Origin of the sequence: Sphaerisporangium sp. NPDC088356 (assembly GCF_040685555.1) — a bacterium.
GTDB lineage: Bacteria > Actinomycetota > Actinomycetes > Streptosporangiales > Streptosporangiaceae > Sphaerisporangium.
The window spans coordinates 1-56,409 of the sequence record NZ_JBFBIK010000016.1; the positions used below are offsets into that span (position 1 = coordinate 1).

At 69.8% G+C, this 56,409-nt stretch carries 55 protein-coding genes (1 of these 55 only partly in view); 28 read left to right on the forward strand and 27 right to left on the reverse strand.

What is annotated here, in order from left to right:
• Positions 1–106 precede the first annotated feature (106 nt).
• The 15 genes from AB0O34_RS08835 to AB0O34_RS08905 all read left to right on the forward strand — a co-directional run bounded on the left by AB0O34_RS08835 (position 107) and on the right by AB0O34_RS08905 (position 12,778).
• The gene (locus tag AB0O34_RS08835) at positions 107–232 is read left to right on the forward strand and encodes a SapB/AmfS family lanthipeptide (protein WP_363914210.1); all 126 of its coding nucleotides are present in this window, start codon (positions 107–109) and stop codon (positions 230–232) included.
• A 76-nt stretch (positions 233–308) separates the two neighbouring features.
• Positions 309–2,147: an ABC transporter ATP-binding protein gene (locus AB0O34_RS08840; protein ID WP_363914212.1), complete on the forward strand. Its 1,839-nt coding sequence runs from the start codon at positions 309–311 to the stop codon at positions 2,145–2,147.
• Positions 2,148–2,184: 37 nt separating this feature from the next.
• On the forward strand, positions 2,185–3,897 hold the full coding sequence (locus tag AB0O34_RS08845; protein ID WP_363914214.1) for an ABC transporter ATP-binding protein: 1,713 nt from the start codon (positions 2,185–2,187) through the stop codon (positions 3,895–3,897).
• A gap of 151 nt (positions 3,898–4,048) precedes the next feature.
• Positions 4,049–4,519, forward strand: a complete 471-nt coding sequence (locus AB0O34_RS08850) for an Asp23/Gls24 family envelope stress response protein (RefSeq protein ID WP_363914216.1) — start codon at positions 4,049–4,051, stop codon at positions 4,517–4,519.
• Positions 4,516–4,926, forward strand: coding sequence for a hypothetical protein (locus AB0O34_RS08855; RefSeq protein ID WP_363914218.1), 411 nt, complete (start codon positions 4,516–4,518; stop codon positions 4,924–4,926). Before AB0O34_RS08850 ends, AB0O34_RS08855 begins: the two co-directional genes overlap by 4 nt.
• A gap of 51 nt (positions 4,927–4,977) precedes the next feature.
• Positions 4,978–5,169 carry a hypothetical protein gene (locus AB0O34_RS08860; protein ID WP_363914221.1) on the forward strand — a complete coding sequence of 64 codons (192 nt, stop codon included), beginning with the start codon at positions 4,978–4,980 and terminating at the stop codon, positions 5,167–5,169.
• Positions 5,166–5,591: an Asp23/Gls24 family envelope stress response protein gene (locus AB0O34_RS08865; protein ID WP_363914223.1), complete on the forward strand. Its 426-nt coding sequence runs from the start codon at positions 5,166–5,168 to the stop codon at positions 5,589–5,591. Before AB0O34_RS08860 ends, AB0O34_RS08865 begins: the two co-directional genes overlap by 4 nt.
• On the forward strand, positions 5,588–6,214 hold the full coding sequence (locus AB0O34_RS08870) for a DUF6286 domain-containing protein (RefSeq protein WP_363914225.1): 627 nt from the start codon (positions 5,588–5,590) through the stop codon (positions 6,212–6,214). The genes AB0O34_RS08865 and AB0O34_RS08870 overlap by 4 nt, the downstream gene beginning before the upstream one ends.
• A 4-nt stretch (positions 6,215–6,218) precedes the next feature.
• A complete protein-coding gene (locus AB0O34_RS08875) occupies positions 6,219–6,815 on the forward strand; it encodes an alkaline shock response membrane anchor protein AmaP (RefSeq protein ID WP_363914227.1) in 597 nt (198 codons plus the stop codon).
• A gap of 160 nt (positions 6,816–6,975) precedes the next feature.
• A complete protein-coding gene (locus AB0O34_RS08880) occupies positions 6,976–7,395 on the forward strand; it encodes a DUF4383 domain-containing protein (protein WP_363914230.1) in 420 nt (139 codons plus the stop codon).
• 151 nt (positions 7,396–7,546) lie between these two features.
• Complete coding sequence (locus tag AB0O34_RS08885) at positions 7,547–9,187, forward strand: L-lactate permease (protein ID WP_363914232.1); 1,641 nt, start codon at positions 7,547–7,549, stop codon at positions 9,185–9,187.
• 59 nt (positions 9,188–9,246) lie between these two features.
• Complete coding sequence (locus tag AB0O34_RS08890) at positions 9,247–9,888, forward strand: sulfotransferase family protein (protein ID WP_363914234.1); 642 nt, start codon at positions 9,247–9,249, stop codon at positions 9,886–9,888.
• 110 nt (positions 9,889–9,998) lie between these two features.
• Positions 9,999–10,646 (forward strand): sulfotransferase family protein, encoded by a 648-nt coding sequence (locus tag AB0O34_RS08895; RefSeq protein ID WP_363914235.1) that lies wholly within the window; start codon positions 9,999–10,001, stop codon positions 10,644–10,646.
• Between the two features lie 604 nt (positions 10,647–11,250).
• Positions 11,251–11,757: a hypothetical protein gene (locus AB0O34_RS08900; protein ID WP_363914237.1), complete on the forward strand. Its 507-nt coding sequence runs from the start codon at positions 11,251–11,253 to the stop codon at positions 11,755–11,757.
• A 205-nt stretch (positions 11,758–11,962) separates the two neighbouring features.
• Positions 11,963–12,778: a transposase family protein gene (locus AB0O34_RS08905; protein ID WP_363914362.1), complete on the forward strand. Its 816-nt coding sequence runs from the start codon at positions 11,963–11,965 to the stop codon at positions 12,776–12,778.
• A 422-nt stretch (positions 12,779–13,200) separates the two neighbouring features.
• On the opposite strand, the gene AB0O34_RS08910 is transcribed toward AB0O34_RS08905, so the two are convergent.
• A complete protein-coding gene (locus AB0O34_RS08910) occupies positions 13,201–13,659 on the reverse strand; it encodes a hypothetical protein (RefSeq protein ID WP_363914239.1) in 459 nt (152 codons plus the stop codon).
• Positions 13,660–13,755: 96 nt separating this feature from the next.
• On the opposite strand from AB0O34_RS08910, the gene AB0O34_RS08915 reads away from it, so the two are divergent.
• Positions 13,756–15,033 (forward strand): hypothetical protein, encoded by a 1,278-nt coding sequence (locus tag AB0O34_RS08915; protein WP_363914241.1) that lies wholly within the window; start codon positions 13,756–13,758, stop codon positions 15,031–15,033.
• Between the two features lie 121 nt (positions 15,034–15,154).
• Here the strand turns inward: AB0O34_RS08915 and AB0O34_RS08920 are convergent, their stop codons facing one another.
• Positions 15,155–15,856: an ATP-binding protein gene (locus AB0O34_RS08920; protein WP_363914243.1), complete on the reverse strand. Its 702-nt coding sequence runs from the start codon at positions 15,854–15,856 to the stop codon at positions 15,155–15,157.
• Positions 15,857–16,032: 176 nt separating this feature from the next.
• Between AB0O34_RS08920 and AB0O34_RS08925 the strand changes: the two genes are divergently transcribed.
• Complete coding sequence (locus AB0O34_RS08925; protein ID WP_363914245.1) at positions 16,033–17,694, forward strand: hypothetical protein; 1,662 nt, start codon at positions 16,033–16,035, stop codon at positions 17,692–17,694.
• Positions 17,695–17,699: 5 nt separating this feature from the next.
• Here the strand turns inward: AB0O34_RS08925 and AB0O34_RS08930 are convergent, their stop codons facing one another.
• Entirely contained in the window at positions 17,700–18,401 is a 702-nt protein-coding gene (locus tag AB0O34_RS08930; RefSeq protein WP_363914247.1) for a helix-turn-helix domain-containing protein, read from the reverse strand.
• 70 nt (positions 18,402–18,471) lie between these two features.
• On the opposite strand from AB0O34_RS08930, the gene AB0O34_RS08935 reads away from it, so the two are divergent.
• Positions 18,472–19,509 carry an aldo/keto reductase gene (locus AB0O34_RS08935; RefSeq protein ID WP_363914249.1) on the forward strand — a complete coding sequence of 346 codons (1,038 nt, stop codon included), beginning with the start codon at positions 18,472–18,474 and terminating at the stop codon, positions 19,507–19,509.
• Here the strand turns inward: AB0O34_RS08935 and AB0O34_RS08940 are convergent.
• The 8 genes from AB0O34_RS08940 to AB0O34_RS08975 all read right to left on the reverse strand — a co-directional run bounded on the left by AB0O34_RS08940 (position 19,506) and on the right by AB0O34_RS08975 (position 31,183).
• On the reverse strand, positions 19,506–20,114 hold the full coding sequence (locus tag AB0O34_RS08940; RefSeq protein ID WP_363914251.1) for a hypothetical protein: 609 nt from the start codon (positions 20,112–20,114) through the stop codon (positions 19,506–19,508). The genes AB0O34_RS08935 and AB0O34_RS08940 overlap by 4 nt on opposite strands.
• Complete coding sequence (locus AB0O34_RS08945) at positions 20,111–21,040, reverse strand: PASTA domain-containing protein (RefSeq protein ID WP_363914253.1); 930 nt, start codon at positions 21,038–21,040, stop codon at positions 20,111–20,113. The genes AB0O34_RS08940 and AB0O34_RS08945 overlap by 4 nt, the downstream gene beginning before the upstream one ends.
• A gap of 349 nt (positions 21,041–21,389) precedes the next feature.
• Positions 21,390–22,946 carry a gamma-glutamyltransferase gene (locus AB0O34_RS08950; RefSeq protein WP_363914255.1) on the reverse strand — a complete coding sequence of 519 codons (1,557 nt, stop codon included), beginning with the start codon at positions 22,944–22,946 and terminating at the stop codon, positions 21,390–21,392.
• Positions 22,947–22,999: 53 nt separating this feature from the next.
• Positions 23,000–23,761, reverse strand: coding sequence for a peptidylprolyl isomerase (locus AB0O34_RS08955; RefSeq protein ID WP_363914257.1), 762 nt, complete (start codon positions 23,759–23,761; stop codon positions 23,000–23,002).
• 72 nt (positions 23,762–23,833) lie between these two features.
• On the reverse strand, positions 23,834–28,027 hold the full coding sequence (locus AB0O34_RS08960) for a glycoside hydrolase family 38 C-terminal domain-containing protein (RefSeq protein WP_363914259.1): 4,194 nt from the start codon (positions 28,025–28,027) through the stop codon (positions 23,834–23,836).
• Between the two features lie 3 nt (positions 28,028–28,030).
• Complete coding sequence (locus AB0O34_RS08965; protein WP_363914261.1) at positions 28,031–28,852, reverse strand: carbohydrate ABC transporter permease; 822 nt, start codon at positions 28,850–28,852, stop codon at positions 28,031–28,033.
• Between the two features lie 37 nt (positions 28,853–28,889).
• Positions 28,890–29,816 (reverse strand): sugar ABC transporter permease, encoded by a 927-nt coding sequence (locus tag AB0O34_RS08970; RefSeq protein ID WP_363914263.1) that lies wholly within the window; start codon positions 29,814–29,816, stop codon positions 28,890–28,892.
• Positions 29,813–31,183 carry an extracellular solute-binding protein gene (locus AB0O34_RS08975; RefSeq protein WP_363914265.1) on the reverse strand — a complete coding sequence of 457 codons (1,371 nt, stop codon included), beginning with the start codon at positions 31,181–31,183 and terminating at the stop codon, positions 29,813–29,815. Before AB0O34_RS08975 ends, AB0O34_RS08970 begins: the two co-directional genes overlap by 4 nt.
• Before the next feature lie 191 nt (positions 31,184–31,374).
• Here AB0O34_RS08975 and AB0O34_RS08980 point away from each other — a divergent pair, with 191 nt between their 5' ends.
• From AB0O34_RS08980 to AB0O34_RS08990, 3 genes are all read left to right on the forward strand, one after another.
• The gene (locus tag AB0O34_RS08980) at positions 31,375–32,664 is read left to right on the forward strand and encodes an ROK family transcriptional regulator (RefSeq protein ID WP_363914267.1); all 1,290 of its coding nucleotides are present in this window, start codon (positions 31,375–31,377) and stop codon (positions 32,662–32,664) included.
• A 162-nt stretch (positions 32,665–32,826) separates the two neighbouring features.
• Entirely contained in the window at positions 32,827–33,732 is a 906-nt protein-coding gene (locus tag AB0O34_RS08985; RefSeq protein ID WP_363914269.1) for an ROK family protein, read from the forward strand.
• Between the two features lie 106 nt (positions 33,733–33,838).
• Positions 33,839–34,261 carry a pyridoxamine 5'-phosphate oxidase family protein gene (locus AB0O34_RS08990; RefSeq protein WP_363914271.1) on the forward strand — a complete coding sequence of 141 codons (423 nt, stop codon included), beginning with the start codon at positions 33,839–33,841 and terminating at the stop codon, positions 34,259–34,261.
• Here AB0O34_RS08990 and AB0O34_RS08995 read toward each other — a convergent pair.
• Complete coding sequence (locus tag AB0O34_RS08995) at positions 34,254–35,681, reverse strand: wax ester/triacylglycerol synthase family O-acyltransferase (protein WP_363914273.1); 1,428 nt, start codon at positions 35,679–35,681, stop codon at positions 34,254–34,256. The two genes, AB0O34_RS08990 and AB0O34_RS08995, sit on opposite strands and share 8 nt — an antisense overlap.
• A 262-nt stretch (positions 35,682–35,943) precedes the next feature.
• Here AB0O34_RS08995 and AB0O34_RS09000 point away from each other — a divergent pair, with 262 nt between their 5' ends.
• The 4 genes from AB0O34_RS09000 (at position 35,944) to AB0O34_RS09015 (ending at position 38,580) form a co-directional block, all read left to right on the forward strand.
• Positions 35,944–36,216 carry a phosphopantetheine-binding protein gene (locus AB0O34_RS09000; RefSeq protein WP_363914275.1) on the forward strand — a complete coding sequence of 91 codons (273 nt, stop codon included), beginning with the start codon at positions 35,944–35,946 and terminating at the stop codon, positions 36,214–36,216.
• 415 nt (positions 36,217–36,631) lie between these two features.
• On the forward strand, positions 36,632–36,919 hold the full coding sequence (locus AB0O34_RS09005) for a hypothetical protein (protein WP_363914277.1): 288 nt from the start codon (positions 36,632–36,634) through the stop codon (positions 36,917–36,919).
• Positions 36,916–37,674 (forward strand): 4'-phosphopantetheinyl transferase superfamily protein, encoded by a 759-nt coding sequence (locus tag AB0O34_RS09010; RefSeq protein ID WP_363914279.1) that lies wholly within the window; start codon positions 36,916–36,918, stop codon positions 37,672–37,674. The genes AB0O34_RS09005 and AB0O34_RS09010 overlap by 4 nt, the downstream gene beginning before the upstream one ends.
• Positions 37,675–37,827: 153 nt before the next feature.
• On the forward strand, positions 37,828–38,580 hold the full coding sequence (locus AB0O34_RS09015) for an alpha/beta hydrolase (protein ID WP_363914281.1): 753 nt from the start codon (positions 37,828–37,830) through the stop codon (positions 38,578–38,580).
• A gap of 215 nt (positions 38,581–38,795) precedes the next feature.
• Here AB0O34_RS09015 and AB0O34_RS09020 read toward each other — a convergent pair whose 3' ends face one another.
• The 6 genes from AB0O34_RS09020 to AB0O34_RS09045 form a co-directional block, all read right to left on the reverse strand.
• Positions 38,796–39,590, reverse strand: a complete 795-nt coding sequence (locus AB0O34_RS09020) for a GDSL-type esterase/lipase family protein (RefSeq protein WP_363914283.1) — start codon at positions 39,588–39,590, stop codon at positions 38,796–38,798.
• A complete protein-coding gene (locus tag AB0O34_RS09025; protein WP_363914285.1) occupies positions 39,587–40,072 on the reverse strand; it encodes a hypothetical protein in 486 nt (161 codons plus the stop codon). The genes AB0O34_RS09020 and AB0O34_RS09025 overlap by 4 nt, the downstream gene beginning before the upstream one ends.
• A gap of 3 nt (positions 40,073–40,075) precedes the next feature.
• A complete protein-coding gene (locus AB0O34_RS09030; protein ID WP_363914287.1) occupies positions 40,076–40,645 on the reverse strand; it encodes a hypothetical protein in 570 nt (189 codons plus the stop codon).
• A 252-nt stretch (positions 40,646–40,897) separates the two neighbouring features.
• The gene (locus tag AB0O34_RS09035) at positions 40,898–41,671 is read right to left on the reverse strand and encodes a maleylpyruvate isomerase family mycothiol-dependent enzyme (protein ID WP_363914289.1); all 774 of its coding nucleotides are present in this window, start codon (positions 41,669–41,671) and stop codon (positions 40,898–40,900) included.
• Between the two features lie 40 nt (positions 41,672–41,711).
• Positions 41,712–43,436, reverse strand: a complete 1,725-nt coding sequence (locus AB0O34_RS09040; RefSeq protein ID WP_363914291.1) for an acyl-CoA carboxylase subunit beta — start codon at positions 43,434–43,436, stop codon at positions 41,712–41,714.
• Between the two features lie 14 nt (positions 43,437–43,450).
• On the reverse strand, positions 43,451–44,494 hold the full coding sequence (locus tag AB0O34_RS09045; RefSeq protein ID WP_363914293.1) for an NAD-dependent epimerase/dehydratase family protein: 1,044 nt from the start codon (positions 44,492–44,494) through the stop codon (positions 43,451–43,453).
• 158 nt (positions 44,495–44,652) lie between these two features.
• Here AB0O34_RS09045 and AB0O34_RS09050 point away from each other — a divergent pair, with 158 nt between their 5' ends.
• Positions 44,653–44,997: a hypothetical protein gene (locus AB0O34_RS09050; protein WP_363914295.1), complete on the forward strand. Its 345-nt coding sequence runs from the start codon at positions 44,653–44,655 to the stop codon at positions 44,995–44,997.
• Here the strand turns inward: AB0O34_RS09050 and AB0O34_RS09055 are convergent.
• Together AB0O34_RS09055 and AB0O34_RS09060 are read right to left on the reverse strand one after the other, a co-directional pair.
• Positions 44,958–45,944 carry a hypothetical protein gene (locus AB0O34_RS09055; protein WP_363914297.1) on the reverse strand — a complete coding sequence of 329 codons (987 nt, stop codon included), beginning with the start codon at positions 45,942–45,944 and terminating at the stop codon, positions 44,958–44,960. The two genes, AB0O34_RS09050 and AB0O34_RS09055, sit on opposite strands and share 40 nt — an antisense overlap.
• A 135-nt stretch (positions 45,945–46,079) precedes the next feature.
• Positions 46,080–46,535: a MarR family transcriptional regulator gene (locus AB0O34_RS09060; protein ID WP_363914299.1), complete on the reverse strand. Its 456-nt coding sequence runs from the start codon at positions 46,533–46,535 to the stop codon at positions 46,080–46,082.
• Positions 46,536–46,926: 391 nt separating this feature from the next.
• Between AB0O34_RS09060 and AB0O34_RS09065 the strand changes: the two genes are divergently transcribed.
• Positions 46,927–47,409, forward strand: a complete 483-nt coding sequence (locus tag AB0O34_RS09065) for a MarR family winged helix-turn-helix transcriptional regulator (RefSeq protein ID WP_363914301.1) — start codon at positions 46,927–46,929, stop codon at positions 47,407–47,409.
• A 31-nt stretch (positions 47,410–47,440) separates the two neighbouring features.
• Here AB0O34_RS09065 and AB0O34_RS09070 read toward each other — a convergent pair whose 3' ends face one another.
• The 3 genes from AB0O34_RS09070 to AB0O34_RS09080 form a co-directional block, all read right to left on the reverse strand.
• Entirely contained in the window at positions 47,441–48,478 is a 1,038-nt protein-coding gene (locus tag AB0O34_RS09070; protein WP_363914303.1) for a hypothetical protein, read from the reverse strand.
• Positions 48,479–49,147: 669 nt separating this feature from the next.
• On the reverse strand, positions 49,148–49,582 hold the full coding sequence (locus tag AB0O34_RS09075; RefSeq protein ID WP_363914305.1) for an SgcJ/EcaC family oxidoreductase: 435 nt from the start codon (positions 49,580–49,582) through the stop codon (positions 49,148–49,150).
• A gap of 64 nt (positions 49,583–49,646) precedes the next feature.
• Positions 49,647–50,828 carry an acyl-CoA dehydrogenase family protein gene (locus tag AB0O34_RS09080; protein WP_363914307.1) on the reverse strand — a complete coding sequence of 394 codons (1,182 nt, stop codon included), beginning with the start codon at positions 50,826–50,828 and terminating at the stop codon, positions 49,647–49,649.
• A 413-nt stretch (positions 50,829–51,241) separates the two neighbouring features.
• Here AB0O34_RS09080 and AB0O34_RS09085 point away from each other — a divergent pair, with 413 nt between their 5' ends.
• Entirely contained in the window at positions 51,242–52,849 is a 1,608-nt protein-coding gene (locus AB0O34_RS09085) for a 4-hydroxyphenylacetate 3-hydroxylase N-terminal domain-containing protein (RefSeq protein ID WP_363914309.1), read from the forward strand.
• Positions 52,850–53,067: 218 nt separating this feature from the next.
• Here AB0O34_RS09085 and AB0O34_RS09090 read toward each other — a convergent pair whose 3' ends face one another.
• The 4 genes from AB0O34_RS09090 to cmdF all read right to left on the reverse strand — a co-directional run.
• A complete protein-coding gene (locus tag AB0O34_RS09090) occupies positions 53,068–53,943 on the reverse strand; it encodes a phytanoyl-CoA dioxygenase family protein (protein ID WP_363914311.1) in 876 nt (291 codons plus the stop codon).
• An 89-nt stretch (positions 53,944–54,032) separates the two neighbouring features.
• Positions 54,033–54,308 carry a phosphopantetheine-binding protein gene (locus AB0O34_RS09095; protein WP_363914313.1) on the reverse strand — a complete coding sequence of 92 codons (276 nt, stop codon included), beginning with the start codon at positions 54,306–54,308 and terminating at the stop codon, positions 54,033–54,035.
• 61 nt (positions 54,309–54,369) lie between these two features.
• Complete coding sequence (locus tag AB0O34_RS09100) at positions 54,370–55,740, reverse strand: condensation domain-containing protein (RefSeq protein ID WP_363914315.1); 1,371 nt, start codon at positions 55,738–55,740, stop codon at positions 54,370–54,372.
• A gap of 173 nt (positions 55,741–55,913) precedes the next feature.
• Positions 55,914–56,409: the 3' end of a tyrosine 2,3-aminomutase gene (cmdF, locus tag AB0O34_RS09105; RefSeq protein ID WP_363914317.1), read on the reverse strand. It continues 1,109 nt past the right edge of the window; only the last 496 of its 1,605 coding nucleotides appear in the window; its start codon lies off the right edge, out of view — the gene reads right to left on this strand; its stop codon occupies positions 55,914–55,916.

Genomic DNA, 56,409 nt, shown 5'->3' on the forward strand with positions numbered 1-56,409 from the left:
CAGCAACCTCAGCCTCTTGGGGTGCACCCCCCACGAGAACAGCAGCCTCAGCATCCTCTGCGGCAACTGATCATCCGGCAACTCCATACGAAAGGGCGTAACCGAAATGGCGCTTCTCGACCTGCAGACCATGGAGGCCCCCACCGGCGGTGGCGGCGGCGGCAGCAACCTCAGCCTCCTGGGGTGCACCCCCCACGAGAACAGCAGCCTCAGCATCCTCTGCGGCAACTGACACATCGCCTGGAGCGGCCCTCATCCGGCCGCTCCAGGCCTGTTCATTCCCGGATTCCTCGGAAGGAAAACCTTCGATGTCGGAAGCCCAGGCGCCAGGCGGCCAGGTGACCGGCACCGACCAGAGCCGGACGGCGGACCGGCTTCTCCTTGAGGTGCTGCGCCGCAGTGGCCGCTGGCCCGTGGTGTACGCCGTGACCGCGCTGGCCGGCGCCGTGGTCGAGCTCCTGCTCCCCGGCGCGCTTGGCCGCGCGGTCGATATTCTCGTCACTCCCGGCGCCGACATCGCAGAAGCCCTCCTGCTCTGCGCGTCGCTCGTCGTCACGGTGGTCGCGTGCGACGCCGTGGCGGTCCTCGCGGCCGGCGCGGGCGGCGCGCAGGCCGCCCGCTGGCTCCGCGAGCGCGTCGTGCGGCACGTGCTGGCCGTCGGCCCCGCGATCTCCCGGCACTTCCCGGCCGGTGACCTCGTGACCCGGGCCGGAGCCAACACCGAGGAGGTGGGGGCCGCCCCCGAGGCGCTGATCACGGCCGTGGCCCTGCTCGTGCCGGCGGGCGGTTCCCTCATCGCGCTGGCGCTCATCGACCCCTGGCTCGCCGTGGCGTTCTCGATCGGCCTGGCCCTGATCGGGGTGGTCCTGCGCGCGTTCCTGCGGGAGGCGACGGCCGTCGCCACGGGCTACCAGGAGGCGCAGAGCGACATCGCGTCGCGGCTGATCGACGCGCTGTCCGGGGCGCGCACCATCGCCGCCGCGGGGACCGAGGACCTGGAGACCAGGCGCGTGCTGAAGCCGCTGCCGCGCCTGCGTGCCCACGGCCTCGCCCTGTGGCGCGTCAACGCCCGCGCCGGCGTCCAGGCGGCCATCGTCGTCCCCCTGCTGGAGACGGCGGTGATCGGGGTCGGCGGGCTCCGGCTGGCCTCGGGCGAGCTGAGCGTCGGTGAGCTGTTCGCGGCGGCGCGGTACGCGGTGCTCGGCGCCGGCATCGGCTCGGCGCTCGGCTACCTCAACAGGCTCGGGCGCGCCCGCTCGGCGGCAGGGCGCGTCCGGCAGGTCCTCCACGAGCCCGCCATGGCGTACGGCGGGGAGGACCTGCCCGGCGACCACGACGTCTCCGGGCGGGACGACCCGCCGGATCCGGGCAGGCCACGGGACGCCGGCCGGCACGGACCGCACGGGCGGCGGGAGCTCGGGGACGCCGGCCCGTACGGGACTCGCGGGCGGCTGGAGTTTCGCGATGTCACCGTGTGCGTGGACGGCAGGCCCGTGCTGCGCGACATCGACCTCGCCGTGCCCGGAGGCGCCGTGGTGGCCGTGGTCGGCAGGTCGGGAAGCGGCAAGTCCCTGCTCGCCGCCGTCGCCGGGCGGCTGGCCGACCCCGACGGCGGCGAGGTGCTGCTGGACGGGGTGCCGCTGCGCCGCCTCGGCCGCGCGGCGCTGCGCCGCGCCGTCGGCTACGCGTTCGAACGGCCCGTGCTCTTCGGTTCCACGCTGGCCGAGGCGATCGCCGTGGGACGCCCGCGGGAGGTGGCGAGGGCCGCCGCCGGGGCCGCGGCGGCCGACCCGTTCATCCGCAAGCTCCCCCGCTCGTACGACACGCTCGTCGACGAGGCGCCCATGTCGGGAGGAGAGCGGCAGCGCGTGGGGCTGGCGAGGGCCTTCGCGCACGGCGGGCGGCTGCTCATCCTCGACGACGCGACCTCCAGCCTGGACACCGTCACCGAATACCAGGTGGCCCGTGCGCTGACTGAGGAGCTGCGCGACCGCACGCGGCTGATCGTCGCCCACCGGGCCGCGACGGCCGCACGCGCCGACCTGGTCGTCTGGCTGGAGGGCGGGCGGATCCGGGGACGCGGCGCGCATGAGGTCCTGTGGGGGGATCCCGACTACCGCGCCGTGTTCCAGGTCGCGGAGCGGTGATGGGCCACCGCGCGGTGTTCCAGGTCGCGGAGCGGCTGTGACGGTCCGCGGCCTGCTGTGGGAGGCGCTGCGGCGGCGTCCGCGCCACCTGGTCAGGCTGCTCGGCTGGTCGTTCGCCGAGGCGGCGCCTTCGTTCGCCTCCGGCCAGGCCATCGCGCACGCGCTGGACGACGGGTTCGCCGCCGGCCGTCCGATGGTCGGCCTCGGGTGGCTGGCGATGCTGGCCACCGCCTGGCTGGCCGCGGCGGTGGGCGCGCGGCAGGTGCTCCTGGCCATCGCCGGGATCGTCGAGCCGTTCCGCGACACGCTGCTGCGGCGGGTCGTCGACGGCACGCTGCACCGGGCGGCCGCCTCGGGGGTGCGGCCGGACAGCGCCGCCGTGGCACGGCTCAACCGCCAGGTCGAGCTCGCCAGGGACTCCTTCGGCGCCGTGATCGCCGTGGTCAGGTCGTTCCTGTTCTCAGTGGTGGGGGTGGTGCTGGGCGTGCTGACGCTGATGGGCGCCGTGCTGCCCCAGGTGATCCTGCCGCTCGTGGCGGGGCTGGCGCTCTTCCTGACGTCCCTGCCGGCCATGGCGCGGCTCCAGCGGGAGCTCATCCTGGCCGAGGAGCGCACCTCGGCGTCGGTGGCCGCCATGGTGGACGGCCTGCGCGACGTCACCGCCTGCGGGGCCGAGGACCGCGTGGGCGCCGACGTCGGGCGGGACGTGGACCACCAGGCCCGTACGAGCCGGTCGCTGGCCAGGCTCACCGCCGCGAGGACGCTCTCGCTGGCCGTGGGCGGGTGGCTGCCCATCCTGATGGTGCTGGCCGCCACCCCCTCACTGGTCCGCGACGGCGCGACGACCGGGATCATCCTCGGCACGCTCACGTACGTGGCGCAGTCCCTGACGCCCGCGCTCGGCAGCCTCGTGCAGGGCGTCGGCGTCAACGGCGTGCGGCTGGTGGTGGCGCTCGAACGCATCACCAAGACGAGCGCGCGGCCGGCGGCGGCCCCGTCCGGTTCTGCGCGGATGCCGAGGGGCATGCTGCTGCGGCTGCGCGGGGTGACGTTCGCGTACGGCCCGCGCGCCGACCCGGTGATCTCCGACCTCGACCTCGCCGTGCGGGACGGCGACCATCTCGCCGTCGTCGGCCCGAGCGGGATCGGCAAGTCCACGGTGGCCGCGCTGGTCGCCGGGATCCTCGCGCCGCGCGCCGGGCGGATCGCCATCGGCGGGGTCCCCATCGAGACCCTCGACCGCGCCGCCATGTGCCGGGCCCGCGTCCTCATCCCGCAGGAGGCGTACGTCTTCCGGGGCACGCTGGGCGAGAACCTCACCTACCTGGCGGACGAGCCGTCGGTGTCGGACATCGACAAGGCGGTCGACGCGGTCGGCATGACCGATCTGGCGCGCAGGCTCGGCGGCTACGCGGCCGAGGTGGATCCGTCCGAGCTGTCGTCGGGGGAACGTCAGCTCATCGCCCTCACCCGGGCCTACCTGTCCCCCGCGAGGCTGGTCCTGCTCGACGAGGCCACCTGCCACCTGGACCCGGCGGCCGAGGCGCGGGCCGAGGAGGCGTTCGCCGCCCGCGACGGCACGCTCATCGTCATCGCCCATCGCCTCACCTCGGCCCTGCGCGCCCGGCGGGTGCTGGTCATGGACGGCACGCGGGCCCTGGTGGGCACGCACGAGGAGATGGTCGCGGCCTCGCCGCTCTACCGGGACCTGATGGGCCGCTGGGAGTCCCCGGTCGTCACCGAGTCCTGACCGACGCCACGCTCACCCAGAGAGCAAAAACCGGACATTCGGTATAAAATAGCCTTATATCACCTTGTGTAGGGGTACGTGCGTATTAACGCCGGTTGCGCCTTCCTATTCGGCGACGCAGGCCAGTCCTGCTGGAACGGAGGACAACGAGGTGAGCACACAGATGAACGAGACGCCGGGCCGGTCGTCCGACGTCGGAGCCGTACGCACGGGATCGCGGAACGCGGAACTCGTCAGCGAGCGGGGCAGGACGACGATCGCCGACACCGTGGTCGCGAAGATCGCGGGGATGGCGGCCCGGGAAGTGCCCGGGGTGTACGCGCTGGGCGCGGGAATGTCGCGGGCGCTGGGCGTCGTGCGCGAGCGCCTGACCCGGGGAGGCGGGGGCAGCACCCAGGGGGTCGCGGTCGAGGTGGGCGAGCGCCAGGCGGCGATCGACCTCGACGTCATCGTCGAGTACGGGGTGGCGATCCCGGATCTGGCGGCGGGCGTCCGCCGCAACGTGATCAACGCCGTGGAGCACCTGTGCGGCCTGGAGGTCACCGAGGTCAACATCAACGTCGACGACCTCCACCTGCCCGACGACGAGGCGGACGAGCCGCAGGAGGCCCGCGTCCGATGAGCCCTCCGACCGGCGAGGTGCCCGAGGAGCGGCTGGCGGACCGCGTCGCCCAGGCGGTCACGGCCTGCCCGGACGTCGCCTCCCTGGGCGGAGGCCCGGTCGCCACCTACCTCTCCGGCCGCACCGTGGCGGGGGTGGCCGTCCGGGAGACCGAGGTGGAGGTCGCCGTGGTCGTCCGGTACGGCCGGCCGCTCGCCGAGATCGCCGCCGAGGTACGCGACGCCGTCGGGCCTCTCGCGCCCGGACTGCCGATCCACGTACGCATCACCGACATCGGCGCGCCGGACGCGCCCCGGGGCGGCCAGAACGCCGAGACGGACGGGGAACCAGCAGAGAACGACATCGGCCCGACCGCGGACGACGCGGCCTCCCCCAGGGGACCGGGAGACACCCCGGTATCCCCGTGAGCGGCGCCGCCGGACCCGGCGAGCGCCTCTGCGCAGTGGAAGGTGAGCGATATGGATGAATCCCGCTTCTGGCCGGCGGTCGGCCTGCTGTTCGGCACCGCGCTAGGGTTCGCCGTGATCGTCGGCGGCCTGACCGCGTTCCTCATCGTGCTGGTCCTCGGCATACTCGGGTTCCTGGTCGGCCGCGCGCTGACCGGCGAGCTCGACATGAGCGGACTGCTGGGCGGCCGGAGACGTCCGTGAGCACCGAGACCCACGCTCCGGGCGGCCCCGGCCCGGATCCGGCGTCACGGGGGGGCGCCGGACCGGTGGAGGCCCGTGGGCGCACCGAGGTCTCCGACCGGGTGCTGGAGCGCGTCGCCGCCCGCGCGGTGTCAGAGGTGGACCAGATCGGCGGGGCCGCGCCCCGGCTGCTCAGCGTGCCCCTCGGGCGCGACGTGCCCGGCGGCGCTCCCAAGGTCAGCGCCCATGCCGACGGGCGGCTCGCGATCGTGCGGGTGACGCTGTCGGTGACGTATCCGGCGCCGATCCGGCAGGCCGTCCATCGCGTACGCGAGCACGTGATGTCGCGCGTCCACGAGCTGACCGGGCTGGAGGCCCGGCAGGTCGACATCGACGTCGTCCGGCTCATCCACCCGGCGGAGCAGGGAAGGCGCGTGCTGTGAACTCGCCGGAGCTCCACCACCACCCCGCGGACCCCGGAACCGCCCCGCTGAGCCTGCCCGCGGACGAGAGGGCCCAGCGGCGGGCCGCGGCCCGCGCGTTCCGTCCCCGCCGGACGGTGCCGGCGGCCGTGACCGCGTTGCTGCTGGCCGCCGCCGCGCTGGTGACCTTCGTCGGAGCGGTGGCGGCGCTGGCGCGCGGGCGGGCCCAGGTGCCGCCGCTGACCTGGCTCGGCCCCATCGGCCGTGCCCACTGGAGCGACCCCGCGGCCCTCACCACGGCCGCGGTCGCGTGCCTGCTCGGGATCTGGCTCCTCGTTCTGGCGCTGACCCCCGGAAGCCCCAGGGCGATCCCCATCGCGTCCGAGGATCCGCAGACGGTCACCGGCATCACCCGTACCGGGCTGAGCCGCCACCTCGCGACCGTCGCGGCGAAGGTGGACGGCGTGTCGCGCGCGCGGGTGCGACTTCGCCGCAACCGCGCGCACGTGACGGCCGTGACCCCGCTTCGCGACGCGAGCGAGCTTCCCGGCCAGATCACGCAGGCCGTGGTGGCGCGCCTGGAAGAGCTGCGCCCGCTGAGGCCGGTGCGCGTCCGCGTCACCGTACGCCAGAGAGGGGACTGAGCCGGTGAGCCACCACCACACCGCCCGCGCCAACCGCATCGGCCTGGCGATCGTGGGCCTGGTCCTTCTGCTGGCCGGGGCCGCCGCGCTGGCACGCGGTCTCGGGCTGCGCGTTCTCGGGCCGCGCCACGACCAGGTGGTGTCCCAGCAGGTCGCCGCCTATGCCGCCGGCCATCCGTGGTTCTGGCCCGCTCTGGCCGTCCTCGCGCTGGTGGTCGAACTGCTGGCCCTGCGCTGGTTCCTGCTCCAGGGACGTGTCGACACCATCAGGTACCTCAGCCTGGAGCCCGATCCCGGCCGCGGCGCGACGCACCTGTCGGCGCGGGCCGCCGCGAGCGCGCTTGAGGACGACGTCGAGGAGACCATGCGCGGGACCAGGCCCACGCGAGGGGAAGGGGCGCGCGGCCAGAGGGTGCGGGCCACGCTCGGCGGCGCTCCCACCGAGCCGCGTCTCTCGCTGGCCGTCGTCCTGCCCGACGAGGCCGATCCCGCCGCCGCCCGGCAGGGCGTCCACCGGGCGGTGACCCGGCTGCGCCAGTCCCTGGAAACCGAGCACCTTCCCACCGTCGTACGAATGCACACCATTCGCACCCATTTTTAGCCTTTTATCAGTTTTTAATCGCCAGCCCCGGCCGGGGGCTCAGGCGGCGTGTACGGCCTGACCAGCGAGGGAATGCGGATTAATACGACATACCGTCGAATTGGATGGAGGGGGTGTCATGGGTGCGCACGCGCGTGAAATGACTCGAACGCCGCTGCAAATGGCCGCGTTCGTCTTGGGAATCATCTTCCTCCTGATAGGAATCCTCGGCTTCATTCCCGGCATCACCACGAACTACGGGGCCATGAAGTTCGCCGGTCACCACTCGGACGCGAACCTCCTGGGCCTGTTCCAGGTGTCGGTCCTGCACAACATCGTGCACCTGCTCTTCGGCATCGCGGGCGTCACGCTCGCCCGCAGCTGGAACGGAGCCCGCAACTTCCTCATCTGGGGCGGCGTCATCTACCTGCTGCTGTGGATCTACGGCCTGCTGGTGGGCCGCAACAGCCCCGCCAACTTCATCCCGCTCAACACCCCCGACAACTGGCTGCACTTCCTGCTGGGCATCGTCATGATCGGACTCGGCTTCGCGCTGTCCCGCCGCACATCCCGCCCCGGAAGGGGCTCGTTCCCCATCTAGCGGCACCGCGTACGTCCTCACCGGGCCCTCGCCCTCGCGGCCGGGCCCGGCCGGGCGCCGATTCGTTTCCAGGTGTCTTTACGGGGATCTCGAACAGGAGTAAAACCCGGAGTGATCGCTCGTAAACCCACGCCCCCGCGAGGTGATCGCCGTGTACCAGCAGGTTCTTGATCCCGTCGCCGGTTCGCTCACCTGGAGTTCCCTGGTCGCCGCGCTGCCGCTGCTGGTGCTGTTCGTGATGCTCGGCGTGCTGCGGGTGACCGCGTGGGTGGCCTCGCTGGTGTCCCTGGCCCTCGCCGTCGTCATCGCCGTCGCGGTGTACGGCATGCCCGCCGGGCAGGCGCTGCTGGCGGGGACGGAGGGCGCGGCGTTCGGGTTCTTCCCGATCCTGTGGATCGTCATCAACGCGATCTGGGTCTTCCAGATGACCGTGGAGACGGGGCACTTCGACGTGCTGCGGCGCTCGTTCGCCCAGGTGAGCGACGACCACCGCATCCAGGCGATCATCATCGCGTTCTCGTTCGGGGCGCTGATGGAGGCGCTGGCGGGGTTCGGCACGCCGGTGGCGGTCAGCTCGGTCATGCTCATCGCCCTTGGGTTCAAGCCGCTGAAGGCGGCCGTGCTCGCGCTCACGGCCAACACCGCACCGGTCGCCTTCGGGGCCATGGCGACCCCGATCATCACGCTCGGCAAGGTGACCGGCCTGTCCAGCGACACGCTCGGCGCGATGGTCGGCAGGCAGACCCCCATCCTCGCCATCTTCGTCCCCCTGGCGCTCGTCATCATCGTCGACGGGGCGCGCGGGCTGCGGGAGACGTGGCCAGTGGCGCTGGCCTGCGGGGTCGTGTTCGCGATCGCGCAGTACGCCACCTCGAACTTCGTCTCGGTGCCGCTGGCCGACGTGGTCGCCTCCCTGTTGTCGGCCGCGGCCGTCGTCGGCCTGGTGCGCCTCTGGCGGCCGAGCCGGCCGTACACCGGGCCCGCCGTCATCGCGGGCGGCGCCGCCGACGAGCCGACCCCCGGTTTCGCCGAGCGGGTGGCCCGTCCCGACAACCGCGCGGAGACCGCACGGGCGTACGCGCCCTACGCGATCATCATCGTGGTGTTCGTGATCTGCCAGCTCCCGCCCGTGAAGAGCCTGCTCGACAGGGCGACGTTCACGGTGAGGTGGCCGGGGCTCCACCTGCTCAGCGCGAAGGGCGTCGAGACGGCCCTCCCTACGTTCACGCTCAACCTGCTGACCACGCCGGGCACCCAGATGCTCGTCGCGGGCGTCATCACCATGGCCGCGCTGCGGCTGTCGCCGCCACGGGCCCTTTCGGCGTACGGGGCGACGCTCCACCAGCTCCGCTGGGCCATCCTCACCGTGATGACCGTGCTGGCGCTGGCGTTCGTGATGAACGCCTCCGGGCAGACGATCACGCTGGGCACGTGGATGGCCGGGGCGGGGGGCGCGTTCGCGCTGCTGTCCCCCATCCTCGGCTGGCTCGGTGTGGCGGTCACCGGCTCCGACACCTCGTCCAACTCGCTCTTCGGCGCCCTGCAGGTCACCGCGGCGAGGCAGGCGGGGCTGCCCGAGGTGCTGATGGCCGCCGCCAACAGCTCGGGCGGCGTGCTCGGCAAGATGATCTCGCCGCAGAACCTCGCCATCGCGGCGGCGGCGGTCGGCCTGAACGGCAAGGAAGGCGACATCTTCCGCCGCGTCATCGTCTGGAGCCTGGTCTTCCTCATCGCCCTCTGCGCCCTGTCGGCCCTCCAGGCGTCCCCCATTCTGTCGTGGATGGTGCTTTGAACCACCAGCTTGCTCCCCCTTTGCCGGTTTTCTGGTGATATGGAGGGCGGGGGAACGCGATGCTACAGATCATCGGAGCCGGTTTCGGCCGGACGGGCACGATGTCGCTGCGGGCCGCGCTGCAGAGGCTCGGCTTCACGCCGTGCTACCACTTCACGGAGCTGCTCACCCATCCCGAGCATCTCCCCCATTGGATCTCCGCGGCCGGCGGCACGCCGGGCGCGTGGCGCGCACCGCTGGAGGGGTACGCGGCGACCACGGACTGGCCGTGCGTGGCGTTCTGGCGTGAGCTGTTCGAGGCGAACCCCCAGGCGAAGGTGATCCTCACCAGCAGGGACGCCGACACCTGGTACGAGTCCATGGCGACGACCATCTTCAGGGTCATCGCCGAGGGCGTCCCCGAACCCCCGGAGAGGTTCCGGTCGCTCCCGGACGGCGAGCGCCTGGCCGAGTTCGCCCGCGCGATCGTGGCCGGCCGCTCCTTCGGGGGCGACATAGCGGACCGGGAGCACGTCATGGCCTGCTTCGAGCGGCACAATGCGGAGGTCAGGCAGGTCGTTCCGCGCGAACGGCTGCTGGACTACCAGGTGAGCCGGGGCTGGAAGCCGCTCTGTGACTTCCTCGGCGTGCCCGTGCCCGCCGAGTCCTTCCCGCGCCTCAACGACCGCGCGGCCTTCCCCCCGGACCTCCCTGCCCGCTGACCGGCCGCGTCCCGTACCACTTGACCTGCGTCAACGTCCGGCCATGACCGGTGCCGCCCTCTTGCCGAGACGCACCGGAATCTGATGTCGTGACAATCAGGGGGAATGCCATGCTTCGCATCATCGGGGCCGGCCTCGGCCGTACGGGGACGATGACACTGAAGACGGCCCTGTGCCGGCTCGGGTTCGGGCCGTGCTACCACTTCACCGAGGTGTTCGCCCATCCCCGGCACCTGCATGACTGGGCCGCGGCGGCGAACGGCACGCCCGAGGCCTGGCGCCGGCCGCTCGAGGGGTACGTCGCGACCACCGACTGGCCGGGCGTGGCCTTCTGGCGGGAGCTGGTCGAGGCCCATCCCGACGCCAAGGTGATCCTCACGACCCGGGACACCGCCAGGTGGTACGACTCGGTGAGCAGCACCGTCTTCGCGGCCATGGCCGGGAAGTTCCCCGAGGCCGTGGAGAGGCACAAGACGTTCGAGGCCGCCGAGCAGCTGACCGAGTTCGGCCGCGCGGGGGTCGTCGGCCGCAGCTTCCAGGGAAGCATCGACGCCCGCGACCACGTCGTCGCCTGCTACGAGCACCACAACGCGGAGGTCCGCGAGAAGGTCGCCCCCGAACGCCTGCTGGACTACACGGTGAGCCAGGGCTGGGACCCGCTGTGCGGCTTCCTCGGCGTCCCCGTCCCCGACGAGCCCTTCCCCCACCTCAACGAACAGGAGACCTTCGCCGCCACCCTCCTCGAACCCCCACGCTAGGGCCGTCCACACGGGCCAACCGTAAGCGACGGTTCTTCCGTTTATTCGTCCCATGGATTGGACGAGGGCAACAGCGAAGGCTATATGGCCCCAGTTCCTCTGCGGGGACGTTCACCCACGCTGCCGCCCCCGCCTTAGGGGCGGATCTCCTTGCCAAGGGATCAACGCTTGCACATCGACAGCCTGGTCCAGCTGCGCGGTCATCGAATGGACGTAGGCCAGGCCCTTCTCCGAGCTGGATCGGCGACCACGGACCTCAATCGCCGGCCGCTGCAAGTGTCCGCCCCTTCGTGGGGTGGGCGCTCTCGTCATGTCCGTCCCCCATGCTGCCCGGTCTCGTCGGCCGTCGGCCGGCTCGGCGCCCCACTCGCGTCGGCCAGCTCGGGGCGGCACGCCGTCGTCCTCCCCACTACCCCCACCGTTAAGCGGGCCTCCGATGCGGCAGCCTGTCTGGTATTCCGCGTGCGCGACGGCCCTACATGCGAGACAGTAGCCGATTCCGAGAATTTCACGGAGGCACGATTCTTGGCGTTCAGCCACTGTTAGTGGATCGCTCCAAGTTACACTTCCTCCTCCACCGACGCCCCTTAGGAAGGTGGCTGGATTGCGCACCCCCCCGAAGCCCAAGCAGCCCAAGCCCGCGACCAAGGCCCAGAAGGGATGCGGATGCCTGCTGCTTTTCGCGGTGATGTTCGCGTTGTTTGCCGCGTGTGGCGCGATATTTGGTGACGACGCTCCGCCGTTACCGTCCCCGCTTCCGTCATCTGTCGCCACCGATCTGTTCGTGCCTGCTACCCCGACTTCTACCGCCACGCCGACGCCCAGCCCCTCCCCGACCGACGATTTCGACGGAGACGGGATCCGTGACCGTAGAGACCGCGACGCCGACGGCGACGGGGTGAATAAGTCGGTCGACCGGGACGACTTGGACCCCAGCAAAGGTCGCAAGCCGAAGCCCTCGCCGAAACCAGCGCCTCGGGAAACCGCAGACGACACCACGTCGCTCATCTCCGGGGTCAACCCAGGCGGGTTTTGCGGCAACGAGGGGGCCGTCGGGGTCAGCAATCGTGGCCGGACCTACGTGTGCCGGGACGGCCACTGGCGGCGCTGAACCCGAAGATACGCTCAACCCCCGGTATCCCGTGACCGACGCCAACCTTCTTGTTCAATGAACCTTTCCCGGTGATCGTCGATCACGCTGCGTAGCCCCTGGGGTCGTCCTCGCCTCCTGCCCCGGACATGGGTGAAGCCCCTGCTAGAACTGGTCTTTGCGAAGAGATCGAGTTCACAGCGAGAGGCTTCACTTTCCGTCCAGTATCACCTATACCGCCGTGCTCGATGTCCGCCGGGAGACCGCCCTACACCTGTCGCGCCTGCTCCAGCAGCACCGCCGGGTGATCGGCACGCGAAGGAACCTGCGAGCGCTGAGTTGCTTCAAGCAGGCCGTGATGGCGCTCCGGTGGTTTCTCCATGGCACCCGCGTCACGCAGCTGACCTGTGACAACCACGTCGGTAGATCGGCGGCCTACCGGCTGCTGCACGAGGGCATCGATGTCCTGGCGGCCCAAGCCCCGGACCTGAAGACCGCGTTGGACAGCACCGCCAAGGCCGGGCTGACGCATCTCAACCTGGACGGCACGCTGATCTACACCGACCGGATCTCCACCCCCGGGCCCAACGGCGCCGACCTTTACTGGGCGGGCAAGCACAAACACCACGGCGGCAACGTTCAAGTCGTCTCCACCCCGGACGGCTGGCCGATCTGGGGGTCGGCGGTCCGGCCGGGCCGGGAGCACGACGTGACCTGCGCCCGCACCCACGGCCTGCTGGTGGCCCTGCCGCTCACCGCGACCGAGACTCGCCTGATCACGCTCACCGACCTGGGCTACGAGGGGGCCAGGGAGGTGTTCCGGATGCCGTTCAAGAAGCCCAAGGACGGCGAACTCACCGAGGCTCAGCGCGCTTTCAACCAGCTCATACGAGGCATCCATGGGATCGGCGAACGGGCAAACACCCTGCTTAAGACCACGTTCAAAGCCTTGCGACGAGTCAGCCTCGACCCGAGCCGGATCACCCAAATAGCCGCCGCAGCCCTCGTCCTGCTTCAGCTGGAGCATGGACGGATCGTGTAAGGCGAGCACGAACCGCAACCAGCGGTTACAGGGAAAGGTTCAATGACTGCTATAGTTGATCGTCAGAATTGCCACGACTGCATGCGCATCCCCGTCAGGGCTAGTCCTATACTCGTCGCAATACTGATAATCGATGCGCGCCGAGCTGGACACCTCGTAGTGGATGGTACGTGACCATCCTTCCGCTTGCGGCTTTCCCGCCTTACCCTTCAGATAGCAAGTTTGCGCTACCGCTGAGGGTTTTCCTGGCTCTTGAGACACATGATCCCAGAACTGTTGCGCCTGTTGAAGACCTACCCGTTCAGCCAGCTGTTGGTAGTGCCGTAGAAACTTCCTGTGAACCAGCACTCGGTATTGAGGTGCGACAGATGGTCGCCCGCCAGGTCGCTGAGCCGGCGCATGAGGGCGATATGCGCTGTTACTCATTGCGGTTCGTGGACTTCGATGTAGTCGTCCGAGGTGCTCTTGCCAATGAGAACGGAGCGACGAAGGGGGTCCTCGATCTGACGCGCGGTAATACGCCACGCCTTGATGCATTCATCAAGAGCTAATGTGTCTTCGTCGGAGTGAGCAGCAACGAGAGCGTTGTGAAGGTCCTCTACGAACTCGCGAAGGTCATCAGCGTCAAATACCCGCAACCATGCGAGATCGCCGAGGTCGCTAACGTTCGGGATAGCATCTCTACGAAGCAGATCATCCAGCCGCATGTGTGCACGGGACCACCTAGCGATCTCCTGGAGCAGACGTAGGCGCCTCTCTGGGAGCATCACCAGGCTGGTCCCGTCCTTGTCTCGGACGCGCGCCAGTCCCTCACGCGCCGCTTCGAGCACTTCCGTCCGCTTGTTGGCGAGATCGGATGATTGGAAGATTAGATCAGTCATGGCACCCTCCTGTTGCCAGGATCATAGCTACAATCGTATCCGTCAAGATGCCAAGGTGCTGCAACTGGATGGTAAAGCTACACCTGGAGGTCGAGCATGGACGAGGAGAGTCCACCTTTCGACGCACGGCAAGATCGGATGTGCGAGGACCAGGCGGGGCCACGCGCTGCCTGGAAGACCTCTAGCCTCATCGGCGAGCTACAAGACGTTCTGCTCCAGCGGTTCCATTCGAACCAGGAAAAACGGGCCGAGTACCTCCGCCGCTTTGACGCCGCGTCACGCGAGCTTACTCGTCGCGGCCTCGACGCAGAGTCACTTGTCCGCTACGGCATGATGTCCGAGGTCCTAGGGCCGATGCTCGCTCTACTCTTGGTAAGTCACATTCTGCCTCGGCGTGACTCAGGCAAGGACCTACGCGACAATGGCGTCGATATCGAGGGATGGCGCCTCTTGCTCAACATACCGGACAATCAGGCCGCGCATACCTTCTCGCAGACGCATGAGGTGGTTGTGCAAGTGAGCGGCAAGATATTTCCCCCGCTTTTGAACTGGGTAAGGAATGCCGACCTAGATTCCCTATTTCAGCTCACCTTGCCAGATAGCGAGGAGTTCTGGGCGCCGGCTAGAGCAGCCAGTGACGAGGGATCACTGCGACACCAGTACAGATGGTTGGTCGAAAGGTTCACAGAGTCATATCTCAACCAGTGGTCTCTACCTAGTCTCCATTTGGAATATCGTTGGCAGCAGGATATCGATCCGATAAGCTTCCCAGCTGAAATAATGAAGGATCGAGTGCTTCCTATGCAGAAGCTCGCGGCCGAGATCGCATATCAAGCAGTCGTTAATTCAAGTGCTCTTTCCGAAACGCCAGCCGTGTCCTTTATGGGAGAATTGCAGGACCATGCCAGCACGTTGCTGCAGGAGGGGAAGTACAGCGACGCTGCCGCCCTTTTTAGGTTTGCGGTACTCCAGTGGCCTAATGACGCAAAAGCCAGGAACAATCTGGGCTTTTGCCTTCTACCCGAAGACGCGGCCGGAGCACAAGAGCCTCTCAACAGTGCAGCACGGATGGGCTATGAGCCCTACGCGATAAATGCCTACAATAGGATGTGCTGCTACCTTAAGTTGCATCAGCCAAGAACAGCTCTCGCGATCGCCAAAGAATACTGGACTGAGCGGCCGGACGAGCTTGACACGGAGGGGCTTCTATGGGAAATGACACCGGATGGCGATTTGAACCTGGCGACCAGCGCCTTGGTTCGTTTGACGATGGCACAATTGGTGATCAGTGTCGCCCGTTTGCATGGCTGGTCAGATGAAGAACAAGTTTGGACCAAAAGAGCAGTGGATTTGATCTCCATTGGCTCTAAATAGTTTGCTTGCCCGTTCGCCTATTACGTAGATCAGTTAGTGGTCTATCTTTCGCATAGTGGCTGGACCCTTCAATAACGTTTTCTCGGCGACTTTCATGTGATCTTGCCGTGCTCGAAATGGATTAGGACGAGGGCGGCGCGGGCGATGTCGCCGATTCTGCTGGGGCCGAGGGTGATGTGCTGCAGTGGGGCCCATGGCCTGTCTGCATAACCTGACCGAGCCGTCGGCCGGTCGAGATGTCGCTCGCCATAAGAGGAGCCCATGGGGACAAAGCGAGGTAGGCCCAGACTCGGTGGCCGGTTTCAGGAGTGCCCTGGTAGCCGATACGAGCGGCCAGTGCGGCGACGGTGGCCAGGCCTCGGCCGCTCTCCTTGTCGGGGTCTGGTTGCTTGTGCCCGTCCAACGCGGGGACGCCGCCCCCACCGCTGTCGAACACCGTGATCAGAGCGTTGACAGGCTGCCCGTGACTGTGGTCGCGGAACGTGCGGTTCAGCATGACCTCGACGGCGAACCAACCATCTGGGGATCCACTGCGGGTATGGCGCAGCGCGTTGCCCGCGAGTTCGGAGACGATCAACTCGGCCTCGTCGACGCAAGGAGTGTCCGCGAGGAGAAACCGGACGAATGCGCGGGCGTGAGCCGCCTGGTCGAGCCTGCCGGGAAAGGCACGGTGCCACACCGAGGCGGCGACCGAGTGGCGGGGCTGTACAGATACGCCGGCCGGATGGTGCGGCTGTGCGGCGTGCTCGGGCCATGCGGATACGTCTGCCTGCTCGGGGAGGCCGACGGGGTCGCTGTCGCTGGTGCTTGGGTCGGTGGCCACGCCGGCCACCTCCTTACCGGGGTTGGAGGATACGTTCACAGGCCAGAACTCTGGCTCCTGGCGTCCTCCGGGTAGATTCCCCTTCCGCTCGCGGTGGTCGTCCCATGCGACGACCCCGGTGAGCTGCTCGAACGGTGTGACGATCGGCGGCATGTTCCCGGGTGGCATGCGAGTCGATGTCCCACCGCGTGTTCGTCTATGTAATCAACGAAGCACGATGCGTTACTGTGTGTTGGCCTCTGGTCTCGGTCGGAAGGGCGATCACCATGCCAGGTGACGGTTACCGCATCCTTCTCGACTGTCGGCGGCGGAGCGAGATCCTTCGCAGCAAGGGCTTCACCTTCGAACGGATCGTTGATGTCTTCGCGCTCTATCACGACGTCAGCCCGCTCAAGCTGCACCGCTACGCGCATGGTCTGACCGGCGCGGAGGTCGTGGCCGCGTACAACGATCTGGATCCCGCCGGTACGGCTGCGCTTCGTGAGTCAAGGCTGTACGTCTTCGAAGCCTGGCCGGAGGGGGAGCGGCGTCCGAGCGCGCGAGCGTTGGCGATCTTCTCCGTGATCTACCAGACCTCGGCCAGGCGCCTCATCACGGAGCATGCCTACGGCACCTACAGCACGCCTGACCGCGATCTCATCGACCGTGCGGACCATCGTCACCTCGAACCCCATAGGGCTCTGCGCGCCTCTGGGTCGGCGGCCCCTCGTGTCAGCATGGAGCCAGAAGCGGTGCGTGTGAGCGGTACGGCTCAGGTCCCCGCGTCGGTGGACTGCGCCGCTCTGCTTCGCGCCCTCGGGTCCGAGGAGGCCGATGTGAAGCGACGGGATCTGCTGTTCGAGCTGGCCTTGGCGTTGGGAGGCGCTCCCGCTCTGGTCCTGCTTCGCCATCTGTCCCCGTCCGAGAAGGACCGGCTGACCGCCGTGGTGCGCACCTGCAGCCGTATCGACGCCCAGGCAGTCGTCGTGATCGAGAAGCTGACCGCCCGTTGTCGCCTTTTGGACGATGATTTCGGCCCGGGAGCGGTTCTCCCCATCGTCGATTCACAGCGGGATCTGGTAGCCGACCTTCTTCGTCGTGAAGTCCTGCTGCCGACACTGCGTGAGCGGCTCATCAAGACATACGGAGAGCTCAGCCAGGTCTCCGGCTACCTCCACCACGATCTCCTGGACTACACGGGAGCACGCCTGAGCTACCAGGACGCGCTGGTGGCAGCTCATCAGACCAGCGATCCCACCCTGATTACCTATCTCCACATCCTGCTGAGCCGCATGGCCGCATCCCAGGGACAGATGGGCCATGCACTCGACCACGGCTTCGCCGCCCAAGGATGGGCCCGGAAAAGTCCCAGTGACCTCGTGAGATCCGTGCAGGCGATGGAGCTCGCGCGCGTACTGGCCCATAACCACGACGTCCGGGACAGCGAGCACGCTCTCGCCCGCTCGGTCAGGCTGGCTCAGCAGACCCCGGGAGAGGCGGATCCCCCTTATCTGTACTGGTGGACGGCGAGCCAGGTGCAGAGCTGTGCCTCAGACTGCCTGCTCGGCTGGGGGCGCCTCAACGACGCGATCGCCTCAGCCGAAAAGACACTGGCAGCACGAACAACGCCCAAGCTCCTGCGAGGTCAGACCTTGCTGCAGTACGCCGACGCGCTCACCCGGAAGCGGGAGGTTTCAGGCGCGGTTGAGAAGATCCGTCAGGCAGCGCGGCTGACCAGCGTGCACAGTTCGGCACGGCTGGTGGACTCCGTATGGCAGGCTCGTGCCCGCCTCCAGCCGTGGGCAGGGAACAGGCATGTCAGGGACCTCGACGAGGAGCTTCGTCGACTGGCGCGGTGACCCGGTCAGCGGGCCAGGCGGTCGAGCCATTCGGTGAGCAGGGCGCGTTCGGCGTCGGTCAGGCGGGGGTCGTCGTCCGGGAGGGCGGCCTGGAGCGCCAGGGCGCGGCTGGCGACGTCGGCCGCGGGGCCGTGCGCGGCGGAGGAGTCGTCCGTGGTGATCGCGCGGAGGACGGCTTCGCGGGTCAGGGCCGACAGCTCCAGGTCGCGCTTGTCGGGGTCTGTGGCGATGAGGGTGAGGGTGACCCCGACACCGGCGGAGTGGACCATCCTCGCCGCCCGCTCCACGCTCATGCGCAGCCGTCCGGACCCGGCGATTCGCGAGATCATCCGCTCCAGGATCCTCTCGGCGTCCCTGGCCGCGGCGGACGGCACGCCCGGCCGGGCGTCGCCGTACATCAGCGCGTAGAAGGCGGGCCGGGACAGGCCGAAGTCGACGTGCAGGTCCCACCCCCTGCGCAGGTCGGCGACAGGGTCGCCGGTCTCGCCCAGCCGGTGCTTGCTCGCGAGGTACTCCTCGAAGCCGTACGCGGCGACGGCGCCCAGCAGCCCCTCCTTGTCACCGAACAGCCGGTACAGCGTCGGGGCCTGGACCCCGGCCGCGGCGCTGACCGCGCGCGTGGAGACCGCCTCCCTGCCTCCCCCGGCCAGCAGGCCGGCCGCGGCGCGGAGCACACGGTCCCTGGTACTGAGCGCGTCGATGGACATGTAATCAACGCTAACAGATCCGAGGTAGCGCGTATACGTTAGCGGTGATACCTTAAGCTCGTTAGCAACGATGCCCACCGGTATCGGCACGCTGGAAGATTGGACGAACGCCATGCGCACCCGCACTCTCGGCAGCACCGGCCCCACCGTCTCCGCACTGGGGCTCGGCCTGATGGGCATGTCCGACCTGTACGGGCCGGCCGACGAAGCCGAGTCGATCGCGACCGTCCACGCCGCGCTGGACGCCGGCGTCACCCTGATGGACACCGGCGACTTCTACGGCATGGGCCACAACGAGCTGCTCCTTCGCGACGCGCTGGCCGGCAGGGCGCGCGAGCGGGCCGTCATCAGCGTCAAGTTCGGCGCCCTGCGCGACCCGGACGGCGGCTGGGGCGGCTACGACGGCCGCCCGCAGGCGGTCAGGAACTTCCTCGCCTACACCCTGCGCAGGCTCGGCACCGACCACGTCGACATCTACCGTCCGGCCCGGCTGGACCCCGCGGTCCCCATCGAGGAGACGGTGGGCGCCATCGCCGAGCTGGTCAAGGCCGGGCACGTCCGCCACATCGGCCTGTCCGAGGTCGGCGCCGAGACGCTGCGGCGGGCCCACGCCGTGCACCCCATCTCCGACCTGCAGATCGAGTACTCCCTGCTGTCGCGGGGCATCGAGCGGGACATCCTGCCGACGGCGCGCGAGCTCGGCATCGGCGTCACCGCGTACGGCGTGCTGTCGCGCGGTCTGCTCAGCGGGCACTGGAGCCCGGAGCGCGAGCTGACCTCACATGACTTCCGCAGCTTCAGCCCCCGCTTCCAGCCGGAGAACGTCCAGCACAACCTCGACCTGGTCGAGGCGTTGCGCCGCATCGCCGAGGCGAGGGGCGCGACCGTGGCCCAGCTCGCCATCGCCTGGGTCGCCGCCCAGGGCGAGGACATCGTGCCCCTGGTCGGCGCCCGCCGCCGCGACCGCCTGGCGGAGTCCCTGACCGCCGAGGGCCTCGAACTGAGCGCCGAGGAGCTGGCGGCCATCGAGCGGGCGGTGCCCGCAGGCGCGGCGGCAGGCACCAGGTACGCCGCCCCTGCCATGAGTCACCTCGACAGCGAGTCCTAACCTCCTGGTCGCCGCGCGTCGTACAGGAGGATTCCCTCGCCCAGCTTGACGTGGAACGGCAGGGAGAGCGGCGCCCTGTTCTGCGCCACGGGAAAGCCGCGCACGCTCCACGTGATGCTCGCCGCGCAGTCGCCCGCACCCAGGCTGATGAGACGGCCGTCGCGGACACTCGCCTGCATCAGCGTGATGTCGAAGGCCAGCTCGATGCCGAAGTCGACCCGGGTGACCCGATGGCCGTCCACGTACACGTCGGCGTACGGGGCGTGCCTGGAGGTGATCTTGTGCTCGGCCAGACGGACCACCTCGGTGCTCCCGGGTTGTTCGACCGTCTTGCGGGCGGCGATCCGCAGGTCGCGGTATCGCTGCCATCCGCCGAGCAGGACCGCGCCCAGGTCCAGCCCTCGCAGCAACTCGCCGCCGGCCTCGGCCACCTTGCCGTTGAGTGCGCTGTTGAAGACGGAGTCCGCTCTCCGGGCTCCCTCGCCGACGGCTTCGAGCATGCGCCGCGCGTCGAGCGCCTCGGACAGGGCCGTCACCGCGTTCTCCGGGTTCGCGAAGAGCAGGAGGTCGGCCGTGCTCGGCTTGGTCTCGATGAGGACTGTCACGGTACGACCTCTCTCAGTTCCTGGCGGCCGGGATCCGGGTACGCCTCGACCCATATGTCCGGCAAGCCAACAGACGGGGTGGACGGGGCCAGATGGAGCTCCACGTCGGGTGCGGGGTCCGGGTAGGCGACACAGTGGATCGAACCCCCCCGCCGAGGTGCCTTGCGGCGTTGAGGGGCCTTGCGGCGTCTCTTGGCACGGACGAGAGACACGAGGCCGAGCGACAGCGCCGCGAGCACCGCCAAGGCAAGGGCCACCGGAACCAGCTCCGAACCGGCTCCGGCTTCGGTGGTCGAGCCGTCCGTGGGGCCGGTCTCGCCGCCTTCCCCGTCCGGTTTCGGCGCTCTCGTCAGCCATACCGTCACCGTGGTGAGCTTGGCGACCTCGGCGCCGGCCGCGGGATCCTGCCGGCTGATCTTCCCTGTTAGCGGCGAGCCAGGAGCCAGGCGTATCAGCAGGCCCGCCTTGGTGAGCCGCTGTTCGGCCTTCGTCGGGTCGAGGCCTTCCAGCTTCGGCACCTTCACCAGAGATGGCCGCGGGCTGACGGGTGGGGGCGACGGGGGGCTGACCTCGGGAGTGGGGGTGCGCGGGGGGACCAGATCGAAGCGGATGGGAGAGTCGTAGCGTACGAGGTCGCCGGCGGGTGGGTTCTGGTCCGTGACCGTCCAGTCCGCGCCCGCGTCCCCCGGCTGGGGGTCCGCGCCGAATCTGGAGTCGGCGAGGGCGGTCTCGGCGTCGTCACGGGGAAGGCCCTTGAGATCCGGGACCTTCGTTCCGAGCTCAAGCGTGATCGTGTAGTTCTGGTAGGGGTAGTCGGTGGTGCACTCGCTGATCCGGTAACCGACGACGTAGGACGGCAACTCCGACGGGTAGTCCTCAGGAGCGACCTGGATCCTGATCTCGTTCTTGGGCAGGTCCGTGAGCATCAGTCTCGCCTGTTCGAGAGGTTGACCCTGTAAGCCGTCGGGCGCCACGCACCGGTTGATCCCGTCGGGCACGGGGACCGGTGGCGCCGGGCTCATTAACAGCGTCGAAGACAGGGCGAAGTGCGAGAAGCGGCGGAACATCGTCGACTCCTCAGAGTCCGTTCGGCACCTCTGGTGAGTCGCACTGTAGGAACACCGCGCGCTCCCGGCATGAGTAACCCCATACTCATCCAGGAAGGGAACGCGGTCTATGGGGAATTCCCCAGCCCTCCCGACAATCGCCGCCAGGACCGCTTGTGGCCGGGAACCCCGTTGTTCCCGGATCAAGGAGCCTCAGCGACTCACCGGGTCAGCGCCCGGCGGCGCTGGAGATGAGGGCGCGGGGGTCGGCCGCGCCGGCCAGCACCCCGTCCGGCCGTACGTCGATGAGGTGCGCGTACCCGAACGCCCCGCCGTACGGCAGCCCCTGGACGAGGTGGCCGCGCTCCTGGAGCCCCTCGGACCACGGCGCGCCCTGCTCGACGTCCAGGGACGCCTCGTCGGGCTCGCTCCAGGCGTCGAAGCCGGTGAGCCCGGGGCCGACCCGCCACCGGGGCGCGCCGATCGCCTCGCCGGGCGACTCGCCCGAGGCCAGCAGGCGGGCGACCACCTGCAGCAGGATCTGCGGCTGGGAGTCCCCTCCCATCGTTCCCAGCACCGCGCGCAGCGATCCGTCGGGCCGGGTCACCAGGGCGGGGGCGAGGGTGTGCGGCGGGCGGCGGCCCGGCCCGTACTCGGCCGGGTGGCCGGAGACGAGCGAGAAGCCGATGCCCCGGTTGTGCAGGTTGATGCCCGTCGCCGGTTCGAACAGCATGCTGCCGAACCCCGCGGCGTTCGACTGGATGAGCGACACGCCCATCCCCTCGGAGTCGACCGCGCACAGGTACGTCGTGTCGCCGGAGGAGGTCAGGTCGCGGAGCCGGGCCCTGCGTGACGGATCGATCGCCGCCCGCCGCTCGCCGGCGGAGGCGAGCACGTCGTCGACCGGGGCCCCGTCGAACAGGACGTCCGGACGGTCGTGCCCGGCGGCCCTCGCGGCCTCGGCCAGCAGGTGCGCCCAGAGCGGGTCGGACGGATCGCGGGGCAGGTCCAGCCCGTCGGCGATGGCCAGCGCCAGCAGCAGCAGGTAGCCCTGGGAGTTCGGCGGGATGGTCCACACGTCGTGGCCGAAGGCGCGGGCCCGGAGCGGCTCCACCCAGTCGGCGTTCACGCGCGCCAGGTCGGCCTCGGAGTACTCGCCGTCGCTCGAACCTCCCGCCGCGGCGTCGCGGCCGAGCGCGAGCAGGCCCTTGCCGAACTCGCCGAGGTAGAAGCCGTCACGTCCCTCGATGGCGAGCGCCTCCAGGGTGCGGGCGACGCCCGGCCGGCGGATGAGGTCGCCGGGAGCGAGCGCGGCGTCCACTCCGGGCAGCACCGCGGCGGCCGGGGCCAGCAGCGGGGAGGCGGGGAATCCCTCGTCGGCGTACCGGATGGCGGGCGCGAACAGCTCCGCGAGCGGCAGCCGTCCGTACCCCGCGTGCAAAGCCAGCCAGCCGTCTGCGCAGCCGGGCACCGGCACCGACCGGATGTCCCGCTGGAACGGCATGCGGTCGTGCCCCTCGGCGCGCAGCCGGTCAGGGTCAGCGCCGGAGCCTGACCGCCCGGAGGCGTTCAGCGCGCGCGGCGATCCGCCGCCCTGGTGGACCAGGGCGAACAGGTCGCCCCCGAGACCGCACGCGTGCGGAGCCGTGACCGCCAGCACGGCGTTGGCGGCGATCGCCGCGTCGGCCGCCGAGCCTCCCTGGTCCAGCATGGCCAACCCGGCCGTGGAGGCCAGGTGGTCGACCGTGCAAACCATGCCGAACCTGGCAAACCTCGTGTACTCCATGGCGAAACCTTACGACGGCCCCGCCCGCGCGAGACGCGGGCGGGGGGAAGAGCTCAGTGCCGGTGGGTGGCGTCGGCGTGGCTCGGGTCGGCCGGGTGCTCGAAGCCCGGCCACAGCCGCACCTTCTCGGCGTACCGCCGCTCCAGCCAGCCGGCGAAGGCCCGCTCGACCGCGACCGAGGTCAGCTCGGAGGCGATGGTGTCCCGGATCGCCTCGTACGGCAGCGGGCCTCCCGGCTCGACGGTGTCCACCCGCACGGTCCACGGCCCGCCGGGACCCTCCACGGGCCCGACGACCTCTCCCTCCCGGGCGGAGAAGACGGCCGTCTCCAGCGGTCCGGGCAGCTCGCCGCGCCGCACGCGGCCAAGGGACGCTCCCCCGGCCCGGCTCACGTGGCGCGTCTCATGGCGGGTGAACCGATCGGGGTTGCGGTCGTAGTACGCGCGCACCTCTTCCTCCGGGACGCGCACCCCGGCCGTCACCACGGCGCGCAGCTCACGCGCCAGCGGCATCGACACCGTCACGGCCGCGACCACGCCGCCCGTACGCAGCGCGGCGGGCAGGGTCAGCGGGCCGGGCCGTGGCCGGTCCTCCACCGCGACGAGGCCGAGCGCGGCGGCCTCCTCCTCGACGAGCGCCTCGGTGACCAGCACCTGGACCAGCCAGCGGCGGAGGTTCCTGCCCTCGGCGCTGCGGGGGTGCGGCAGCCGCGCGGCGAGCGGCCCCGCGCGCAGCTCCGCCTCCCGCGCGTCGACGTCGGAGACCGGGACGACCCGCTCCCCCACCTCGGCGGCGACCATGGCCACCCGGCTCACGGGAACACCTCGGCGGCGACCATGGCGACCGGGCTCATGCCGGCACCTCGGCGGCGACCGTGGCGACCGGGCTCACGCGAGCACCTCGATCTCGACGGCCTCGGTGTAGTGCAGGCGGCCCGCGCCGGCCAGCTTGACCACCGCCCACCAGCGGCCTGGCCGGGTGCCCGGAGGCGCCTGCACCTCGAAGCGGAGCCGGGCCTCGCCCCGCGCGGGTACGACCACTCCGGTGTTCCATTCGGGGATCAGCTCGTAGGTGTTCCAGGGACTGATCAGCTGCGCCCGCACCGAGACGTCCGTGAGCGCCGGGGAGCGCAGCAGCACCTCCACCGCCCCGGATGCGGCCTCGGAGTCGCCCGGCGTGAGCCGCACCGCGGGCGTCTCCACGGTGACGTCGAGGTCCGCGTCATGGCCGCCGCCCACGTGCAGCCGGGTCACGTCCTCGTAGGCCTGGCCGCCGTAGGACGTGCCGGCGCGCAGCCAGTACACGCCAGGCTCGGCGCCGTCCTCGGGCACGAGCCGGACGGGGAACGACGCGTGCCCGCCGGGCGCCAGCGCGTACGGCCGCTCGGCCGGCTCGCAGGCCCAGCCGGCGGGTGCCCGGACGGTGACGACGCCGGACACCTCGCCTTCGGTGAGCCCGGAGGCGACGGACACGGCCAGCTCGACGGGTCCCTCGACGGCGACGTCCGTCCGGGACAGGTGGACCGCCACCGGCAGGTTGCCCGCGGGGGCGGGCCCGGTGTTGTCGAGCCAGTAGCGCGTGTAGACGGGCTGGTACGGCTCGCCCTCCGGCCCCAGCGCCACCCCCTGCCCTTCGGCCGCCCCGGAGCTCTGCCGGCTCGCCACCGTCGCGGCGACGGTGGCGATCTCCATGCCGGTCAGTTCGAGGCCGCCGGCCGGCAGCGGGAACAGAGGCCGTTCGAGCAGGTCGGTGCGGTGGGCGCCGGTGAGCGGCAGATCGGTGCGGATGCGGGCGGTGACGCGCTCGCCCGTCGCCTCGTACAGCCGCAGGGTTACGCCGCCGACCTCCCCCGCCTCCCGGCCCGAGGCGAGCGGGTTTCCCGTGGCCTTCAGCGCGGCGAGCACCACCTTGCCTGCGGGCTCGACGGCCAGAAACGAGGTGGTGGCCGCGAACTCCCCCTCGTGCGCGGGCGCGGCCACGGCGGCCAGCGGGTGGTTGACGTCGTGCCCGTGGTCGACCAGCCGGGCCTCACGCCAGTCGCCGGCCCCGGTGACCAGGGAGTACTCGAAGGAGTGGGTCCAGTGCTGCAGCTGGAAGTTCGACCCGTCTGGCGCGGTGCGGCGGGGCGGGTCGATCCACACGCCGGACGGCCAGCCGGTGCACGAGCGCAGCAGCGACAGGTGCAGGGCGCCGCCCGTGTCCACGGCGAATCCGGGGATGCCCCGGTTGACCACGCCGATGGTGTAGTCGTCCAGCGCGGGCTCGGTGAGCGTGGCGAGCTCCGGCGGCTGGGTCACCTCGATGACCGCGTCGTCGAGGTCGGCGACCAGCTCCTCGGTGGCCCCCTCTCCGGCGACGATCAGCACGGGAAGCGCGCGGGGCCCGGTGAGGTCGGCGCTCGGCACCCACACCTTCTCCAGCGGCTCGGACGCGGGCACCCAGACCCGGGCCCGGCCGCCCGACGCCAGGCGCTCGCGCAGCAGCTCGGCGTACTCCGGCTCGGCGGCCGCGAGGACCTCCGCCACGAACGGGTTCTCCTCCGGGGTGCCGAGCGCGACCCGCACGTCCGGCAGGTTGGAGTCGACGCCGAGGTCCCCGTACCGGGGGCCGGGGGCGCTGGAGCAGGTCGCGGTCACACCCTTGCGCACCAGCGCGACGGCCAGGTCACGCGGCTCGCCGCCGATGATCTCGGCGATGCCGATGGCCCGGCCGCCGATCGGCGTGCCGTCCTCGGCGCGCAGCGCGACCCTCGCGGTGGAGGACAGGGCGAACCAGTTGCCCGCCGGGTTGTCGAGCGTCCAGGGGTGCTCGCCCGAGTCCACGTCGATGAGGCCGAAGCCGCGGCCGACGACGGCGTCGCCGACCTCGCTGACCGGCAGCGCACCCGGGACGCGGGCGGGCCAGCGCACCCGGACGAGCTGGTCGGAGCCGTCGAACTCGTCGATGTGGGTGACGCAGTCGACGCGGTCGAGGCCGTGCCACAGGGTGATCCGCTGGGTGTAGGCGACGGGGCCGACCCGGCCGGTGACCGTGACCCGCTCGGCCAGCGCGCACGTCTCGGTGGTGACCGACGTGGCGGGCAGCCCGGCCGAGCCGGTGGCGGTCCCGCTCGGCACCAGATGCCAGGGGCCCTCGTGGAACTCGGGGTGCTCGGAGTACTCGTCGTAGACGACCAGCTCGTTGCCGACCCTGCCGGGCTGGAGCAGCTCGCGGTCGCGGGCGACGTCGTAGAACCGGGACACGCAGCCGCCGCGCGCCGGGTCGACCTCGATGAGATGGGTCGCCGTGGAGATGCCGGAGCCCTCACGCGAGCTCCAGCCGAGCGGCGTCGCCTCCTGGACCGGCTCGGCCCGCAGCGTCCTGCAGCCGAGTGCCGGTACGGCGGGCGCCAGCACCACGACGTCGACGGCCGACAGGCCGCCGTCCTCGTCGTACTCGGGGTTCTCCAGCAGCACGGGAAGCTCGCCGGTGGCGGGGTCGCTCACCCGCACGCCGTACGCGCCGGGCATGGGCAGCGCGAGCCGTACCCTGACCAGGTCGGTGCGCTCCCAGGAGGAGGGGTTCCACACCACAACGGCGGTGCCCTCGCCCCGGGTGTCGACGTGGGCGGTCAGCTCGCCGAGCGATGCCTTGAGCACCCCCTCACCGAGGTCGTGGGCCTCGCGCCAGCCGGTGAGCAGGTCGAGGTACACCTGGTCGGACTCCGAGCCGGTGATCGCGTCGTGGTGCGCGCCGAACACCAGCTGCCGCCAGGCCTTGTCGAGCGCCGCGTGCGGGTAGCGGGCGCCGGTGGTCACGGCGGCGAGCGTGGCGAACTTCTCGGCATCGCCGACCAGCGACTCCGCCGACCGCTGGGCCTGCTTGGTGTCGGCGTAGGAGACGTCCTTGCCGGTGTAGACGGGGTTCATGTCCCGGGTCTGCGGGGAGGGCGCGGGAAGCGAGGAGCGTACGGCCGCGAAGAACTCCTTCGGCAGCGCGCAGACGAACTTCGGCGACACGTAGCGCGCGTTCCAGTCGCGGTGGATCTCGGTGACCCACTTGTTGGGCGGCGTGTAGTCGGTGCCGACGGGCAGCAGCAGGTTGCGCGTGGCCGCGACCTTCTTGAGCCGCGTGAACAGCTCGTACACCGCCTCCTCCGCGCTCGCGAGGTCGGCGCGGGAGTCCATCCACCATCCGGCGCTGTAGTGCGCGGGCATGTAGTGGGTGAGCACGCCCTTGCCGGACGGCGACAGCCACTCGAACTCGGCGGGGAACTGCATGGTCGACGGGTCGCCCCAGCCGTCGCGTTCGAGGTCGCGCCCGGTGAGCATCGGCCCCCACTGGTGGTGCGGGCCCCGCGCCCAGGAGCTGGAGGTGAGCCCGGCCTCGGCGATCAGCCCGGGGAACTGCGGGTCGTGCCCGAACACGTCGAGCTGCCAGGCGGTGGCCGGGTCGCCGCCCATGACGTCGCGCTGGAAGCCGACCCCGTAGACGATGTTGCGGATCGTCGACTCGGCCGAGGTGAGGTTGGTGTTGGGCTCGTTGTACGTGCCGCCCATCAGCTCGACCCTGTCCTCGGCGAGCAGCCGCCGCAGCAGATCGCGATCCTCGGGGTGGGCGTCCCAGTAGGGCTTGAGGTAGTCGACCTCGGCGAGCACGAACTTGTAGTCGGGGTCGCGGCGCGCCGTCTCCAGGTGCTCGCGCATCAGGTCGAACCCGGCGTTCTGCCGCTCGCCGCGGTACTGCTGCGCGACCTCGCCCGCGTCGTCCCAGGTGCTGGTGTAGGCGGCCTGGGTGTTCCACCACACCGGGTCGTAGTGGAAGTGGGGCACCATCCACACCGTCCAGCCGGGCTCGGCCACCACCAGCTCCGCCGTGGCCACGGCGTCCCCGGACGTCACCTCGATGGGGACGCGCGTGCCGGGCGCGGCGTCCGTCGAGACGCCCACCTCGACCGGTCGCCGTGCCGTACGGCTCGTGCCGTCGACGCCGGAGCCGGTGACACGGACCTCGATCTCCCCCGGGGGCCCGTCGACGTGCACCCGGACGACCTGCCCGGACTCGACGAAGAGCTCTGTGGATTCGACGCTGGTGATACGCAAGGGTCAACCCTTCACTGATCCGGCGAAGCTGAAGGAACCGGCGAGGTACTTGTTCACGGCGACATAGAGCATCACGGCCGGGGCCGTGTAGATGATCGAGAAGGCGGCCAGCTCCCCGTACGCCACCTGGCCGTACTGCGAGAAGAAGGTGTAGATGGTGACCGCCGCCGGCTGCTTCTCCGGCGTGTCGAGCAGGACGAACGGGACGAAGAAGTTCCCCCACTGTCCGACGAAGACGAAGATCGAGACGACGGCGACGCCGGGGGCCATCAGCGGCATGACGACGCGCGTCAGCGACCGCACCCACCCGGCCCCGTCGACCCAGGCCGCCTCCTCCAGGCTCACCGGCACGCCGTCCATGAAGTTCTTCATCATCCAGATGGCGAACGGCAGCGCGCTCGCCGCGAGGAACAGCACCATCGCCGGGATCGACCCGTACAGGTTGAACCGGAAGAACATCGAGTAGACCGGCACCATGATGGCCGTGACGGGAAGGCCCGTGGTGAACAGCAGCGTCAGCATGAAGTGCCGCTTGAAGCGCAGCTTGTAGCGGGAGAGCGGGTAGGCCGCGAGCGCGGCGACGACCACGGTGAGGATCGCGGTGGTCCCGGAGATGATGATCGAGTTGATGACCGGCTGGTAGACGGTCTCCCAGTTGAGCACCGCCGCGAAGTTCTCCAGGGAGAAGCGGAAGGTCGGCTTGGCGGTGAGGTTGGCCTGGGGTTGCAGCGAGGCCAGCACGACCCACAGGAACGGGCCGACGAAGGCCAGCGTGATCAGCAGGAGCGAGAGGAGCGCCGCGCCGCGGGCGGCCGTGCGGGTCATCGAAGAACCCCCTGTGCGGGAGCGGGCACGCCGGCCATCAGGCGTCCACCTTGATCAGTCGCAGGTAGACCAGGGAGAACGCCGCCCCGATGACGAGCATCACCAGCGCCATGGCGCTGCCGTACCCGATCTCGAAGTAGCGGAACGCCTGCTCGTACATGTAGAGCGGCGTGGTCTGGCTGGCCGTGCCGGGACCCCCGCCCGTCAGGGCGTAGATCAGGCCGAAGCTGGCCAGGGTCTGCAGGGTGATGAGCATGAGGTTCGACAGGATCGAGCGGCGGATCAGCGGCAGCGTGATGTGCACGAACCGCCGCCAGGTGGTCGCGCCGTCTACCGACGCCGCCTCCAGCAGGTCGCCCGGCACGTCGGACAGCGCGGCCGAGTAGACCAGCATCGAGAACGCGGTGCCGCGCCAGACGTTGGCCAGGATGATCGCGATCATCGGGGCGGTGAACAGCCAGTCCTGGGAGAGGCCGATCGCGCCCAGCACCTCGTTGAGCGTGCCCTCCTCCGAGAGGAACGAGAACCAGCACGCCGCCGCCACTACCTCGGGCACCACCCAGGCCGCGATCACGACGCCGTTCACGACGCTCCTGGTCACCCGGCCGCGCCCGCGCTGGAGCAGCGCGATGAGCAGGCCGAGGGTGTTCTGCCCGATGACCGCCGACCCGATCACGAAGACGAACGTGAGCAGGAACGAGTTGCGGAAGTCCTCGTCGCCCAGCATCTTGACGAAGTTGTCCACGCCGACGAACCGCGAGTTCACCGACGCCGAGCCGGTCAGCGTCTCGTTGGTGAAGGCGATGTAGACGCTCCACAGGATCGGCCCCGCCAGGAAGATCACGAGCAGGACCAGCGCCGGCGCGAGCGGCAGGATCCAGCGCAGGGCCCCGCGGCCCCGCGGGCGCGGCTCCCCCTCCCCGGGGGAGCCGGCCAGCCGCGGCGGCGTCGCCGTGACGGTCATGAGCCGGAGGTCACCTTGTCCGGGCCGCCCACGACGCCGGGCAGCGCGTCGGCGTACTCCTTGGCCGCCGCGTCGGGGGCCTTGGAACCGGTCGTCATGGCCTCCATGGCCTTCTGCACCTCGGCGGAGACCTTGGGATAGGCCTCGTAGGCCGGGCGGTAGTGCGTCACCGAGGCGAGGTCGGTCCAGAACTTCACCGCCGGGTTGTCGGCGGTGTACGTCGGGTCGGCGGCCACGTCCTTGCGGGGGGTAAGGTCACCGGAGCTGACGGAGTACGTCAGCGTGTTGCGCTTGTTGGTGACCACGCTGATGAAGTCGAACGCCTCCTTCTTGTCCTTGGCGTAGGAGCTCATCGCCATGACCCAGCCGCCCGACATGCTGACGGCGCCGGGATCCTCGCCGTTCTGGGTCGGCATGGGGGTCCACCCGATCTTCTCGGTCCACTGCGGCCACGGTTTGGTGCCGGTGGGCTTCCATGCCGAGGAGAGCCAGGCACCGTCGAGGTCGATGCCCAGTTTCCCGGTGGGGAACCAGTCGTACTGCACCTTCTCGGCCAGCTTGGTGTTGAACGCGTCGGCCTGCTTCGGGCCGAGGTTCTCCCGGTAGATCGTGTTGATGAAGCCGAGCGAGTCGGTGATGCCCTTGCTGGAGGCCACCCACTTCTTCTGGGTCTCGTCGTACAGCGTGCCTCCCGGCGTGCCGTACAGGAGCATCTCGAAGCCCTGCATGGTGGCGGCCTCGCCGTGCGGCTTGGTGGAGTACATGCTGAAGGGAATGGCGCCGGGGACCTTCTGCTTGATCGCGCGGGCGGCGGTCAGCACGTCCGCCCAGGTCTTGGGCTCCCAGGGCACTTGGATGCCGGCCCTGGTCAGCACGTCCTTGCTGTACCAGAGGCCTCGCGTGTCGGTGCTGATCGGGACGCCGTAGATCTTGCCGTCGGGGCCCTTGGCGGCCTGTTTGACCGAGTCGGCGTACTGCGTCGCCCAGTCGGGCCACGAGCTCAGGTAGCCGTCGAGCGGGGCGAGCTTGCCCGCGGCGACGTCGGCGTTGACCTGGAAGGTGTCGTGGAGGTACACGTCCGGAGCCGAGTCGGCCGAGCGGTTCAGCAGTGCGAGCTTGGTGTAGTAGACCTCGTTGTTGCCCTGGACGGGCGTGAGCTTGATCGTCACGCCCTTGTGCGCGGTCTCGTACTCGGTCTTAGCCTGCTTGAGCACCTTGTCCATGTAAGGCCAGCCGGGCTCGGTCTTGTAGAGCACCTCGATCTCCTTGGCCCCGTTGGTGCTCTTCTCCGCCGTGTCCCCACCGCATGCGCCGGCCGTGGCGGCCGTCGCGAGCGCCAGTACCGAGGCCACCATCGCTCGTCTCATCGGACTCCTTCTCCGGCCTTACCGTGACCACGAGCACAGCCCCGGGGCCCCCGACCCACGCGCTGGAGTGGTCCGCCGGCCGTGTTTCGGCCGTGTTTCTTGGGTTGACGAGAACGTAAGTCTTTTTGATTTACTAAGTCAACGGGTTGTGCGATATTGCCTGAGGACCTCAAGGACGCCAGGAGCTAGGCATGCAGATGGGCACAAATCTGCCGAAAGTAGGCAGCTACAACCGTGCCGTCGTCCTTGAGGCGATCCAGGTCTCCGACGGCATCAGCCGCGTCCAGATCGCCGAGCGTGCCGGCCTCACCGCCCAGACCGTGTCCGTCATCGTGCGCAGGCTGCTGGAGGAGGGTCTGGTCTTCGAGGACGGGTCGCTGCCCTCCAGCGGCGGCAAGCCACGCACGATCCTGCGCGTCGACCCCACCGCCGGGCACGCCGTCGGCATCCACTTCGACCCCGGCGAGATCTCGTACGTCCTCGCCGACCTGGCGGGGCAGCCGGTCGCCAGGCTGCGCACCGACGTGCGCCCCGGCCTCGCGCCCGGCGAGGTGATCCGCCAGATGGCCGTCACGGCCCGGCGCATGCTGGGCGAGGCGGGCGTGCCCGACGGCAAGGTGCTCGGCATCGGCCTGGCCTGTCCCGGCCCGCTCGACGCCGACGGCGCCATGCACTTCCCGCCGCGCCTGACCGGGTGGGACCACGTGCCCATCAAGCGCCTCCTGGAGGAGCACACCGGCTTCCCCGTGACCCTGGACAACGACGCCGCGGCGGCGGCCATCGGCGAGCGGTGGGCCGGCCTCGCGCGTGCCACGCCGAGCTTCGCCTACCTGTATCTCGGCACCGGCATCGGCGGCGGGCTGTTCCTCGACAACCAGATCTACCGGGGCCGCTCCCTGAACGCCGGGGAGTTCGGCCACATCACCGTCGTTCCTGACGGCCCGGAGTGCTACTGCGGCAACCGGGGGTGCGTCGAGGCGGTCTGCTGCCCGAGCGCCATCGAGGCGACCGTACGATCCCGCCTGGCCGAGGGCGCGCGGAGCACGCTCACCGGAGCCGCCGACAGCGCGCCGGGCCTCGCGAGGACGGCCGGTGACATGCCGGACGGGGACGCCCAGGGAGCACCGGCCGGCGGCAGCGTCGACCACTCGGCGATCTGCGCGGCCGCCGCTGCCGGCGATCCGCTCGCGCGCGAGGTCATCGGGGAGGTCGCGGCCCGCCTCGCCGACGCGGCCGTGAGCATCGTGAACATGCTCGACATCGACCTGCTGGTGATCGGCGGGCCCGCCATGCGCGAGGTCGCCGGCTTCTACCGGCAGGTCATCGCGGACGCCGTGGCCACCCGGCCCCTGGCCCGCCGCCTGCACACCGCGCGGGTCGAGGTCTCCCCCCTCGCCGCCGACGCCGCCGCGATCGGCGCGGCCTCGCTGGTCTTCCACGCCACCTACGCTCCCCGCCTCGGCGCTCTCCTGACATCCTGAACCTCGCACCCGACCCGCGAGACCCTCTCTGAGCCCCTCGCGCCCGACCCTCGATACCCTCCTGACACCCCGAGCCCCCTGCACCCGACCCTCGAATCCCCGGCCTTCACCCGTGCCCCCGGTGCCCGCTGGTCCGCCCATCTCCCGAGCGACGAGAAGCCCATGACTCCCTACGTGCTGGCCGCCGACATCGGCGGCACCAAACTGGCCGCCGCCATGATCGGCGAGGACGGCGCGGTGCTCCGCCGCGGCGAGGTGCCAACCCCCGCCGCGCTCCCGGGCGAGGCCGCCGTGGTGAGCCGCGCCCTCACGAACCTGATCCACGACATGGCCGGGGACGCCCCGCCGCTGGCGGTCAGCGTCGCGTCGGCGGGGCCCCTCGACCTCCTCGCCGGCACGGTGAGCCCGGTCAACATCCCCGCCTGGCGGGAGTTCCCGATCCTCGCCCAGGTGGCCGAGGTGGTTCCGGGCGTGCCCTCCCACCTGGTGGGCGACGCCGTGGCGGCGGCCGCCGGAGAGTCCTGGCGCGGGGCCGGACGCGACACGGCCGCCATGCTCGGCATCGTGGTCTCCACCGGCATCGGCGGCGGCCTCGTCCTCGGCGGCGTCCCCTACGCGGGGCCGACCGGCAACGCCGGGCACATCGGGCACATCGTGGTGGACCCGGGCGGCTCCCCCTGCCCGTGCGGCGCGGCCGGGTGCGTCGAGACCATCGCGAGCGGCCCCTCGATGGTCCGCTGGGCCAGGGGGCAGGGGTGGCAGGGCTCCGACGCGCGCGAACTGTCCAGGGCGGCCCATGACGGTGAGGCGGTGGCCCTGGCCGCCTTCGAACGTGCCGCCGGCGCGCTCGCGAGCGCGATCGTCTCGGTGGCCGCCATCTGCGACCTCGACCAGGTGGTGGTCGGCGGCGGGGTCGCCGGAGCCGGCGAGGTGCTGTTCGCCCCCCTGCGCCGGGCCGTCGCCGGTCGTGCGCATCTCGGGTTCGTCCAGCGGTTGCGCGTCACTCCCGCGGCTCTCGGACGTGACGGGGGGCTCGTCGGCGCGGCCCGCATGGCACTGCTCCGCTGAACACCGTCGCCGATCGGCGTGATCTCCGGTGGGCGGGCCGATCGCCGGGGAATGACGGGACCTTCGGCCCTGATCGGCCGCCGCCCGCGTCGGGCAATCTGGACCCATGACACTGGATTCGGCGGGCCTGCAGGTGCTGTCGCGCGAGGAGTGCCTCGCGCTGCTCGCCTCCGTCCCCGTCGGGCGCATAGTGTTCACCGACCGCGCCCTCCCCGCCGTCCAGCCCGTCGGCTTCGTCCTGGACGGCGAGCACGTCGTGATCAGGACCACCGCCGGCTCCCGGCTGGCGTCCGCCGCCCGGAACGCGGTCGTCGCGTTCGAGGTGGACGAGTTCGACGCGCGGACGCACCAGGGATGGTCGGTGACCATGGTCGGCCACGCGCGGGCCGTTCAGGACCTCGCGGAGATCCAACGGCTGGCCCTGCTCCCCCTGACCCCGTGGGCGCGGGGCGGCGGTGACCAGTTCATCGTCATGTTCCCCCAGCAGATCTCCGGACGCCGGATCCACGGGGAGGCCGCCCTCACGTGAGCGCCTTCAGCTCCTCCAGCGCCTCGCGCAGGTAGCCGGTGACGCTCCACACGTCGGGCACCATCGTGCGGCAGGCGACGACCCCCACGGCGATCTGCCCGTTGTAGGAGAAGGCCGTGATGTTGAGGCCTCCGCTCGCGTCGGTGACCACCGACACGGGGTACTGCGCGAGCAGCCGCCGCCCGCACACGTACAGCGGGATCTGCGGCCCTGGGATGTTCGAGATGATCAGGTTGACCGGCGGCGAGGTCTGGGCGACGAGCCCGAAGGCGGCGCGGTCCGCCAGACCGGTCAGGGCGGCCGGCATGCTCTCGCTCAGGTGCCGCAGCCAGCGGGCGGGGGCCAGATTGAAGCGGTCCTTGATCCGCCGCATGGCCTGGTGGACCGCCTCCAGCCGCTCGCCCGGATCGTCGATCTGGGTGTCCAGCGAGGTGATCATGAGCGTGACCTGGTTGCCCGGCCCCTCCTCGTCCACGTCCCTGAGCGAGAACGGGATGCCGGCCACCAGCGGCTCGTCCGGAAGCGCGTCGTGCGCGATCAGCCAGCGCCGGACGGCCGTCGCCGCCAGGGTCATGACCACGTCGTTGACGGTGATGCCGAAGGCGTTCTTGATCTGCTTGACCTCGTCGAGCGGGAGCTCCACGAACGCGAACCGGCGGTGCGCGGACACCGGGCCGTTGAAGGGCGTCCGCGGCGCGATCATCTTCGGCAGCTCGGGGACCTCCTGCCCGAGGCCGACCTGCCGGGCCAGCCAGCGCGTGGCCCGCGACACCGGCACGGCGCCGGGAAGCCGGGAGATGATCGGGATCTCGTCCAGGTAGGGCATCGCCTCGGCGATGAACCTCAGCAGGTGCGCCGGGTTGGCGACCAGCCGGCCGGCGGTCCTGAGCAGCATCTCCGCCGTCTCCGGAGCCTGCTCCGGCTCCGCCGGCCGCTCGGCGGCGCGGCGCTTCGGCCGGGGCTCGACGTCCATGAACGCGGCGAGCACGTCGGCCCCGCCGATGCCGTCGATCGCGGCGTGGTGCAGCTTGGTGTAGAGCGCGGTACGGCCGCCCTGCAGCCCGTGGATCAGGTACATCTCCCACAGCGGGTGGCGCCGGTCCAGCCGCCGCGCGTGCAGCCTGGCCACCTGCGCGGCGAGCTGCCGGTCGGTCCCCGGCGACGGGAGCGCCAGCTCGCGCACGTGGTAGTCGAGGTCCAGCGCCTCGTCCTGCACCCAGTACGGATGGTCGAGGCCGAGTGGCACCGGCACCGCCCTCTCCCGGAGCGGCGCGACCAGCGCCGACCGCTCCTCGACGAGCTTGACGAGGTCGTCACGCGCCACCTCGCCTTCCAGGATGGACAGCCCGGCGACGTTGGCGACGTTCGTCTCGCTCTCGAAGCTGAGAAACTGCGCGTCGAGCGCGCTGAGCTGCCGCACGGGCCCACCTCCTCGATCTCGGTCCGGGCCAACGCGCCCGCTCCTGTCCCCGCGCACGTCCGTCCCCTCCCTACCTGCCCCTTCCCGCCCGTACGATGCCGGTCCCGCGTACCGTTCAGGCACCGAACCGGTGGACGGACACCAGGCACTGAACCCGCCCGTGGTGTTGCCGGGCGGGGCCCAATATGCGCCAATGGCGAGTGGGTGCGGTCCTTCCAGGGGGTGCCGGGCACGTGAAGAGGCGTCGAATGGGAGTGGTCGCGTGGGGGACATAGGTTCTTCGGCAATCGAGGAGCGCGTCGAGGAAATATGGAAAGACGTGCTCGGCGTCTCGGCCGGCGAGACGAATGCCACGTTCTCCGAGCTGGGCGGGCGGGGAATGTCCGCCCTGCGAATCGTCGCCCGTATCGAGAACGAGCTCGGCGTCAGGGTCGAGGTGGGCGACCTGTTCGACCACCAGCGCCTGGACGCCTTCGTGCGCCACGTCATGACGAAGGCGCGGACCGTCTCGTCTCCCGACGAGCAGGGCGAATAGCCCCCGCCGCACTGGCATCTCCTTCCCGGGCCACCCCGGCGCCGCGCCTTCCGGCACGCCCTGACCGGGACCCTGTCCGGATGTAGCCACGCCCTCATCTCCGGCGGCCTGCGCGCACGTCGCGCGGGCCGTCTACCTGGCGTTGTTCCCCTCAGCCCGTCGTGCGCGGGCAAGCCCGGCCGGCCGTTGGCAGGAAGCTGCTACCGGCGTGCAACTTGCTGACTTGGAATCGTCTGGTTCGCGGCCCCCGAGTCGCCGAGAGTTGGTTGTGCGAGAACGAACACCACAGCCAATGAAAGGAGAACCGGAAATGAAGAACTCGAACCACTCCGCCGGATTCAAAATCGCCGCCGGCACCACCTGGGACTCCGCGAAAGCCACGCCCGGCACCACCTGGGACTGAGGAAGAAATCAGATGCTGGTCGAACTGACAATCCGCCGTACGGCCGGAGAGCCGTTACCGAATTCACCGGTGGACGGAATCCGGATACTGGCCCTGCTGCCGAAGGAATGGCGTAAGGACCTCAAGAACGTCACCGGCGACATCGCCATCCGGGTCCATACCGACGAGGAGATCACCAGTGCGCAGATCCGCGCCGAGGTGACCGCCATCCTCACCAACCCCGAAGTGAGCGACTGGGAGCTCGTCAACTGCCACGCCCTGACCAACCGCCACAACCAAGCGAAGGAGGACACGCCATGAACGCTCTCGCCCTGAAGACCGCCGAATGCCGCGTATGGTGGGCGGACCCGCGGGACCAGCCGATCGAGACTCTGCTCAGCGTGCTCAACGAAACCGAGCTGACGCGTGCCAAGACCTACCGCCGCGAGCAGGACAGGCTCCGCTTCCTCACCGCCTCCTGGCTGCTGCGCACCACCGCCGCCAGCCAGCTGGACATACCGCCGGAGAATGTGCCCATCGAGCGGCGTTGCGGGAGCTGCGACAAGCCGCACGGCAGGCCGTACATCCTCACCGGCGACAACCTGCACGCCTCGATCTCGCACTCGGGAAGCCGCGTCGCGGTGGCACTGACGACCGCCGGCCCGGTGGGCGTCGACGTCGAGGAGGTGCCGACGGCGCCGGTCAGCGAGCTCGTACGGTGCGCGCTGTCACCCGCCGAGCAGGCGGTACTCGGCACGCTTCACGAGCGGGACCAGCAGGCCGGCTTCGCGCGGATGTGGGTGTGCAAGGAGGCGGTGCTCAAGGCGACCGGCCACGGGCTGCGGATCCCCCCGGACAAGGTGGAGGTCAGCGGTCCCCTGGAGAAGCCCGAACTGCTCGCGTGGCCCCTCGAGATTTCCCCGCAAAGCGTGCAAATCACCACCCTTTACCCCGGTGACGGGTACGTCGGCGTGGTGGCGGTCCTCACGGACGACACCTCGATCACGGTCTCCGAATGGGAGACCACCGCCGTCGGCCGCAACCTGTTCTCTTCCGCGGCTCCCATAGCCGCCTGACCACCATTGACGCGATCAGCACGAGACTGTTGAATAACTACGGGAATTCATCTTCGGCAGGGCCCCCGGCCGCGCCGATAAACTAACCGCCAGGTCCGATTTCCGTATTGTTGAGAGGCAGTCTAGCTGTAAAGGAGAGGAACCTGACCTGCCGTGAAGAATCATTACATCCTCATTCCGGGCCCGTGGATGGGCGCCTGGGCGTGGGAGCCGGTGACCCGAGGGCTGCGTAGCCTCGGCCACCAGGTCCGCCCGATCACCCTGTCGGGCCTGTCCAGCCCCGACGCCGACGTCTCCACCGTCGGCCTCGCCACCCATGTGGACGATGTGCTGTCGATCCTCGAGAAGGACGACCTGCGCGACGTCATCGTCGTCGGGCACAGCTATTCGGGCATCGTCGCCGGCCTGGTGGCCGACCGGGCGCCCGACCGCGTGACGCACACCGTGTTCGTCGAGGGTTTCCTGCCGCACGACGGCAAGTCGATGCTCCACGCCTTTCCCGAGCGTCAGCGCGCCGGCGAGCTGGAGCTGATCGCCGAGAACAGCGGGCGCTGGCCGATCCCCGATGTCACGATCGTGGCCGAGGGGCAAGATCTGTCGACCCAGCAGGCCCATTGGCTGGTGGAGCGCTTCGTCGGGCATCCAGGGCACACGCTCTCAGAGCCCGCCGTCCTGACGCGGCCGCTCGCACAGCAGCGGGCGAGCTACATCGTGTGCTCCAAGGAGCACTTCGGCGGCCGGGTCTCCGACGACGTCGCCGCCATGCGCGCCGAGCCGAACTGGACCTTCCACACCATCAACACCGGCCACTGGCCGATGGTCTCGGCGCCCGACCAGCTCGTCACGATCCTGACCTCGATCGCCTCCCACGAGAACCCCCCGTACGCCCCGGCCCGCCCCGCGTAGCCCGGCCCCCGCACGGCAGACCCGGCACGACAGACCTGGCACGACAGACCTGGCACGACAAGAGACAGACCCGGCACGACAGACGGCCCCTTGGCGGGCCCGGGGTCGGCGGCATCACGCGACACGTTCCGTTCGGGAACACAGATGTCGCGCCGCGATCCCATCCCTCTCCACCACAGCCCGCACGGCACCGCCTCGCCATGCCCCCGGCCGGCTCAGAGGACCGCGGGCACCGGGGCGAGGAGACCGGCCCGCCCGTAGTCGAACTCCAAAGAGAAGACCCGCTCGAAGGCCAGCGCGATCTTGATCTCGCCGCCGCTGTTCGGATGGACGCCGTCGTAGGCGTCGCCGTACGGATCGTAGACACCGTCCAGGTCGACCAGGACGGTCCGCGACCGGGCGGTGGACATCGCCGCCAGGCTGAAGGACAGCTCCCGGTTGTAGGTAGTGATGTCGCGCGCCAGGCTCGGATGGTCGCGCAGCCGTGTGCGGTGCACGACGTTGGCGATCAGGAGCTGGACGTCCGGATTGGAGTCACGCGCCCGCCGGACGAAGGTCTCGGCGTCCGCCAGCAGACCGGCGGGACGGGACACACCCCAGGCCAGGTCGTTGAATCCCAGCGCGACCATGAGGTAGTCGGCGTCGTAGGCGGCGACGGCGTCCCGGATGTTGTCCTTGGCCTCGCGGAGCATGCGCCCCCAGCTCGCGTAGTGCCTGCTCCCGCCGAACGCGATGCCCCGCCGGTAACGGCCGGCGTGGACGGGGTCCGCCGGGTGGGCCGGGTGGTCGCCCGGCTGGACCGCGGAGGACACCCAGGTACCCGCCCACGGCCCGACGAAGCGCGCCGGAATCTCCAGCTCGGTGAGGTTCCGCCAGAACCGGTACCGCCAGGAGTAGTCGCCTTCGCGCCCCTGGCTGATCGAGTCTCCGACGATCATGATGTTCGGCGTCGCGCCCCCACCGGCACGCGACCACGCTCGCCGCCGCTCACCGGCGGGCGGCGCGCTCACCCGTGGGACACGCTTCGTACCGCCGTCTCCTCCGGCGCGGAAGCGGTGAGCAGGCGGCGCACCGGGCCGGCGTACGCGAACACCAGCACGAGAAGCCCGGCGAGGAACACCAGGGCCGTGAAGATCCATTCGTTGGAGCCGCCGGGCCCGTAGACCAGGTTGGGGCGTCCGACGTCGATGGCCTTGGTGTCCATCCCAGGGCTGAGTGAATCTCGGTCGCTGCCGTACAGCGCGACCTCGGCGCGGTCGATCCTGCCGTCGTCGGAACGGAACTCCCCGAGCCACGAGCAGCTCTCGTGGCCGGGGTGCTGGATGCAGCTGACGCTCCGCGCGGTGAAGACGCCGGGGTCGCCGTCGCCCCGCGCCGCGCGCAGCGTCGGGCCGACGTTGGGCACGACCAGGTACAGCAGGAAGGCGCCGACGAGGGTCAGGACCACGGTGAAGAACGGGGAGCGCCCGCGCCTCCCGTGTTCCGGCGTCATCCCTTACCAGCCGTGCGCGTGGGCGGGGCGGGCGCAGGCGCACACCATCACGGCACGCTCGGACGGGCTGGGCCGCAGGTGGCGGATCATCGCGATCACCATGGGGATGAAGACGACGGTGTTGTAGAACAGGTGCAGCTCCACACGAGGCACCAGGAGCTGGATGATGCTGGTCGGCACGGGGCGGCCCGCGAGGTTCGACCCGCTGAGGGCCTGGCTGAGCAGGAGCAGGTGCTCGAAGTGGTGCCAGATCTGGATGACGAGCGCCGCGTTCCACCACGTGCGCGAGCTACCGGTGAAGCCCTTCCTCAGGATGATCAGGCCGATCAGCATCAGCAACGCGTAGCCATAGTGCATCCACTCGGACTTGATCAGCCACGGGAAGGGCACGCCCAGCACGCCACGCGCCTCAGGGATCGGCCAGCCGAGGACCCAGATCTGGATCGCCTGGGCGATGTGCTCGGCCCAGTGGGCCAGGACGATCACCGCGAAGACCTGCAGAGCGGTCTTGTGGTATCGGCTGTTGAGGGCGTTCACCTTGACTGGAGTGGTCGTTACTGCCTCGGTCGCCATGCGCAAACCTCGATCTCAGGAATCTTGACCGCGAGCCCGGCGCACGGCTCACCGCGCAGAGGAAGCTCTCCTCCGCCCGCGATCTCGCGACGGCGCCGGGAACCTGCGTCCAATTGTCGCGGGCCACTCCGGGCACGGTCTTCTTCCGGCTTGCTCACTTACCGCCACCGGACCGCGACGGCGGGCTCTCGGCCCACCACGAGCCCAACCCACCGCGCCCTCGGCTGACCGCGTCCTCAGCTCACCTCGTCCTCAGCTCACCGCGTCCTCGGCCGGTCGCTCGGGCGGGACGAACGGGCCCCAGGCGAAGGCGGGCAGCCACGGCCCGGGGTCCTCGCTCCAGGAGAGCTCCGCTATCTGCGCGTGCGTGCGCCGCCCCGCGAGCGAGCGCAACAGGTCGTGCCGGGGGGCGCCCAGCGTGGCCACCGGCGGCCCTCCCTGGCCGGCCACCCACCACGTGCCATCGGTCTCGATGCGCAGCGGGGGAAGCCCGCGCCTGTCCACCTCGGCGGAGAACCCGGAGACGACGACGTCGAGCGCGCCCGGGTACGCCGGGTGCCCGGCGGGCGGTGGCACGCCCAGGGCGTGGCGGACGTCCAGCTCGTGGGTGAACGCGTCCATCACCAGGATGGGGGCCCGCCGGGCCGCGCCCGCGGCGACGAGCCGCTCCACCTGCTCGCCCGCGTCGGCCCACGCGGCGAGAAGATCCGCGAGGCCGGCGTCTCCGCCGGACGGGGCTTCCGCCGCCGGGCGCTCTCCGGACCGGCCCGTCACCCGGGCGCAGATCTCGACCAGGTGCGCGATGACGTCGCGGACCGTCCACTCCGGGCACGCGGCGACGGGGATGCCGCCCGCGTCCGGGCGGCTCGTCAGCAGCCGGGAGAGGTTCTCCCGGACCTGGCGGTAGGCCACGGCCTCGGGGACCCGCTCCCAGCCGGAGGCGGACGCCGTCCCCGTATCGGAGGTGCCGGGCACGCGCTCCGCGCCGGACGCGGACGTCACGGTCTCGTACGGGCCACCCGCCATGCGCCACTCTCCGCTGTATCGTCCGAAACTCGCATGACGGTCACAGAGGCACGTTACCGTGCTTGCGCTGCGGCGACGGCTTGCGCTTGTTGCGCAGCATCGCCAGCCCGCGCGCGACCGCCGAGCGCGTCTGCACCGGATCGATGACATCGTCGACCAGCCCTCGTTCCGCGGCGTAGTGCGGGTGCATGAGTTGTTCGGCGTACTCGGCCACCAGCTCGGAGCGCAGCCTCGCGGGGTCCGCGGCGGCGGCCAGCTCCTTGCGGAAGATGACGTTCACGGCGCCCTCGGCGCCCATCACGGCGATCTCGTTCGTCGGCCACGCCAGCGAGAGGTCCGTGCCGATGGTGCGCGAGTCCATCACGATGTACGCGCCGCCGTACGCCTTGCGCACGATGACGTGGATGCGCGGCACCGTGGCCTCGCAGTAGGCGTACAGCAGCTTGGCGCCGTGCCGGATGATCCCCTCGTACTCCTGGTCGGCGCCCGGGAGGAAGCCCGGCACGTCGATGAGCGTCACGAGCGGGATGCTGAAGGCATCGCAGAACCGCACGAACCGCGCGGCCTTCTGGGACGCGTTGACGTCCAGTACGCCGGCCAGCACCATCGGCTGGTTGCCGACCACGCCGACCACCTCGCCGTCGATGCGGGCCAGCACGCAGACCACGTTCTGCGCCCAGTCCTGGTGCATCTCCAGGAACTCGCCGTCGTCCACCAGCTCGGCGACGACCGCCCGCATGTCGTACGGCCTGTTCGGCTCGACCGGGACTATCTCGGCCAGCCTCGGCCGCAGGTCCATGGTCGCGTCGCGGGAGGGCGCGCTGGGCGGGAACTCCAGGTTGTTGCCGGGCAGCATCGAGACGAGGTACCGCACGTCCTGCAGGCAGCTCTCCTCGTCGTCGTGCACGAACGTCGCCACACCGGAGCGCTTGCCGTGGACGTCGGCGCCGCCCAGCTCCGCGTGGGTGACCCGCTGCCCGGTGACCGCCTCGACCACATCGGGCCCGGTGAGGTACAGCTGCGCGGTGTCGCGGACCATGAAGGCGAAGTCCGCCAGCGCCACGGTGTACGCGGCTCCACCCGCGCACGGCCCGAGCACGACGCTGATCTGCGGGATCACGCCCGACGCCTGGACGCTGCGCTGGAAGATCCCGCCGTACCCGCTGAGCGCGACCACGCCCTCCTGGATCCGGGCGCCGCCGCTGTCGATCAGCCCGATCAGCGGGGACCCGGTGGAGATCGCCAGATCCATCACCTTGTGGATCTTGGACGCGTGCCCCGCGCCGAGCGATCCGCCGAAGATCGTGAAGTCCTGGGCGTAGACGAACACCCGGCGGCCGTCGATCGTGCCCGACCCGGTGACCACGCCGTCGGTGTGCGGGCGGTTGTCCTCCATCCGCAGGCCGTGGGCCTGGTGGCGGCGGTACATGTCGAGCTCGATGAACGAGCCCTCGTCGAGCAGCGTGTCGATCCGCTCGCGCGCCGTGCGCTTGCCGAGCGCGTGCTGCCGCTCGACCCCCTGGGGGCGGCCGGAGACGATCCCGTCGCGCAGTCCCGCGTGCCGCTCGCGAAGCGCCGCCATCGACCGGGGCGGCGGCGCCTCCTCCCGGCCGTCCCCGTTCGCGTGCTCGTCGGGGCGGGCGCGGGCGCCGTCCTTGGTCCGCCTGGGCACGGAGACCGGCACGAAGTCGAGCTCCACGGTGCTCACCGGTGCCCCCGTCGCAGGGTAGTCAAGGCTCGGGCTTGTCGCGATCCGCTCGCTCATGGCGGCATCTCCCCTCATTGCGCTCCTACAGACGTCAGGCTCGGCCGTACCGACCCCGCCTGCCGAGCGGACAGGCGGCCGCTTTCGTACAGCCAGCGCACCGTGTCACCGACGGTCTCGGCGACGGGCCGGGGCGCGATGCCGGACGTGCCCGCGTTCTCGGCCACCCGGGTGGCGCAGGCGCATGTGTAGATGGCCCCGTACTCGGCGGGGATGTGCCACGGCCACACCCGCTGGACCAGATCGGTGAGCAGCCCGATCGGGATCATCCCCCGGGCCGGCAGGAACAGCGTCGGAAGCGCTCGCCCGGTGACCTCGCGCAGCACGTTCACGTACTCCCGCGTCGACAGGTAGCGGCCGGGCCCGAAGTGCCGGTCCGGCCCGCCGGCCGGCGAGGCCAGCACCTTGGCGTGCAGCGCGGCGGTGTCCCGCACGTCGCCGACGGGGAACCCGCCGAGCGGCCATATGGGGGTGAGCCCGCGAAGCACGCCTCGCAGGCGCGCGTTCTGGTCGCCGAGGTTCGGGTCGTGCGGGCCGAGCAGGGCGGGCGGATAGGTGATGACCACCGGCGCCCCCTCCTCCTGGTGCCGGCGCGCGATCACCTCCGCCTCGGCCTTGCTCGCCATGTACGTCTCGCGGGGCCGGCCGACCGGCGAGCCCTCGTCGATCACCCGGCCGGGGGCCGGGAACATCGCGACGATGCTGGACACGTGGACGATCTTGCTCGCCCCTGCCCGCCGCGCGGCGCCGAGCACGAGCTCCGTGCCCCTCCCGTTGACCTCGCGCATTCGCGCGCGGAGCCTGCTGTCAAAGGAATACACCGACGCCGCGTGCAACACGGCGTCGGCACCGCGCATCGCCCGGGCCACGCTCGCCTCGTCGGTGACGTCTCCCGGCACCGCGTCGACGTCGTCGCGGCCGAGGCCGAACGGCGCGAGAGCGCGGTCGACTTTCGAGATGTCGCGGACGAGCATCCGAACCCGGTGGCCCGTCTGCACAATCGCCGCGACCGAATGGGCGCCGACGAATCCCGTACCGCCGGTCACGCTCACCAGCATCAGACCATCTCCTCTGATCCACACCAGTCAAATGCCTGCCCCTCCCGCCTGTCACCTCCGAGTGTGCTTTGACCCGGTGTAAGGGCGCGCGTGGATCACCACTATCGATCTCCGGCACGCGTGGGAGCGTTGGCAGGATGCTGTTAAAGGCGTGCAACTTGATGACGCCGAATTGTCTGGCACGGCGACCGCGGATATCGGAGAGTTGGTGGCACGAGAACGAAAACGACGAACGGCAGAAGGGCCTGAAAATGAAATACCGGAATTCAGGAGTGCGGCGGTCCGGTGCCGGTGGAAATGACGATGCCGGTGGCAATGACGATGCGCCGGCGGAGACCCGGCGCGCGATCCTCGCCGATCCGGAGGCCGGGGACTGGCAGCTCGCGACCCGCTACACCCTGGCCGACGGCCGGCACGGGCCACCGGGGCCGCGACGCGACGCCGTGGGGCCGTACGAGGGCCGTCAGATCCAGTTCTCCTCCTTGGCGCGGAGGGCGGCCTGAAAGCGGTTGACGGCGCCGAGCCGGGCCATGAGGTCCGCGACGTAACGCCGGTAGGTACGGACCGAGACATCGATCTCACGTGCCGCGATCTCGTCCTTGTCCGCCCTCGCCATCACCTCCAGCACCTTTCTCTCCAGCTCGGAGAGAAGCGGCGCGTCCGTACTGGGTTCGGTGAACTCGCGGAAATCGGTGGCGGCGTCCCACACCCCGTCGAAATAGGTGACCAACTGTGAGACCAGGCCGGGTTCCTTCACGAGCAGCGCGCCCCGGGAGCTTTCCTTCGGATGAATGGGAACGACCGCGATACTGCGGTCGAAAATCAACATCCTGTCCATGGGGTCTTCTGTGATGTGAATCTGGCCGCCGAGGCTGACGACCTCACGTAGATATGCCGACATGTTCTGATCGTCGAGTGCTTTGGGATGGTAGACCGCCTTGACGGCGAGCCCACGGCGCAACGAGCGAGTATCCAAAGGCAGCGCCGTTTCGATGGCGCCGAGTGAAAGGGGTCCCCCCGGATGCAGGCACAACGTTTCCTTGTACGAGAAGAACCCAAGGTCGTCGAGTCGCTGGCGGACGCGGTCGAGGCCTTCCACCCGTTCGATGTCGAGCGCCGACGTCGCGTTCTCGCCATGCCGCTGATCCTCTATGAAGGAGGCGATGGCGTCGCGTGTGGTCAGAACGCGGCGGATCTCCGTGTTGAGCTCGTTGAGACGCTGCTCGATGAGGCGTTCGATGCCGATTCTCGGCTCGGTGGCCACCACCCGGTGGCGGTCGGTGAGGTCGAGCAGGGACAGTCTTCCCAGCGTCTCGATCGCACCCTCGATCGTGTCGGGGTCCAGGTCGAGTGCCTGGCGGATCGAGCCGATGCCGTCGCCACGGTGTCGAAGGAAGTACCGATAGATCTCTACTGCTTCAGCCGGAACACCTATGACGGAAATGTCCATGGCTCGCCTCCTGGCCATGTACCTCACCCAGGGGGGACCACGGGGTCCTCGACCCTTGCCCGGCTCCATGGATATGTATGATTAGAAACTATCAGAGATTAGATGGTTCGTAAACCCTCACATAGCTGGCCGAGGTCAGGTGCCGCCGGCCAGCTGGGCGAGGATCCGGTTGAGATGCGCGCGATCCTCGTCGGTGAGCTTGCCGGTCACGCTGCTGTGGACCTCCGCCGTCAGCGGGTGGAGCACCTCCACCAGCAGCGCGCGACCCGGATCGGTCAGCTCGATCGAGTAGGCGCGCCGGTCGGTGCGGTCGCGGCTGCGCAGGACCAGCCCGCGCTGCTCCAGGACGTCGATGATGTGCACCATCGTCGACCGGTCGACGGCGAGCCGCCGCCCGATCTCCTGCTGCGACAGCGGCCCTGCCGCTTCGAGCACGACCAGCACTCCGTAGTCGCGCCAGCGAAGATCGTCGCCCTTCAGCGCCTCTTCGATCCTGAGCGTGACCTCACGCGCCGCGTCGTTGAGCAGCCAGCCGGTGGACTCTGCCAAGAGTCGTGCGGTCGGCGCGGGCTCGCGCCCGTTTCCGCCCATAGCCCCAACCTCTCCTCGACGGATCGGCGATCAGACATCCCGATCATCAGCCACCTGCGAGTCGGCCCACGTCGACACGATCTCACGGACCTCCTCCCAGAGCTCAGTGACCTCATCCCACGTCGTCCCGGTGTTAGGGCCGACTCGTCCTGCGGACATGGGCTCCTCCTCCACGATGAGTGCCCGTGCACCCCAGCCGAGGCCATCCTTCGCCCCCTACGCAATAATCAGCTTCGCAGATCATCAGTATTCCTGTCAATCAGTAGAGCTGATGATTTGTAAGCAGTTGTTGCGCTGCCCATTCCAGCGTGTGACACTCGTGGCATATATAGGCATGCTTGATAGGGACATGCCGCGCGTTACGGGACAGGTGACTACGGAAGGCACTTATGTGAGCGGTGATTCCGACGTACCCTTGCCGGGCTTCCTGTCCACCTCCACCAGCCTTCTGCTGGGCAAGGCCAACGATCTCTTCAACGAGATCCTTGAGGCGGCGGTAGAGCCCTTCGGGCTGCGGTCGAAGGATTTCATCGTGCTCACGGCCATCGACTCGATGGGGCCGCAGTCACAGCAGCAGCTCGCCCGCACTCACGGCATCGACAGGACCACCATGGTCAGCGTCGTCGACGGGCTCGAACGGCTCGGCCTGGTGCAGCGGGCCCGCAATCCCGACGACCGGCGCAAGTACGCGATCGGGCTGACCAACGAGGGCCAGGCCCTGCTCCGGCACAAGCTCGGACCGGCCATGCTCAACGCCCTCGACACGTTCCTGGCACCGTTCACCCCTGACGAGCGCGAGCTGTTCAACAAGTTCCTCTGGCGCCTGATGCACGAGCGCGGCCCGGCGGAGCCCGGAAGCGCCGGCACCCCTTAGAGGCCGGCGCGGTCGCGGACCGCCGGCGCCTCTACGGCACCGGGCAGGGAAGCGTCGTGCCGGGCGGCACCGTCCGGTAGCAGGCGGCGCCCGGGCAGACCACCTTCACAGGGTCGTCGAACGCGCCGAGCCCGACCAGGATCGGCTCGTGCCCGAACCGGCGGGCGGCGATGTCGGCCCAGCCGGGCGCACCGTCCCACACCTCGGGCCGGTCGATCGCCGACGGATCGGCGTCCAGGGCGGACCATTCCAGGTAGGCGAGGTAGTCGACCTCGCGATGCCACACCGTCAGACGGCGCAGGGAGTCCCCGGTCGACAGCGTGTTCCACGGCTGCGCCCGCGCGGCCAGCGCGCGCAGGAACGCCTCGCTGACCGCCTCCCTCACCGACCGGGCGGCGGCCGTGGCGATCGTGGTGCCCTCACCGCTGACCCCGACGACCGCGATCTGGAAGTCGGGACCGGGAAGCACGAACGCCGACATCCGCAGCCCGAGGGCCGGTATCGCGTCGGCCGCCCCGGGAGGGATCAGCAGGTCGAGATGCTGGGACACCCGCAAGAGCGGCATCCGCGGGCTCGTCCACCAGCGCGTGACCATGTCGTGGGCCAGCAGGTCGGCGATCGCGCCGGACACGCCGTCCGGGGCCTGGTCCTCCAGCACGCCGACCGCGGTGGGCTCGACCCGGCAGTCCCGGTCGCCCATCCACACGACCTCGGCCGGCAGGTCGTACCGCTCCTGGCTCAGCAGGCCGATGCCGCTCACGCGCGCGTGGTGATCCGGCGGGGGCTCCGGCATGAAGTCCGAAAGGCACAACTCCCTGCCGTCGCGGACGGCGCCGCGCCGCGCGCCGCCGTCCGGGAGCAGGTGCAGGGCGTCCAGAGCCGAGGCCCGGACCCGGGCCCTGCCGCGCGCGACCTCCGGCGAGAAGCCCGCCGACACGGTCACGACCCCGGACTCCCGCCGGTGCGCGTACGCCAGGTAGACCTCTCCGCCGAGGCATTCGGCGATCTCTTCCAGATGTACCGGCGACCGCGACGCCGAAATCGCTGAGATGTCAGGTGTGGGCGCCATCAGTCACTCCTCGCGACGGATCCCGGACTACCGAGGGTCCTCTCGTGAAGGCCCTCGGCTAGCGGCCGACTGCCGCCGCCGGAAGGGTCTTGCCATTAGCCAGGCCGCGAGCCGGGCCTCCCCGGCATCCAGCACCCCGATTAGTGTCGCGGATCATACAGAGGTGCTGACACAGCACCAGTAGAACACGCCTCGTGAAGGACGCGTCAACATGAAAGGAGTGATCCAGCAACATGGAAGAAGAGACACCGGGTCAGCGACCCGGACCGCACCTCGCGCCATTGCCGGAGTAATGTTCACGCTCGATTCTTCAATGGGTGTTCGACAGTGCTTCCACAATACACGTGGAATCGGCGCCCGCCGGCTGTCGCAACCCCTGCCCTCCGGTATGGGAATCCGCTCACACTAAAGCCTCGCATTAAACGATAAAGGGGAACCCCAGTGTGCGACAAGACCCCAGAAAGGGGGAATACACCACGACCCTCGCGACTTTCGGAAATCATCAGGGAATGCCAGCGGCCTGGCGAGCGCGCCGGGTCCCGGTTAAGACGGGCATTCCGGTGCGATCGCCAGGCCGTGGGATGTCACAGTGCCCGCGAAGGCTCTTCGGCCCCGGCCGGGCTTCACCCGGCACGGTCACCTCGCCGGGATCAGGCTCCCGGCCACCTGTCAGGCGGCGCCGCGGGGGCTGTTCTGGTAGGCGGCGAGCTTCCACTCGCCCTCGTGCCGGGCGACGACCCATGTGGCCCGGATGGCGCTCTCGTCGGAGAGCTCGGTCTCGCCGGCGCCGATCACGCCGCCGACGGTGATCACCAGGGCGGAGTCGTCGCTGAGGAACCGCACGTCGATGGGCTGCCCGGTTACCTGGGTGCCCTTGTACGGGCCCTGGAAGGCGCCTGCCATGAAGGCCTCGATCTGGTCGGCGCCCTTGCGGTAGAAGCCGGGAAGGATCATGGTCCCGTCCGGCGTGAAGACGTCGGCGAAGGCCTTGGCGTCCTGGTGCGCCCACGCGGCGACGATGCGCCCGGGGACCGAGACCACGGCGGCCTTGTCCGCCTCGGTGACGCCGGCGTCGATGGTCGCTGAGGAATTGGATGTGGCCATGGTCAACCCTTCTCCGTGAGAGGCGATGCTGATAGAAGATGGCGAACGGGCGTCCGCCCGCCGATCAGATGTAGAGCGTGTTGGGCTCGAGACCGCACAGGATCCGGCCGTACAGCTCGGCGTTGGTGTTGGGGTGCATCAGGGCGTGCAGGTTGACCGCCTGGATGTCACGGGCGATGCGCTGGATCGGCACGTGGCTGTAGATCGACCCTCCGCCGCTGGCCGTGTTGAAGATGTCCACGGCCTCCTTCGCCAGCCTGCACACCGCGCCCATGTCGGCGCGTGCCCTGGCTCGCTCCTCCAGCGTCCACGCCGCGCCCTCGACGCCCTTGGTGTCGACCAGGGACGTCAGGCGGTGGGCGTGGAACTCGGCCTCGTCGATCTTCATCGACGCGTCCGCCACCTGCAGGTGGGTCAGCGGGGCCTCGCTCTGGCTGCCGTAGCCGGTGTAGGTGATCTTGCGCTCGGGAAGCCGCTCCAGGAACGTCTCCTTGGCGCCCTTGGCCATGCCGACCACGGTCCCGACCGAGGAGGCCGAGGCGACCGGGAGCAGCGGGGTCCGGTAGATCGGCCGCTCGGCGTTGGCCTGCGAGGCCGACTGGCCCTGCAGCACCGCGCCGAGGTGCAGCACACGCTCGGACGGGATGAAGACGTCCTGCGCGATCGTGCTGACGCTGCCGGTGCCCTTCAGGCCCGCCGTGTACCAGTCGTCGGCGATCTGCAGGTCGGAGATCGGGACCAGCGCCATGATCGGCGCGGGCTCGCCCTCCCCTCCTACCAGGATCGCGACGACGACCTGCCAGTGGCTGTGCAGGGCGCCGCTGATGAAGCCCCACTTGCCGTTGACGACGATGCCGCCCTCGACCGGCGCGGCCATCGCGGTCGGGCTCAGCGTCCCGCACACCCGCACGTCAGGGGTCGAGAACACCTCGTCCTGGACCTGGTCGGGGAACAAACACGCCATCCACGTCGGGATCCAGTACACCGACGCCACCCACGAGGTGGACCCATCGGCCCTGCCGAGCTCCGACGCCACGTCGACCAGCGTGCGGGTGTCGGACTCGTAGCCGCCGTAGCGGATGGGCACCCTCAGCTTGAAGACGCCGGCGTCGGCGAGGGCCTCGATGGACTCCTCGTGAATGCGCCGGTTCTCCTCCGCCCAGGCCGCGTTCTTGCGCAGAACGGGCACCAGTTCGGACGCACGACGAGCAAGCTGTTCCCGCGTCGGAACATCGGTCGTCAGCACCATATCCTCCTAAAAGAATCCGACGAGAATGTGCGGCGCCGGCAAGATGCGCGCCGGATGGCCGGAACCCAAACGTGGCCGGATGGCCGTCCGCCGATGCTCACCATTCGAAGTTCGCATTCCCGCCCGGCTCGCGCATCTTCTGGATTGCGGGGCCACCGCCGGGCCGGGGACAGACCGCAACGTGAGAGATGCCCACGGAAATCCCCGGTGTGAGGATTAAGGTCCGCAACAGGCTTGCGGTGTGCCCGTCCATCAACGTCGGCGAGCGGGACGTGTCGTCGACAACACTCCGGCTCCGGCCGTTTACCCGACCCCTTTCCTGCCGGCGCGCGCGTGCGATCGCGGACTTTCTTCGAGCGCGTCCCATTGACAGCCACGCTCGACAGCTACCGATTCATCGAGGAGTTGAGGTGCTAGACCAGGAAAGCAGTCCGGCAGCCGCCGACCAGGCCCCCGCCGCAGGCACGGCCGAATCGCGGCCGAAGACGCGTCCGCTGACCGGTGACGAGTACATCGAGAGTCTGCGCGACGACCGTGAGATCTACCTGTACGGCGAGCGCGTCAAGGACGTCACCTCGCATCCTGCCTTCCACAATCCCATCCGCATGACCGCGCGGCTGTACGACGCGTTGCACGACCCGGCGAAGCGCGACATCCTCACCAAGCCGACCGACACCGGCAGCGACGGGTACACCCACAGGTTCTTCACCACGCCGCACAGCGTCGAGGACCTCGTCGGCGACCAGCAGGCCATCGCCGAGTGGTCCCGCATGAGCTACGGCTGGATGGGGCGCAGCCCCGACTACAAGGCCTCGTTCCTCGGCACGCTGGGCGCGAACGCCGACTTCTACGAGCCCTTCTCCGACAACGCGCGGCGCTGGTACAAAGAGTCGCAGGAGAAGGTCCTGTTCTGGAACCACGCCATCGTGCACCCGCCTGTCGACCGCAACCGGCCGCCGGACGAGGTCGCGGACGTCTTCGTCCACGTGGAGAAGGAGACCGACGCGGGGCTCATCGTCAGCGGCGCGAAGGTCGTGGCGACCGGCTCGGCGCTCACCCACTACAACTTCATCGCCCACTACGGCCTGCCCATCAAGGACAAGCGGTTCGCGCTGGTGGCCACGATCCCCATGGACGCCAAGGGCATGAAGCTGATCTGCCGGCCGTCCTACACCACCACCTCCACGGTGATGGGAAGCCCGTTCGACTACCCGCTCTCCTCGCGGATGGACGAGAACGACACCATCCTGGTGCTGGACAAGGTGCTCATCCCCTGGGAGAACGTCTTCGTCTACGGCCACCTGGGCAAGGCCCTGCTGTTCACCGGCCGCTCGGGCTTCTTCGAGCGCTTCACCTTCCACGGCTGCACCCGCATGGCGGTCAAGCTGGAGTTCATCGCCGGCCTGCTCATCAAGGCGACGGAGATGACCGGGTCCAAGGACTTCCGCGGCGTGCAGACCCGCATCGGTGAGGTGCTGGCCTGGCGCAACCTGTTCTGGGCGTTCTCCGACGCGGCGGCGCGCAACCCGGTGGAGTGGAAGGACGGCGCGCTGCTGCCCAACCCCGCGTACGGGCTGGCCTACCGGTGGTTCATGCAGATCGGCTACCCGCGCGTCAAGGAGATCATCCAGCAGGACATCGCCAGCGGACTGATCTACATCAACTCGAGCGCGGAGGACTTCAAGAACCCCGACATCCGCCCCTACCTGGACAAGTACATCCGGGGTTCGGACGGCAGCGACGCCGTCGAGCGGATCAAGGTCATGAAGCTGCTCTGGGACGCCGTGGGCACCGAGTTCGGCGGGCGCCACGAGCTCTACGAGCGCAACTACGCCGGCAACCACGAGAACACGCGAGTCGAGATCCTGGGCGCGCAGCTCACCAACGGCCAGGTCGACCAGTACAAGGCCTTCGTCGACCAGTGCCTCTCCGAGTACGACCTCGACGGCTGGACCGTCCCGGACCTCTCCTCGTTCGACCACCTGCGCCGCATCGGCAACGGCACGCTGAACGGCTGAGCACGACCCACCACAGACCGGGACCACCGATGCGCCGCGCATCGGTGGTCTCGTCGTGTTCCCCCGCGCGTCCCAGCCCGGCCCGGTCGCGTACGGCCCGGTCGCGTACGGCCCGCGGGAACGGCGAGGTCCGCGAACCGGCGAGGCCGGGGAAGATCCAGGTCAGGGAACGCGAAACGGCGGAGGTGGTCACCTCCGCCGCTTGGAACGCTCGCCGGTTACGCCGTGGCCACCGGAGCCGCCGCGGCCGGGATCAGGTCGCCGCCGGCCGCAAGGACCGAGTACGGGTCCTCCATCTCGTACCAGCCGAGGCCCGGCGGGCAGCGGTCGTAGCCGAGGAGCCGCCGCACCTCCTCCGGGTAGGCCAGCACCGCCTCCTTCGGCACCGCAAGGTACTGGTTCTCCTCCTGGCGGAGGTTGCCGAGGTCCAGCGCGAGGGTCATGCCGGTGCGCGGGTTGTCGGTGGTGTTGCGCCCGCCGCCGTGGTAGACGCCGCCGAGCCAGATCAGGCCCGATCCGGCGGGCATCTCGGTCGGGAACGCCTCCGAGGCCTCGGGGGCGCGCTCGTCGTCCCAGTGATGGCTGCCCGGGATGACCAGCGTGCCGCCGTTCTCCGCGGTGAACTCGCTCATGGCGACCATCAACTGCACCCGGCTCGTCGGGCCGGGGTGGCGGCGCAGGTGCAGCGCGTCGTCCCGGTGCAGGGGCTGTTTGCCCTGGCCCGAGTGGATCTGGATCAGCTGGGTGCCGCTGATCTGGATGGTCGGGGTCATCTCCACCCGCGACTTGCCGATCCACATGGGCACCGGCTTCTGCATGATCTCGCGTGCGGCCCCGAGGTAGAGGCGCTGCGTCACTACGGGCGTCAGATGGGTCGTGCGGGCGAACAGCGACGACACCCGCCGGGTCCGCTTGCCGTTGTACCAGTCCTCACCGTAGGCGCAGGCGTCGAGGGCCGGCTGGAAGTCGTCCCACAGCGCGGCCAGCGTGGCGTCGTCGACGAAGTTCTCGACGATCACGCCTCCGTCGCGCTCCAGGATCTCAACGACCTCACCGAGGTCGGCATCGGGCTGCACCCGGATCAGGCCCGCCATCGGGACCACCTTTCCTCACAGAGTTGTTCGTACGGCCGTGCGGCGGCCAGGCTCCCGCACGGCCGTCACGGATGTCCCGTGCGGCGCGGTCACGCCCTCGACGGGTTGCCGGCCTTCGCGACGACGGTGCGGATGAAGCCCGCGAGGTCCGGGTCCTCCTCGAAGATGTCGCCGACCTCGACCCAGATGCCGAGCTCGCCCTCGACCCGCGAGGCGAGCCGGTTCGCCGAGATCGACTCGCCGTTCAGCTCGAAGAACGTCTCGTCCTCGTGGCCGGCCGGCACCTGGAGGACGTCCCTCCAGATGGCCTCGACCTTCGCCTCGATCGTGGCGACGCTGAGCTCCCCGCTCTGCTCTGTACTCATTCGCTGTCCTCTCGCTTGCCTGGCAAGCCTTCTCGGTCGTTCAACGGTGTGTCGCGGTTGGTCAGGTCCATCGCACGGGCACGTCCGGGGCGGTCACCGTGCTCTCCAGCACCCGGTGGAACTCCGACGCCATGTCGATGATCGTGCTCTCGTCGAAGAGGTTGCTGTTGAAGCCGAGGGTGCCGACGATGTCGCCGGTGGAGTCGATCTCCAGGTGCCACATCGCGCCGTCCGGGATGTCGCCGCCCACGGCCTGCGACAGCAGCCGCCGGTGGATCTCGGAGTAGGTGAGGTCCCCGGCCGACTCGGAGGTGGCGAGCGGGGAGCGGAAGACCTGGAAGGCGCACACGGCGTGGTCGTCGGCGAACGAGGGAAGCATGAGCTCGGGCGCGACCCCCATGACCTCGGCGAAGGGGATGTCGTTGCTCCAGGCCTCGATGCAGGTGGCCCGGGTGCGCTCGACGGCCTCCCGGAAGGTGCCGCACCCCGCGAGGTCGACCCGCAGGGGGACGAAGTTGAAGAAGGATCCGACCGTGTCGTGGAACCGCATCTGGGCGCGACCGGAGGTGAACGTCGGGACCACGATGTCGGTGGTCCCCGTCGTCTTGCGGAGCAGCGTGGCGTAGACGGCGAGCAGCACCATGAAGGGCGAGCTGCGCGTGCTCTTGGAGATCTCGAGGACCTTGGCCGTCAGCTCGGCGGGCAGCCAGAAGCGGTGCCACGCCGTCGTCTTCGGAAGCCCGGCCGACCGCAGGTGGTCGGTGGGGGTGGCGAGGATGCTCCCGCCCGCCAGCTTTTCCCGCCAGTACTCGCGCTTCGTGTTCGCGGCGGCGCCGGCCTCGCTCGTCTGCCAGCGGGCGAACTCCTGGTACTGGGAAACTTCGGGAAGCTCCACCGCGTGCCCCGTGCGGGCCGCGTAGAAGCCGGCGAGGTCGCGCATGATCAGGCGCATGGACCACTCGTCGGCGGCCGTGTGGTGGGCGATCAGCACGAGGATCGAGTCGTCGTCGGCGAACCGGCCGAGCACCGCCTGCAGGAGGGGCAGCTCCCGGACGCCGTAGTCGCCGGTCTCGATCTCGACGAGCAGCTCCTCCGCGCGCAGCTCGCGCCCGTCGGGGGCGACGTCGGTGAAGTCGTGCGTGACCAGGATGGGAGAAGAGGGCGGGACGACCTTCTGGTACCTGTCGTCATCGTCCCTGACGATCAGCGTGCGGAGCGCCTCGTGGCGGGCCACGACGTCGTCCAGGGCGTCCTGCAGGATGCCGGCCTCGATCCTCCCGCTGACGCGCCAGCCGCACACGATGTTGTACTTGGGGCCGAACGGTCCCTCGTCCTCGCCCCTGTCGAAATTGAAGAGGAATTGCTGGTTGAAGGAGAGCGGAATTCGCTCCGCCACGTCGCTCGGTGTGTGCGGTGCCTCAGAAATGGTCATGATGCGCCACGTCCTCCTTCAGGTCCTCGTGCGAGATCGGCACCGCCGGGCTCGGTGCGTAAAGTCAATTCCCGGGGGAATCGGCCGGCTCGGGGTATCTCGTCCAGCCATATCGACTGTACAAACCCCGAGCCGGATTGCGGTTCTTCTGAAATGCCGAGTGACGCCGCGGATCAGCGCAGTTCGACGTTTGCGCTCACGGGCGCCTGGAGGAACTCCCCGCGGGACACCGCGGCGGCTATGACCTCGAGGTCGTCGGACATGTACCGGTCGTGGTCCAGGGTCGGCACCAGCGACCGGACGAGCTCGTAGGTGGCCTTGCCGACCGGGCTGAGCTGGTCGTACCGGCCGGACACGTCCACCGCCTGCGCCGCGGCGAGGAACTCCACGGCGAGGATGCGGTTGTTGTTCGACAGCACCCTGCGGGCGTTGCGGGCCGCGATGAGGCCCATGCTGACGACGTCCTGGTTGTCGCCGTTGGACGGGACGCTCTGGGTGCTGGCCGGGCCGATGGTCCGGTTCTCGGCGACCAGGGCCGTCGCCGGGTACTGCGCTCCGGCGAAGCCGCTGTTCAGGCCGGGGTCCCCCGCCACCAGGAACTCGGGGAGCCCGTCGCTGAGGTGACGGTTCAGCAGGCGGTTGGTGCGGCGCTCGGAGAACACCCCGAGC

Excerpts from the sequence above, each read along its gene's own strand:
- AB0O34_RS08835 (WP_363914210.1), top strand. The coding sequence starts at position 107 with ATGGCGCTTCTCGACCTGCAGACCATGGAGGCCCCCACCGGCGGTGGC.
- AB0O34_RS08840 (WP_363914212.1), top strand. The coding sequence starts at position 309 with ATGTCGGAAGCCCAGGCGCCAGGCGGCCAGGTGACCGGCACCGACCAG.
- AB0O34_RS08855 (WP_363914218.1), top strand. The coding sequence starts at position 4,516 with ATGAGCCCTCCGACCGGCGAGGTGCCCGAGGAGCGGCTGGCGGACCGC.
- AB0O34_RS08860 (WP_363914221.1), top strand. The coding sequence starts at position 4,978 with ATGGATGAATCCCGCTTCTGGCCGGCGGTCGGCCTGCTGTTCGGCACC.
- AB0O34_RS08880 (WP_363914230.1), top strand. The coding sequence starts at position 6,976 with ATGGCCGCGTTCGTCTTGGGAATCATCTTCCTCCTGATAGGAATCCTC.
- AB0O34_RS08890 (WP_363914234.1), top strand. The coding sequence starts at position 9,247 with ATGCTACAGATCATCGGAGCCGGTTTCGGCCGGACGGGCACGATGTCG.
- AB0O34_RS08895 (WP_363914235.1), top strand. The coding sequence starts at position 9,999 with ATGCTTCGCATCATCGGGGCCGGCCTCGGCCGTACGGGGACGATGACA.
- AB0O34_RS08910 (WP_363914239.1), bottom strand. The coding sequence starts at position 13,659 with ATGACTGATCTAATCTTCCAATCATCCGATCTCGCCAACAAGCGGACG.
- AB0O34_RS08915 (WP_363914241.1), top strand. The coding sequence starts at position 13,756 with ATGGACGAGGAGAGTCCACCTTTCGACGCACGGCAAGATCGGATGTGC.
- AB0O34_RS08925 (WP_363914245.1), top strand. The coding sequence starts at position 16,033 with ATGTCCCACCGCGTGTTCGTCTATGTAATCAACGAAGCACGATGCGTT.
- AB0O34_RS08930 (WP_363914247.1), bottom strand. The coding sequence starts at position 18,401 with ATGTCCATCGACGCGCTCAGTACCAGGGACCGTGTGCTCCGCGCCGCG.
- AB0O34_RS08935 (WP_363914249.1), top strand. The coding sequence starts at position 18,472 with ATGCCCACCGGTATCGGCACGCTGGAAGATTGGACGAACGCCATGCGC.
- AB0O34_RS08945 (WP_363914253.1), bottom strand. The coding sequence starts at position 21,040 with ATGCTCACGGACCTGCCCAAGAACGAGATCAGGATCCAGGTCGCTCCT.
- AB0O34_RS08950 (WP_363914255.1), bottom strand. The coding sequence starts at position 22,946 with ATGGAGTACACGAGGTTTGCCAGGTTCGGCATGGTTTGCACGGTCGAC.
- AB0O34_RS08965 (WP_363914261.1), bottom strand. The coding sequence starts at position 28,852 with ATGACCCGCACGGCCGCCCGCGGCGCGGCGCTCCTCTCGCTCCTGCTG.
- AB0O34_RS08970 (WP_363914263.1), bottom strand. The coding sequence starts at position 29,816 with ATGACCGTCACGGCGACGCCGCCGCGGCTGGCCGGCTCCCCCGGGGAG.
- AB0O34_RS08975 (WP_363914265.1), bottom strand. The coding sequence starts at position 31,183 with ATGAGACGAGCGATGGTGGCCTCGGTACTGGCGCTCGCGACGGCCGCC.
- AB0O34_RS08980 (WP_363914267.1), top strand. The coding sequence starts at position 31,375 with ATGCAGATGGGCACAAATCTGCCGAAAGTAGGCAGCTACAACCGTGCC.
- AB0O34_RS08985 (WP_363914269.1), top strand. The coding sequence starts at position 32,827 with ATGACTCCCTACGTGCTGGCCGCCGACATCGGCGGCACCAAACTGGCC.
- AB0O34_RS08990 (WP_363914271.1), top strand. The coding sequence starts at position 33,839 with ATGACACTGGATTCGGCGGGCCTGCAGGTGCTGTCGCGCGAGGAGTGC.
- AB0O34_RS09005 (WP_363914277.1), top strand. The coding sequence starts at position 36,632 with ATGCTGGTCGAACTGACAATCCGCCGTACGGCCGGAGAGCCGTTACCG.
- AB0O34_RS09010 (WP_363914279.1), top strand. The coding sequence starts at position 36,916 with ATGAACGCTCTCGCCCTGAAGACCGCCGAATGCCGCGTATGGTGGGCG.
- AB0O34_RS09025 (WP_363914285.1), bottom strand. The coding sequence starts at position 40,072 with ATGACGCCGGAACACGGGAGGCGCGGGCGCTCCCCGTTCTTCACCGTG.
- AB0O34_RS09030 (WP_363914287.1), bottom strand. The coding sequence starts at position 40,645 with ATGGCGACCGAGGCAGTAACGACCACTCCAGTCAAGGTGAACGCCCTC.
- AB0O34_RS09035 (WP_363914289.1), bottom strand. The coding sequence starts at position 41,671 with ATGGCGGGTGGCCCGTACGAGACCGTGACGTCCGCGTCCGGCGCGGAG.
- AB0O34_RS09040 (WP_363914291.1), bottom strand. The coding sequence starts at position 43,436 with ATGAGCGAGCGGATCGCGACAAGCCCGAGCCTTGACTACCCTGCGACG.
- AB0O34_RS09045 (WP_363914293.1), bottom strand. The coding sequence starts at position 44,494 with ATGCTGGTGAGCGTGACCGGCGGTACGGGATTCGTCGGCGCCCATTCG.
- AB0O34_RS09055 (WP_363914297.1), bottom strand. The coding sequence starts at position 45,944 with ATGGACATTTCCGTCATAGGTGTTCCGGCTGAAGCAGTAGAGATCTAT.
- AB0O34_RS09060 (WP_363914299.1), bottom strand. The coding sequence starts at position 46,535 with ATGGGCGGAAACGGGCGCGAGCCCGCGCCGACCGCACGACTCTTGGCA.
- AB0O34_RS09070 (WP_363914303.1), bottom strand. The coding sequence starts at position 48,478 with ATGGCGCCCACACCTGACATCTCAGCGATTTCGGCGTCGCGGTCGCCG.
- AB0O34_RS09075 (WP_363914305.1), bottom strand. The coding sequence starts at position 49,582 with ATGGCCACATCCAATTCCTCAGCGACCATCGACGCCGGCGTCACCGAG.
- AB0O34_RS09090 (WP_363914311.1), bottom strand. The coding sequence starts at position 53,943 with ATGGCGGGCCTGATCCGGGTGCAGCCCGATGCCGACCTCGGTGAGGTC.
- AB0O34_RS09095 (WP_363914313.1), bottom strand. The coding sequence starts at position 54,308 with ATGAGTACAGAGCAGAGCGGGGAGCTCAGCGTCGCCACGATCGAGGCG.
- AB0O34_RS09100 (WP_363914315.1), bottom strand. The coding sequence starts at position 55,740 with ATGACCATTTCTGAGGCACCGCACACACCGAGCGACGTGGCGGAGCGA.